At 40.4% G+C, this 57671-nt stretch carries 50 protein-coding genes (1 of these 50 running past the window's edge); 4 read left to right on the top strand and 46 right to left on the bottom strand.

The features are described from left to right. The 10 genes from ESZ50_RS01600 to ESZ50_RS01645 form a co-directional block, all read right to left on the bottom strand. A partial coding sequence (locus ESZ50_RS01600; protein ID WP_148621855.1) for a KxYKxGKxW signal peptide domain-containing protein occupies positions 1 to 899 on the bottom strand: 899 nt, incomplete at its 3' end. Positions 900 to 957: 58 nt separating this feature from the next. Beyond that, positions 958 to 2001 carry a glycosyltransferase gene (locus ESZ50_RS01605; RefSeq protein WP_148621856.1) on the bottom strand — a complete coding sequence of 348 codons (1044 nt, stop codon included), beginning with the start codon at positions 1999 to 2001 and terminating at the stop codon, positions 958 to 960. Further along, a complete protein-coding gene (locus ESZ50_RS01610) occupies positions 1994 to 3079 on the bottom strand; it encodes a glycosyltransferase (RefSeq protein WP_148621857.1) in 1086 nt (361 codons plus the stop codon). Before ESZ50_RS01610 ends, ESZ50_RS01605 begins: the two co-directional genes overlap by 8 nt. Next, complete coding sequence (gene asp3 / locus ESZ50_RS01615; RefSeq protein ID WP_187387514.1) at positions 3076 to 3831, bottom strand: accessory Sec system protein Asp3; 756 nt, start codon at positions 3829 to 3831, stop codon at positions 3076 to 3078. The genes ESZ50_RS01610 and asp3 overlap by 4 nt, the downstream gene beginning before the upstream one ends. Then, positions 3824 to 5410 carry an accessory Sec system protein Asp2 gene (gene asp2, locus ESZ50_RS01620; protein ID WP_187387515.1) on the bottom strand — a complete coding sequence of 529 codons (1587 nt, stop codon included), beginning with the start codon at positions 5408 to 5410 and terminating at the stop codon, positions 3824 to 3826. Before asp2 ends, asp3 begins: the two co-directional genes overlap by 8 nt. Continuing rightward, positions 5394 to 6905: an accessory Sec system protein Asp1 gene (gene asp1 / locus ESZ50_RS01625; protein WP_148621860.1), complete on the bottom strand. Its 1512-nt coding sequence runs from the start codon at positions 6903 to 6905 to the stop codon at positions 5394 to 5396. Before asp1 ends, asp2 begins: the two co-directional genes overlap by 17 nt. Continuing rightward, positions 6905 to 8128 carry a preprotein translocase subunit SecY gene (locus ESZ50_RS01630; protein WP_148621861.1) on the bottom strand — a complete coding sequence of 408 codons (1224 nt, stop codon included), beginning with the start codon at positions 8126 to 8128 and terminating at the stop codon, positions 6905 to 6907. Before ESZ50_RS01630 ends, asp1 begins: the two co-directional genes overlap by 1 nt. A 19-nt stretch (positions 8129 to 8147) precedes the next feature. Continuing rightward, on the bottom strand, positions 8148 to 10514 hold the full coding sequence (gene secA / locus ESZ50_RS01635) for a preprotein translocase subunit SecA (protein WP_148621862.1): 2367 nt from the start codon (positions 10512 to 10514) through the stop codon (positions 8148 to 8150). Between the two features lie 16 nt (positions 10515 to 10530). Further along, on the bottom strand, positions 10531 to 10728 hold the full coding sequence (locus ESZ50_RS01640) for a hypothetical protein (RefSeq protein WP_148621863.1): 198 nt from the start codon (positions 10726 to 10728) through the stop codon (positions 10531 to 10533). A gap of 559 nt (positions 10729 to 11287) precedes the next feature. Beyond that, on the bottom strand, positions 11288 to 12151 hold the full coding sequence (locus tag ESZ50_RS01645; protein ID WP_148621864.1) for a restriction endonuclease: 864 nt from the start codon (positions 12149 to 12151) through the stop codon (positions 11288 to 11290). 299 nt (positions 12152 to 12450) lie between these two features. Between ESZ50_RS01645 and ESZ50_RS01650 the strand changes: the two genes are divergently transcribed. Continuing rightward, positions 12451 to 13677: a multidrug efflux MFS transporter gene (locus ESZ50_RS01650; protein ID WP_148621865.1), complete on the top strand. Its 1227-nt coding sequence runs from the start codon at positions 12451 to 12453 to the stop codon at positions 13675 to 13677. 93 nt (positions 13678 to 13770) lie between these two features. On the opposite strand, the gene ESZ50_RS01655 is transcribed toward ESZ50_RS01650, so the two are convergent. The 10 genes from ESZ50_RS01655 to uvrC all read right to left on the bottom strand — a co-directional run bounded on the left by ESZ50_RS01655 (position 13771) and on the right by uvrC (position 26166). Then, on the bottom strand, positions 13771 to 14256 hold the full coding sequence (locus tag ESZ50_RS01655) for a thiol peroxidase (RefSeq protein WP_148621866.1): 486 nt from the start codon (positions 14254 to 14256) through the stop codon (positions 13771 to 13773). Positions 14257 to 14414: 158 nt separating this feature from the next. Then, complete coding sequence (locus ESZ50_RS01660; RefSeq protein WP_148621867.1) at positions 14415 to 15773, bottom strand: amino acid permease; 1359 nt, start codon at positions 15771 to 15773, stop codon at positions 14415 to 14417. Positions 15774 to 16054: 281 nt separating this feature from the next. After that, entirely contained in the window at positions 16055 to 16717 is a 663-nt protein-coding gene (locus ESZ50_RS01665) for a thioesterase family protein (protein ID WP_148621868.1), read from the bottom strand. A gap of 3 nt (positions 16718 to 16720) precedes the next feature. Further along, positions 16721 to 18043, bottom strand: coding sequence for an acetyl-CoA hydrolase/transferase family protein (locus tag ESZ50_RS01670; RefSeq protein ID WP_148621869.1), 1323 nt, complete (start codon positions 18041 to 18043; stop codon positions 16721 to 16723). Positions 18044 to 18052: 9 nt separating this feature from the next. Continuing rightward, on the bottom strand, positions 18053 to 19423 hold the full coding sequence (locus ESZ50_RS01675; protein ID WP_148621870.1) for a GntP family permease: 1371 nt from the start codon (positions 19421 to 19423) through the stop codon (positions 18053 to 18055). A 57-nt stretch (positions 19424 to 19480) separates the two neighbouring features. Then, positions 19481 to 21037, bottom strand: coding sequence for an acyl CoA:acetate/3-ketoacid CoA transferase (locus ESZ50_RS01680; RefSeq protein WP_148621871.1), 1557 nt, complete (start codon positions 21035 to 21037; stop codon positions 19481 to 19483). A gap of 9 nt (positions 21038 to 21046) precedes the next feature. Beyond that, entirely contained in the window at positions 21047 to 22228 is a 1182-nt protein-coding gene (gene fabV / locus ESZ50_RS01685; protein ID WP_148621872.1) for an enoyl-[acyl-carrier-protein] reductase FabV, read from the bottom strand. Positions 22229 to 22272: 44 nt separating this feature from the next. After that, positions 22273 to 22707 (bottom strand): MaoC family dehydratase, encoded by a 435-nt coding sequence (locus ESZ50_RS01690; protein WP_148621873.1) that lies wholly within the window; start codon positions 22705 to 22707, stop codon positions 22273 to 22275. A gap of 266 nt (positions 22708 to 22973) precedes the next feature. After that, entirely contained in the window at positions 22974 to 24284 is a 1311-nt protein-coding gene (gene obgE / locus ESZ50_RS01695) for a GTPase ObgE (RefSeq protein ID WP_148621874.1), read from the bottom strand. 70 nt (positions 24285 to 24354) lie between these two features. Beyond that, entirely contained in the window at positions 24355 to 26166 is a 1812-nt protein-coding gene (gene uvrC / locus ESZ50_RS01700) for an excinuclease ABC subunit UvrC (RefSeq protein ID WP_148621875.1), read from the bottom strand. 87 nt (positions 26167 to 26253) lie between these two features. Between uvrC and ESZ50_RS11895 the strand changes: the two genes are divergently transcribed. Next, a complete protein-coding gene (locus ESZ50_RS11895; protein ID WP_281282875.1) occupies positions 26254 to 26379 on the top strand; it encodes a hypothetical protein in 126 nt (41 codons plus the stop codon). Between the two features lie 57 nt (positions 26380 to 26436). On the opposite strand, the gene ESZ50_RS01705 is transcribed toward ESZ50_RS11895, so the two are convergent. The 10 genes from ESZ50_RS01705 to ESZ50_RS01750 all read right to left on the bottom strand — a co-directional run bounded on the left by ESZ50_RS01705 (position 26437) and on the right by ESZ50_RS01750 (position 38462). Further along, a complete protein-coding gene (locus tag ESZ50_RS01705) occupies positions 26437 to 27684 on the bottom strand; it encodes an ABC transporter permease (protein ID WP_148621876.1) in 1248 nt (415 codons plus the stop codon). Continuing rightward, positions 27684 to 28580, bottom strand: a complete 897-nt coding sequence (locus ESZ50_RS01710) for an ABC transporter ATP-binding protein (RefSeq protein WP_148621877.1) — start codon at positions 28578 to 28580, stop codon at positions 27684 to 27686. Before ESZ50_RS01710 ends, ESZ50_RS01705 begins: the two co-directional genes overlap by 1 nt. A 124-nt stretch (positions 28581 to 28704) precedes the next feature. Then, positions 28705 to 29001: a hypothetical protein gene (locus ESZ50_RS01715; protein ID WP_148621878.1), complete on the bottom strand. Its 297-nt coding sequence runs from the start codon at positions 28999 to 29001 to the stop codon at positions 28705 to 28707. Continuing rightward, complete coding sequence (locus ESZ50_RS01720; RefSeq protein ID WP_148621879.1) at positions 28985 to 31780, bottom strand: FtsK/SpoIIIE family DNA translocase; 2796 nt, start codon at positions 31778 to 31780, stop codon at positions 28985 to 28987. The genes ESZ50_RS01715 and ESZ50_RS01720 overlap by 17 nt, the downstream gene beginning before the upstream one ends. 13 nt (positions 31781 to 31793) lie before the next feature. After that, positions 31794 to 32309, bottom strand: coding sequence for a tRNA (cytidine(34)-2'-O)-methyltransferase (locus ESZ50_RS01725; RefSeq protein ID WP_148621880.1), 516 nt, complete (start codon positions 32307 to 32309; stop codon positions 31794 to 31796). A gap of 171 nt (positions 32310 to 32480) precedes the next feature. Beyond that, positions 32481 to 33638 (bottom strand): AI-2E family transporter, encoded by a 1158-nt coding sequence (locus ESZ50_RS01730; protein ID WP_148621881.1) that lies wholly within the window; start codon positions 33636 to 33638, stop codon positions 32481 to 32483. 131 nt (positions 33639 to 33769) lie between these two features. After that, the gene (locus ESZ50_RS01735; RefSeq protein WP_148621882.1) at positions 33770 to 34804 is read right to left on the bottom strand and encodes a lactonase family protein; all 1035 of its coding nucleotides are present in this window, start codon (positions 34802 to 34804) and stop codon (positions 33770 to 33772) included. A 71-nt stretch (positions 34805 to 34875) separates the two neighbouring features. After that, the gene (locus ESZ50_RS01740; RefSeq protein ID WP_148621883.1) at positions 34876 to 35826 is read right to left on the bottom strand and encodes a TerC family protein; all 951 of its coding nucleotides are present in this window, start codon (positions 35824 to 35826) and stop codon (positions 34876 to 34878) included. Between the two features lie 88 nt (positions 35827 to 35914). Then, positions 35915 to 36403: a hypothetical protein gene (locus tag ESZ50_RS01745; protein ID WP_148621884.1), complete on the bottom strand. Its 489-nt coding sequence runs from the start codon at positions 36401 to 36403 to the stop codon at positions 35915 to 35917. Positions 36404 to 36533: 130 nt separating this feature from the next. Beyond that, a complete protein-coding gene (locus ESZ50_RS01750; RefSeq protein WP_148621885.1) occupies positions 36534 to 38462 on the bottom strand; it encodes a lectin-like domain-containing protein in 1929 nt (642 codons plus the stop codon). A 368-nt stretch (positions 38463 to 38830) separates the two neighbouring features. Between ESZ50_RS01750 and ESZ50_RS01755 the strand changes: the two genes are divergently transcribed. Next, complete coding sequence (locus ESZ50_RS01755; protein WP_148621886.1) at positions 38831 to 39715, top strand: 3-hydroxyacyl-CoA dehydrogenase; 885 nt, start codon at positions 38831 to 38833, stop codon at positions 39713 to 39715. Positions 39716 to 39799: 84 nt separating this feature from the next. Here the strand turns inward: ESZ50_RS01755 and ESZ50_RS01760 are convergent, their stop codons facing one another. Beyond that, positions 39800 to 40567 (bottom strand): tyrosine-protein phosphatase, encoded by a 768-nt coding sequence (locus tag ESZ50_RS01760; RefSeq protein WP_148621887.1) that lies wholly within the window; start codon positions 40565 to 40567, stop codon positions 39800 to 39802. 109 nt (positions 40568 to 40676) lie between these two features. On the opposite strand from ESZ50_RS01760, the gene ESZ50_RS01765 reads away from it, so the two are divergent. Then, positions 40677 to 41564, top strand: coding sequence for an LCP family glycopolymer transferase (locus ESZ50_RS01765; protein ID WP_148621888.1), 888 nt, complete (start codon positions 40677 to 40679; stop codon positions 41562 to 41564). A gap of 58 nt (positions 41565 to 41622) precedes the next feature. Here ESZ50_RS01765 and ESZ50_RS01770 read toward each other — a convergent pair whose 3' ends face one another. From ESZ50_RS01770 to ESZ50_RS01840, 15 genes are all read right to left on the bottom strand, one after another. After that, positions 41623 to 42690, bottom strand: a complete 1068-nt coding sequence (locus tag ESZ50_RS01770; RefSeq protein WP_148621889.1) for an acyltransferase family protein — start codon at positions 42688 to 42690, stop codon at positions 41623 to 41625. 47 nt (positions 42691 to 42737) lie between these two features. Beyond that, positions 42738 to 44270 carry a lipopolysaccharide biosynthesis protein gene (locus tag ESZ50_RS01775; RefSeq protein WP_148621890.1) on the bottom strand — a complete coding sequence of 511 codons (1533 nt, stop codon included), beginning with the start codon at positions 44268 to 44270 and terminating at the stop codon, positions 42738 to 42740. Then, complete coding sequence (locus tag ESZ50_RS01780; RefSeq protein WP_148621891.1) at positions 44263 to 45237, bottom strand: polysaccharide pyruvyl transferase family protein; 975 nt, start codon at positions 45235 to 45237, stop codon at positions 44263 to 44265. The genes ESZ50_RS01775 and ESZ50_RS01780 overlap by 8 nt, the downstream gene beginning before the upstream one ends. A 4-nt stretch (positions 45238 to 45241) precedes the next feature. Then, positions 45242 to 46360 (bottom strand): glycosyltransferase, encoded by a 1119-nt coding sequence (locus tag ESZ50_RS01785; protein ID WP_148621892.1) that lies wholly within the window; start codon positions 46358 to 46360, stop codon positions 45242 to 45244. Between the two features lie 72 nt (positions 46361 to 46432). Then, positions 46433 to 47413 (bottom strand): glycosyltransferase, encoded by a 981-nt coding sequence (locus tag ESZ50_RS01790; RefSeq protein WP_148621893.1) that lies wholly within the window; start codon positions 47411 to 47413, stop codon positions 46433 to 46435. Continuing rightward, positions 47394 to 48542 (bottom strand): glycosyltransferase, encoded by a 1149-nt coding sequence (locus ESZ50_RS01795; protein WP_148621894.1) that lies wholly within the window; start codon positions 48540 to 48542, stop codon positions 47394 to 47396. Before ESZ50_RS01795 ends, ESZ50_RS01790 begins: the two co-directional genes overlap by 20 nt. A 25-nt stretch (positions 48543 to 48567) precedes the next feature. Beyond that, the gene (locus ESZ50_RS01800; protein WP_148621895.1) at positions 48568 to 49644 is read right to left on the bottom strand and encodes an EpsG family protein; all 1077 of its coding nucleotides are present in this window, start codon (positions 49642 to 49644) and stop codon (positions 48568 to 48570) included. Next, positions 49641 to 50480, bottom strand: a complete 840-nt coding sequence (locus ESZ50_RS01805; protein WP_148621896.1) for a glycosyltransferase family 2 protein — start codon at positions 50478 to 50480, stop codon at positions 49641 to 49643. The genes ESZ50_RS01800 and ESZ50_RS01805 overlap by 4 nt, the downstream gene beginning before the upstream one ends. Before the next feature lie 107 nt (positions 50481 to 50587). Continuing rightward, positions 50588 to 51190, bottom strand: coding sequence for a sugar transferase (locus ESZ50_RS01810; protein WP_148621897.1), 603 nt, complete (start codon positions 51188 to 51190; stop codon positions 50588 to 50590). A gap of 8 nt (positions 51191 to 51198) precedes the next feature. Further along, entirely contained in the window at positions 51199 to 51963 is a 765-nt protein-coding gene (locus tag ESZ50_RS01815) for a CpsD/CapB family tyrosine-protein kinase (RefSeq protein ID WP_148621898.1), read from the bottom strand. Positions 51964 to 51980: 17 nt separating this feature from the next. Continuing rightward, complete coding sequence (locus ESZ50_RS01820) at positions 51981 to 52886, bottom strand: YveK family protein (protein ID WP_148621899.1); 906 nt, start codon at positions 52884 to 52886, stop codon at positions 51981 to 51983. Positions 52887 to 53228: 342 nt separating this feature from the next. Beyond that, positions 53229 to 55310 carry a glycine--tRNA ligase subunit beta gene (glyS, locus tag ESZ50_RS01825; protein WP_148621900.1) on the bottom strand — a complete coding sequence of 694 codons (2082 nt, stop codon included), beginning with the start codon at positions 55308 to 55310 and terminating at the stop codon, positions 53229 to 53231. Position 55311: 1 nt separating this feature from the next. Next, positions 55312 to 56238: a glycine--tRNA ligase subunit alpha gene (gene glyQ, locus ESZ50_RS01830; protein WP_148621901.1), complete on the bottom strand. Its 927-nt coding sequence runs from the start codon at positions 56236 to 56238 to the stop codon at positions 55312 to 55314. 372 nt (positions 56239 to 56610) lie between these two features. After that, positions 56611 to 57408, bottom strand: a complete 798-nt coding sequence (gene recO, locus ESZ50_RS01835) for a DNA repair protein RecO (protein WP_246111492.1) — start codon at positions 57406 to 57408, stop codon at positions 56611 to 56613. A 118-nt stretch (positions 57409 to 57526) separates the two neighbouring features. Continuing rightward, positions 57527 to 57671, bottom strand: the 3' end of a protein-coding gene (locus tag ESZ50_RS01840) for a dihydrolipoyl dehydrogenase family protein (RefSeq protein ID WP_148621902.1). Its footprint extends 1193 nt past the window's final position; only the last 145 of its 1338 coding nucleotides appear in the window; the start codon falls outside the window, past its right edge — the gene reads right to left on this strand; it ends in the stop codon at positions 57527 to 57529.

Genomic DNA, 57671 nt, shown 5'->3' on the forward strand with positions numbered 1-57671 from the left:
GACACTGATTCAGAATCACTTGTGCTCATACTTTCAGATGTCGTGTCTGTTATATTTAATTGCACATTAAGTGTCAGTGTCATCATCGATGTTGGGTCCCAGTAGGTCAATATCAAAGTATGCGTTCCGGCTTTAGTAAAATCAATATCATCAATATTAGACGCGATAACATTTGAAACATCACCGGGTGTACCATCCGAATTCGTCAGTGTCGTAACCAAATCATCAATATTAAGCTGATCCTTGGCATTTGGTCCAGCATCAATTGTGGTCTCACTTTGTCCAGTAAAAACACTATAATCAGTTCGATAATAGTACGTCAGATGAATAATCTCGTCATCGGTCGCTTCTTGTGGGTTTACATTGTTAAAATAATCAATGACATCGTTTGGACTATCCAAACCAAGAAAATCCGCCCAGTCAGCGAAACTTAGAAGCGCATCATCCGCCCCGCCAATTGCACTAGTATTCACATCTAGCACTAATCCTGCGAAATGCGGTGCCACCTCAAAGACCATGTTTTCGCCTGCGTTAAAGTGGGTCGTAACCTCGCCGCTTCCTATACTTTCCCCTGTTTCTTGATTAACAAACTTCGTGATAATCGTCGCCCCAGTCCCTGCTCTAGGCGTAACATCAGCTGAACTGGTTAGTTGTTGAACCGCTGGAATCGTTGTTGAATTACTACTCGCCAGCGTCTTAGACGCATCAGCCTCAGTAGCCTTACTAGCATCTGCTGTTGTCTCGGCATGTACTGTAGAAATACTCGTGGCGCCACCACCCAAAACACCCGCAAAACTTGTAATTGCAGCATAAACCCACGACTTATTACTCTTATAAGCCTTGTGTCGCTGCTTACCTTCCGACTCTTTTAATCGTTTAAAATTGTTACTCCTTGACATGAAATCCCCCCGAACCCTCTTAATTAATAATTACGATTATTTGCAAATAAACTCTGCTCTAACTTAGGACATCGTCAAATCCTAAATTAATATATCTCAATGCGGCAACTAGTGCCCGTTGAATGAAAAATCCCTCCGATACATTTTTCTGCCAAGGCTGCAATGCCGTCAACATTGATGCATACTTATCTGCATCAATCTTAGCCAAGACTGCGTCAATATCATTAAGGTTATCAACTACTAATCCTATTCCCCGATCCTGAATTAATTTTGCATGCGCACTCTTACTCTCTACAATAACTGGTAAGCCTGCCGCAATATAAAATGATAGCTTTGTCGGATTATTGAACTGATTATAATAAGTGAAATTCATACTCGTCCGTTCGTCAAAGTTTTCAGACATAACCACGCCAAAACCACCATCAATATTCGCGATAATTTCATCGCTCGGTACGAAGCCTTTCCAAATTACACTTGGATTTTCAATTACAGACTTAGAAACATTTTTATCATAAATATGTAGAGGCGTTGATGATGTATAGTTAATGCTATTAATTTCTCTACCAGATACATAATATAATTTTTTTGTGAATTTTTTTTGAATTATCGGACCTTGATAAACATAATCCCAAATTTTCATTGAAATCATCGGCACATTTACGTCAAATTCCTTAAGCTTAGCAATTGCCTTATCATTAGCCATTAATAATACGTCAAATTGCCTGAGTTGCTGAAACCAAAAGTCATTTTCTATATCATAATTCTCTTCGGCATTCCCAAACATCCATGTCGGTATATCATGGACCAGTGCAACAATTTTAACATTCGTAATTGTTTTTAACTGCGCAATGAACTCTGCTTGAAAATTCAGCTGTGGCCACAAAGGAATTTGTATAACTACTAAGTCACCTGGCTGTACCGGCAGCAGGAGCGCTTCTAAAATATTCTTGCGTCGCTTAGGATTATTATCAAGATTCGCATACCTTGTATGATTTAGCTCCTGAAACCCTAACATTTTGGCTGATTCTACAGTATTTCTGGTTACCACAGAAATTGCTGATTCTTCATTAACCAAATTTAAATGAGTAATCCAATTAGTCATCTACTTCCTCCAAGAACAAGTTAATTCGCTCTGTATAACCTAACTCGATAAAATTAATCGCCTCAAGGGCTGCCTGCTTTGAAAAGAAGCCTGTTGAAACTGCCTTTTTCCAAGGCTCAAGGTTTTCAATCATTTGATCATATTGTGCCGGTGTCACCTTGTTGACAGCTGCATCTAATTCACTAAGTTCTTCAATAACCAAACCGCCCCCTTGTTCCTTAATCCATTTAGCATGCGCCGTATTGGCTAAGGTGATTACTGGTAGGCCACTTGCCAAGTAAAGCGAAAGTTTCATTGGATTGTTAAACTGTCCGTAGTAATGCTTTCCCTTATATCTTTGATCGCCAATTGGATAATACAGTAACCCAAACCCATTACCGAGGTTAAACGGAATCTCACTACTTTCCATTTGTCCTAGTAGATTAATATAATCCGGCAAATCGGCCCCAAATGAATTTTGTCCAATAAAATTAATCGGCGTTGTGGCCTCATACTCATTGACAAAGGCTTTATCAATCCCAGCAGCAACATAATAAATTTGCTTCTCCAAATGGTGCTTTCTCGTTGGACCTTCATAAACAAAATCACTAAGATCCATGGACAACATTGGCGTCCTAACCTTGCCCTCCACGCGCAAGCGACCAATCATTTTCGGATTTGGCGCAATGACCAGATTAAATTCATTCAGGATTTTTAATGAACCATCATTGGAATAATCCCGCTTCCGCCCATCAGAAACCCAAGAAATGACATCCCAAACTAAAGCAACGACCTTTGCTTTACGTACATCTCTGAGATAACTAACAAACTCAAGTTCAAAATTGAAATTATTAATCCATAATGGATATTGAACAATTACCATATCACCGGGTTGAACAACATTTAAAAGCGCCTCGAGTCTCTCACGGCGCTCAACTTGACCAATCTCCTTAAGTTCACTTCCCTTAAATCTCGGGTAATGTAAAATTCTAAATCCAACCGTTTCAACTGATTTTGCCGTATACTGATTTGCGATAATTCCAGATGCGTGCGTCGCAGAAAATTCATCATCGTTCACCTGAGTAATCCAATGTGTCATACGTCTCCATCCTCCATTAGACTTGTTTTTAAATATTTCCTTGCATTATCAGCTAACCCATAAAAGTTTTTGCCGGCTATTAGGCGAAAATGACGCGGTGCAATCTCCGCCTTTATCGTCTTCAAATTGTCTATTAACCCCGTCAAATTTTGTCCATCGGTGACTGCATAAAGTGCGCTTTCATCACTTAAAATACCGTAGCCCCCTTGCGCATGCTCGAATGATATAACCACTTCAAGCGTATCGTTAGATCGCAACTGTTGCGTCAAGTACCCTTGCATAATACCCCAATGTTCTCCAAATACCATTACCCCAGTATTCCCATCGGTGATCGTTGTAATCTGCAAATCGCTAAAGTGAATCCAATGATGTCGGATATTCAATAAATTAATCTGAAAATTACGACTTCCTCGTGGATAGACAAAATTTCCTGACTGATCTAGATTCTTACGACCAATTTCCTGATCATCAGCATCGTAGAAAATTAACTGAACCTGTGTGCTCTCCTCACGATCAGCAATTAAGTTGAGCGTTAAGTGATACGTTTCATTTGGCTTCAATATAGGCAATGTTGCATTAAAACGTCCAAATAATTGTTTTGGTTTCGAATACCACGAGCAAATAATGGCTCCAGGTGATAGCATTTCATTCGAAAAGGTTACACTACCATCTTCCAGGAAATCAATTATCGAACCATCAACATTGACCGCCGCCAGATCAACCGGCCAACGACTAATAAAAATGTTATTCATTATCAATCTCCCACATTTCATCCGGATTAAGTTCTTCTGCAGGATAATCCCGACCAAAATCAGTCATTAGGATCCCATAAAACTGTTTAATAAACCAATTTGTAATTCCTGGGGAATCGTCATTATGACGTCCCTCAATCCCTTTGTGCACTAACTTGCTCATAGGATAATTAGCCTTTAAGTGATCAAAAATTGACTGGAAGGGTAGATCCGTATCGTTTAACATATGTGCGATTGCAAAAGTAGTTGCAGAGAAATCGGCGGTTAGAAATACATCCCAAAACTCGCGATCAATTTCTTGCGCATTTGCCTCGTTCAACTTACCTTTTAACAACAGTACTGTATTCATCGCTAAGTCCCAACCATATGGCGTTGTCAGCCGTGACTTTACGGTTAAACCACCTATATTCGCCAGCGGCTTACCAGCCAAAATCGCATGTGGCTGCATTCTCGCTCCATAATACAGCGCTGCATAGGCGCCCATTGACAGTCCACCTATATTCAGCTGTGATTTATCAAAATTCAAAGCGCTTAATTTCTCCTCAATCGTTGCAATAATCCGTTCTTCAAAGCCATCCCCACGATAAAAGGCTCCATTCGTAAGTCTTGGATCAACAAACAAGATAAATGGGGCATCAAATCCCCCCATCATCCAACGACCTTCAAAAGTTTCCGCTTGCCTTGAACCAGCAAAATAAACATTTAAAGGTGGCTTTAAATCGCCAGCATTGAAGTAATATCCCAGTTCACGACTACCGACCCGCTTATCAGCAAGCCGCCGTCCGCCAACTGCAAGAAAATTATCATCCGGTAGAGCTCTACGTACGTTAATATTTCCAACTCGTACGGTGCCACTACCCTTGATAAATAAAGCAAAATTTAAAGGTTCACGATAAACACCAAAATCATGTATCAAACCACCCTTGGCATGTAACTCCGGACTAATATCCCAGAATTTAACACCAGTATCCGTTTGCTGATATACACGATAGAAATAATCTATTTTGGCACTTTCCAACTCAATTTCTGGATATATATTTAACGCTCCCATCCAGATAAATCCTTGCTTCCACTGCATGATCTGATTGAACTCAGGTCCAAAATCGCCTGTTATTTCAAATTCCGATGACCCTTTCTTGACAACACTTGATTTATATCGCTCAGCAATGTCGATAATGCTATTATTCAAAGACATCCCTTGTGCTTTTCTTGCATAATAGTTATGAATATATTGAAATATCTGTCGCCCTTGATCTTGTAGTTCGACTGGTTGTGCACCTTTCAATGTCAAAATTCTTACATTATCATCACTAACTCCCGCTAGATTCTCATAAAATATCTGGTAACTCGGCAATTTTTCTAGTACTATCTGATCTAAATAAGACATAAAATCTGCGCTAAAAATGATGATATCTTCGGATTTGTTAAAAGTACTCTCTAATATCCGATTAAATTGTTCTAACTTTGGTGTCATTGCATCACCAACTGCTAAATGATGGTAATTATAATCAGTTGCAATTTCATCAGATACTACTAATTTCTGTCCACCAAAATGAATGATCCTATTTTGAGATTTCATAAAGTAGCTTTCTCCATTCATTGCTCAATTGCGTAATACTGTTTGCCTCAATAATTGACACGCTTTCTACTAACGCTTGATTCCAATGACTATCTTGCTCGAGATAATATTCGAATGCTTTAATTACGTCATCTCCAGCCTGAATTAACCTACCGTTACGACCATTGCTTAAGTACTGCGATTGATACGTGCTAATTAATGGCAAACCAGTGCTAGCCACCAACGCATGAACATAATTATTTGGTCGCCCCGTTAAATCAACATACAAGCGTGCCTGTTTGATGATTGCTAAACGCTCATTTTCTGGAAGCCCGAAATGCACTTTAATACGATTTTTAAGACTATTAGCCTCCCCAACCCGTTTAAGCAATTCTTTTGGCAAAAGCTCAATCTCTAGATTCTCATTCATATCTTTAAAACTAATTCCGAAATTATCAACGATATATCTATCCGTTAGCCACTCAAAATGCTCAACATCTGCTAATACACCCACTTCAATTGACAGACTAACTGTGTCCTGCTTTAAACAATAATCAAAAGTACGCTTAACCAAATCATCATCGACTTGATCCATTTGCCAGAAAATATCCTGTTTAACAGTTGTATTGCTTGTACCAAAATTAATTTCCGTTGGAAATGTCGGAATCAAATGTGTTTTGCCACTCGCAAATTTAGCTAATTCTCGTTGAACATGCCGACTTTCAACAACTACCTGACCCTGTGCCAATAAGTCCTTTTTCCGATCATCGCTCAAACTATTAAAAGTACTATCATTAAGCAAATATATTATATTGAGCTGCATATCAACTTGAGCTAACATTTCAACTAGCTCCACTTTACTTGCGTCAACAATTACTTGATCATTTCTTCTATCAAAATCAACAAGCGTATGCCTTAAGAATTCATGATAAATGTCTGAAAAAGATTGATAGGTTTCTTGTTCAAATACCCCATTCAAATTATCATCAATATTAATTCCTTCAGACCGTATATGCATCATGCGTCGCCCTTGATCAGAGTAAATATGGGCTTCAGTAAGATTCCCCTCCGCGTCCAAATAATCGGTGCGATAAATAAAGCCATGATCAGAATAAAAGTCGACTTGCTTATGTCTTCCATTTAAGAAGAATTGAACCTCGCTAACATACCCATACTTGTTAAATTGGATTTTCCCATAGCTCTGACCATTTTTCATTAGCAAAATGCCACTATTACCATAGATTTTCTCAACATTATTGGCTAAATCCAATCCCGCCGCTGTCATTGGTAAGTCCATCGTTGTCTTAAATGCTCGTAAATAGTCGGCTATTTGAACGACATGATTTTCGTCAAAAAAACCATGTTCATTCCAGGCATATCTTAAAAAAGGAATGAATTTTGGAATGATTATTTTATAGTCAATTTCACTTTGATCGAATGTATCAATCAAAGTGAAAATCCCATCCAAGTTTAAATCATTCGCCTCAGGCAGCCAATCGCCAATAAAATAAATCATTACACGCCCCTCCGGCTCCCGAACAACTGATAGTTATCCTTATAATAAAGAAATTCTAAATCCTGTCGAACATTGTCAAAAATTGCAATTAAGACAAACCACATTGCAAAATAAGTTGAGAAATTTGTATAGATTGATTTATGAGCCACATGACCAATTAAAAGAGGTACCACCGCAACAAATACCAAATATAAACTGCCAACAGCCGCCCACAAGCTAACACGCTTAACGAGATAGTGTTTCGTAGTTCGTCCAGGTTTCACACCAATAATATAATCACCTTGTTCCTGCATATCCTCCGCAATTTGAATAGGCATTAAATTGATAAATGAAAACAATACTCCCAGCGTATATAGCACAACGGCATACATAATTGTCCCTTGAAGGGTGACTAAATTAAAAAATGCTTGGATATGCGCACTATTAATGTGCAATAGCTTAAGTAACTGCTCCGGCAAGGCCATTAACGTCGATGAGAACATCAACGGAAAGGTACCAGCTATTAAAATTCGAAAGGCTAAATATGGTCGCATCGTTTGATTTGCTAAGATTGGTCGTTGGATTTTAATCCGGTATTCCGCCGTGTAAAGGCGTTCAGTAATAAAAATAAAGCTAACTGTCAAGATTAACAATATTATCATTCGACCACTGTGACCCTCGAGGGCTGGATAAATCTGCAATAGACTCTTAGTTATACTAGTTACAATTCCTGGCAAAATCATGACAAATGGTCCGCCTACACCAAATTCGACATTCATACTTGCCAGCCAAGCAATCAATAAAGCACCCGCGATCAAAAAGAGCATCGTTGTCGGAATTACTAATCCAGCAGAAACTGTTCCTTTGTCAAAAATCTGCTGATTGCCATAAAAAGAAATTGCCATAACAAATGCCTGTAGAAAGGCAAACAAAAAAATACCCCAAACCTGAATCTTCCCACGTAGCTCCCTGGAAATTCGCTTGGCCCACTCTCTATTGATCGCCGTAAATACAGATAAAAAGATTGTTATAAACATATATGGCGCCAATCCGAGTGCGAACAAAGTCGGATTTGAAAATGTTCCACCAGTTGTTAAGGCCAACATATGCTCAATTGAACTATCTTGTGTTGCTTTCAAGACGATTTTAAAAAAAGGAAGTGGGATATTTTGCCCAATAATATATAACAACAGTAGCAATATCGTAGAACCGCTACGCCTTAGTAAATCATCATGTTTTTTCATCTAGTTGTGTCTGCTTTCCTCACTTTGGAAATGCCAAATCAAATGAGCCATTAGCATTATCTTCAATCTTTGACATTAGTAAATTTCTAAAAATATTAAATTGAATTTGGCGTTCCATTTCAAGGAAACTTCTCTGCGCTTCAATGCCATACTCATTGATTGGTTTATGTTGTGCAGTGGTTCGCCCATTAACTATCACTTGCAATTGTTGTAGATAGTCAAGTTGTAATACCCATGCATCATCAATTGCTTTTAAAATAATAATCTTTTTAAAGTATTGTGACTGTAATGGATGCGATAGGCGGCGCTGAACTGATGCTCTCGTTTCTTTAACCAATTGTACTAGCAAGGTCTGAACATCTTCTTTTTGAATTTGTCCAATCAATGCTTGTTCAATTCTTGCTAGGGAGATCGTTTCATCAATGTTATTGAAAATAAAGCTACTAATTACTTCAATATTCAAATTCTGCTTCTGACTCACAAAATTATCGATAGTAACTTTTATTGCCAAGTCAATCAATCGTTCAACTTCATCTTGTTGATTATTCAGAACTTGCCTCCGAGCGAGATACACCTTGTCACGCTGCTCACCCAAAATAATTGCATAGGCGATTGTTGACCGTCGTTGCCGACTTTCCATATTTTTTCGTGTTTGCTGTGCCTTATCAATTAAGTGTCTACTTTGAAGAGACGTTAATGCTTGATCTCCCTCAACCGTGCCCGCTTCAACTTTAAGAAGCAACTTTTCATGATAATTTCTCGCCCGATTCGAGGCATTTTCTGTCATAATCTGATCTTCTAACGATACAAAAAATTGGCTTTCTCCAGGCTCGCCCTGTCGCCCTGCTCGTCCGCGTAACTGATTATCTACACGGCGGTTTGCCATTCTCTCAGTTCCAATAACAACCAACCCGCCGTTCTTTTTTGCCATAGATGAGAGCTTAATATCAGTTCCGCGTCCCGCCATTGCCGTTGCAATGGTCACGGAACCAACCTGTCCAGCCTCATCGATAATTCTGTTTTCACGTTCCGCACTCTCCGCGTTAAGTAAATTGTGTGGAATTTTATGTTGTAAGAGTAATAAAGAATATAATCGCGACATGTTTACCGAACCCGTTGCAATTAAAATAGGCCGCCCTGCTTGTAACGCCGATTTTACCAACTTAATTGATGCATCAACTTTCGCTCGATTCGTAACATACAGTTGATCAACTTGATCTTCCCTAATCAGTGGTTCATGAGTAGGAATCTGTATCACCCGCAACCGATATGTCTCCAGAAACTCTTTTTCATCAGTTTTTGCCGTACCAGTCATTCCGGCCAGTCTTTGAAATTTTTGGAATAAGCTCTGATAACTGATCACACCCAAGGTCTTAGTTTCTTTCGTCAGAGTAACATCTTCCTTGACCTCAATTGCTTGATGTAAACCGTTTGTCAGCTTAACACCCTTCAATTTACGTCCATTTGTGTCATCTAACAAAATCACGGCATCATCCTCAACTAAGTAGTCATGCCCCTTTTCTTTCAAAACATTCGCCTGCAATGCCAAAATCAAATGAGTATACAACTCAAAATGGTCTGCTGAAAAAACATCGTCAATATCAAAATAGTTATTTATTTTCTCAAGTCCGAGATCAGAGTACCAAACACTCCGCTCATCATCACTTAATTCATAATCTACCTCTGTTAAATTGTTAAAAAACCAATTACTAATCTCATAAAGATCCGATTGAACCTTTGGCGCGCCAGACACAATTAAGCTCGTCTGAGCCTCATCAAGGAGCACTGCATCGATTTCGTCAATTACCGCAAAATTAAATCTAGTTACAACTTGTTGGCCAATTTCTGTACCCAGATTATCAAAAAGGTAGTCAAAGCCTAATCTTGAGTGGGTTGCATAGACGATATCAGCGTCATAAAGCTTAGCCTTTTGTTGATAATCAAGTTCCTCAGTCCCAATTCCAACTGTTAAACCAAGCCACTTAAAAACAGCCCCCATTTCCATTCCATCACGTCGCGCTAGATATTCATTTGCTGTGATTAAGAAATTTCCTTTTACCCCTAGCAACGCATGGGCATATAAGGGCATCGTTGCAACAAGCGTCTTTCCTTCACCCGTTTTAATTTCGGCCACATTTCCAAAAAATAGAGCGACTCCCCCTAAGACTTGCACATAATATGGCTCCATTCCTAACACTCTGCGATCGGCCTCAATTACAGCCGCAAAGATTGCTGGCAAAAGTTGTTTCAATGTTTTGCCGTTTTCTAATGCCACTTGGAAGATTTTTGTTTGAGATTGCAGCTCAGCATCTGACATTGCCTGATATTCAGGCAAGGCATTATAAACCTTCCTTGTTATTCTGCGGTATTTACTTAATTCCAACACTGATTAGCCCCCCATATCAATGAAAAAAGAGCACCTTCAATAGTGCAAAAATACTAGATAAAAGCCCAAATGCAGTAACTACCATCAGTACGGCAAACAGGGTTGGCCGAATGTACGTCCATTTTGATGCTGGCTTGTTCTTTCGATATTTACGTCTTCGCTGCTCGTAATCAAACTGTGCATCAACTTTCTGATCAAGTTCTTTCTTTTTCATTGTTTACTCTCTCTCATCTGCCTTGCTTGCCGTTATTCTCATTTTTTGAGCATTATTATTCATCAATGTCTGCCTATCAGCATTGAGGTCTCTCACGTTATTTAAAAGACAAATTCAAGCTTCTCAGCTAGTAAAATGCATAATTATTATTAAGGCTACTTAGATAGTCATTTTTGATTAGTCACTGTTCGTATATTTTAACATAGTGCCCTTCTTGATTAATAGCAACAGCCTAATGTTTGATATACTCCAGCAGTCCATTAATAAATCTAATGTATATTGATTAATAACAACTAATCAAGCCTAATATTAAAATTCCACATGTAAAACATGACCTAAAGATTGAATTTATTCAAATTTTATTTGTATATATTCATGAACATTACTTTTATAAAACCGACTTTAAAAAAGGCTTGTGTTTGAAATCTTGCGATCATTCGATTGTATACGGCATTTAAAGATAAGTATCATGGCCCGATTGATATATTTGTAGATAAAAAAACGCCAGCAAAATTGTCGGCGTTTTCCCAAATCTATTAAATTTTATGTGTAACAAGCTTTATCTAAAAAAATCGTCAACAACATACGTTATGACTGGTTTAACATGCAACTCATACTTTGCAATCAAATCCAACATTTTCTCTTGATCAATCAAAGTAATCACTCGTGTGCCCTCACGAGCCGCCTTCATTGCTGCCGGTGTAAATACACCCGTTGTAATAAAAATTCCATACTCCGCATTCCGCTTATCCATTGCGCCACGGAATTTATCAATCTCCGGCGAACCAACATTACCCGCCCAGCGCTTTGACTGCAGTGCTACTCTGACGGTTCTAAAATCATCAGTGGTTAGGTACCCAAAGCCATCTAAGCCACCGTCACCACTAGCCACAACACCAATTTTCTCGTCTAATTCGATTTGCATCTTACTAATCAAATTACGCGAAAACGCCTCAAATTTGATTGGATTCATATCTTTAAGACTCGCCAATACTTTTCCCCGCCATGCATCGATATAATCTGAGGTATTTAACTCATCGACGATTTCTTCCTCTACATCGTCCCCAGATCCATCGATAGATTCGTTTGCTTTAGCATCACGAGACTTTGCCCATACCTGATCAGTCAGTTCATTTGTTCGTGTTGCATTCGCAACCAGTTCATGCGCCAAGACCAGATTAAGTCCCTTAATCTTTGAACGCTCAGAGATATCAATTAATCCGATCATCTCTAAAGTCTTTAGTGAGAAATTAAATGGAAAGGCAAACTGTTGATATGCTCGCTGTGTCTTTTTAGACACCTTCTCTTGCGTAAGTGTTTCTGCCGTAATCAGGTCCGTGTTTGTAACCAACCACCTTTTAACATCATCTCTCGTCGTATCGCCACCTAAACTAATGAGTGCCTTAATAATTGCCTGACGCAAATACTCCTCACGATCCTTGCTTCTGAGATCAAAAAAGTCCTTGTATTTGTAGTATTCATTATCATTTACTTTCTCATTTTCTATATAATGTCATTTAATTCACAAATGTCCTCTATTATTATAGCTGGATATCTTCAAAACCAACCACCCAGTTTTTCCTTTTCCTATTTCTTAAAGTTATAGGTTAAAATCAAAGTATAAAATAAACGCTCAGTCCGCCTAAAAACAGCTAAATTGTAATAAAGCAACAAAAGGCGTAGAATGATAAACTATTGTTAATAGTTTATGCGAGGTGAAATATGTTTAAAAAGTTATCTACTATGGAAACCTGGCGTCGTAATATGTATGTTCTCTGGTTTGGTGTGTTTATGTCTGGAATTGGTTTTTCTTCAGTCATGCCCTTCTTGCCACTGTACGTTGATACCTTAGGTGATTTTTCCAAGAGTCAATTAACGTTATATGCGGGTCTTGTTTTCTCAATTACCTTCTTGGTCACTGCGCTAGTCTCACCAATGTGGGGAAAGCTTGCTGATCGGAAGGGCCGTCGTCTGATGTTGCTAAGAGCATCACTGGGGATGGCGATTGTTTTTGCTCTCATGGGGCTTGTTACAAATGTTTGGCAGCTCATGGTCCTTCGGGCGCTCCAAGGATTCTTTGGCGGCTTTATCTCAAATGCCAACGCGATGGTTGCAACACAGACACCGAAAGAAAAAGCCGGCTACGCGCTTGGAACATTAGTAACTGGCGTCACTGCCGGTCAATTACTCGGTCCGTTCATCGGTGGTGCAATCGCCTCCGTCGTTTCTTATCGTGCTTCCTTCTTTGTTACTGGCTCACTACTTTTTGCATCGTTTCTCTTGGTGTTCTTCTTCGTTGAAGAAGATTTCACACCAATCGCCAAAGGTGCCACACCTAAGCTACGCGAAGTATTCAAAATGGTCTCCTCCAGTCAATTAACCATTGATCTATTTATCACTACCATGATCATCCAAGCCGTTAATACTTCAATCTCACCAATTGTGGCACTTTTTGTCCGAGAGCTTACAAATAATAGTTCCAGCTCAACTTTCCTTGCTGGAATCGTAGCCGCGATGCCTGGAATTGCAACCATGATTGCAGCACCTCGCTTTGGGGTGATTGGCGACCGGATAGGGACGCACCGGATGATCTTTATTGGCTTCTTGTTCGCCTTTGCCGTCTTTGTTCCAACAACGTTTGTCACTTCTGTTACAATGCTTGCTGTTTTCCGTTTCTTAGTCGGAATCTCGGACGCAACAATGTTACCGGCTGTTCAAACCTTGCTGACCAAGACGACGCCACACGAAATTACTAGTCGGATCTTCGCCTATAACCAAAGTTTCCAATCCATTGGCGCCGTCCTTGGACCACTTCTTGGAACAGTCGTTGCATCGATCTTTGATTATCGTTGGATCTTCCTATTCTCGGCAATTCTAATTGCCCTGAACGCCCTGTTATTCTGGTTTAACACGAAGCCAATTCGAAATGGCTCGATTAAATATCAATAATAACATATTTTTAACCGCAACTAATGTATTTAGTTGCGGTTTTTTATAAATAAAAAGCTAGCAAATTCTCAACGAATCCACTAGCATGTCATTCTATTTTGTAATTGCCGCCAACGCCGCCTGATAATCCGGTTCATCGCTAATCTCTGTAACAATTTGCCGGTAAACCACCTTACCATCTTTTATTACAAAAATTGAACGTGCCAAACGATTAACCAATGGTCCAATTTTCATTGTCAAACCAAACGCTTCTCCAAATGAACCGTCATCAGCCAAGATGGTCATATCAACACCATGAGCGGCACACCAATTTGCCTGTTCTTCCGGCGTGTTATTTGAGATTGACCAGAATTCAATATCCTGATGAGCTGCCGCCTCCACATTGAAGCGCTGCGTCTGCAAGGAACAAGTCTTTGTTCGAATATCTGGAAAAACCGAAATTAATAACGGCTTCGTCACCTGACTTAATTGATGTTGCTGACCAGCCAAATCATTCAAAACAACCTCAGGTGCATCCTGACCTACTGTAATTGGATCAATTGATATAAATTTTATTCCATGAACTTTAATCTTTTCCATCCTGTTACCCTCCCTATCGAAGCACTTTTCTGATATCTCGTAACCGGTTTCGTTCCTGCCTATATCAGTGATTATCGCATATATTGGACTGCTTTAGAATATTAGCGACTTAAAAAAGCTGTCGGCTCATTCAACGAACCAACAGCTTGATTTATATTTTAGGATTTAACAGGCTTCCGATAACTAAAGAATGCCAATAAACAAATCACCAAGGCAAAAATCGATAAATACCATGGGTTTGATGTTATTTGCGAATAAACAACGAAGATCAAGAATAATAACACAATTACTGTAATACTCTTCAAGAATATGTTAGCTACCCCACCATGCTTGAAATACAAGATTAATGCCGAAACCAGCAATACAATCCAAACCGTTGAAATAGTGTAAGAGATCGATCCAGCAACGAATTGCCAGAATCCATCTCCAAAGATTGCTGAAAGCACAACTCCTAAGAATAAGACCGCTGAACTGACCCAAATTGTCCGCGTGGGAACTTGGTTACGATTTAGCTTACTTAGACCACGTCCCAACTTAGTTTCCGAACCTTGTACTCGTGCGTAGAGTGACCTTGATGTCGCATAGATTGCCGAGTTAACCGCTGAGAAAATCGCAATCACAATCACAATTAGAATTAATTTATCCGCATGCGGAATTCCCACACGTGTGAATAGTGTCGCAAAAGGACTCTCGGCATTTGGATCAGCAACTTGCTTCCAAGGCAATAATTGCAAAAATAGAAAAATTGGCACAACGTAGAATGCAATAATTCTGAAGAGCACACTTCGAATTGCCTTAGGGATTGCCGTCTTTGCATCCTTAGTTTCTGCAACCGTAACTGCCGCAAGTTCAGAACCACCAAAGGAGAAGATTACCACCAACATTGAATTGATGACTCCTTGCATGCCATTTGGTGCAAAACTCGATGCAGTACTATTGTTAGCGGCCAGCTGAGCAGCAGTTGGCTTAAATCCCAAGTGCACATTATTAATGAACAATAGATAGAGTCCAACCGCAATTAGAATAATGATCACAGCAATTTTAATAAATGCTAACCAATACTCGGTTTCAGCGAATGCACGAACCGAGTATAAATTAATCGCCGTTCCTAAAACTGCCACGATCAAAGCAAAGATCCATAATGGCACGCCTGGAATTAACATTCCTAGGAACGTTGCCACACCAGCCTCTTCAGCAATTAAGACCGCCATCCATGTCGACCAATAAACCCAATCCGTAAAGTGCGCCATCCGCGCCCCAATGTAAGGCTTAACAATCGCCGACATCCCGACATCCGATGATTTCTTATTAAACAGAATCATCTTTGCAACGCCGTTCATCACAATATATAGAGAAAAGCCAGCCAAGACGTAAGCCAGGATTGCTGCTGGTCCGGCAGTCGCAATGACTGAACCAGATCCCAAAAATAATCCTGAACCAATTGCTCCCCCAAGTGAGAGCATAACGACATGGCGAGTTTGTAGCACTGGCTTCAACTCATCATTTCTTTCTTCCACAGGTAATACCACCCTTATATTTGTTCTTCTTATTCTTGATCGCTCACTTGGTACTTGCTCTGTAACCCTGCTTGGAGTCGATACACGATTAATTACAACAAGATACCTTAAATAAAAAGACTTTCTCTAATTTAGCACAAGATGACCGGTTTGTCATTTTATTTTAATAATCTTTTCATAAAACGGTTTTAAGTTGTTTTCCATAGTAGCTAGCGCATTAAAATTTCTAAATATAACAAAAAGGCGTTGACGGAACACCAACACCCTTTCTAAACACAATTCTACTGTTGCAAACTTTCTAACAAACGCGCTCGATCAACAATCATTCGCGTGTGTGTCCCATGCCCAATTTCTCGATTGCCCTCCCGAGCCACCACATCAAAAGTTATCCTGCGACCATAGACTTTAGTGATAGTCGCTGTTGCGGTTATTCTGGCGCCTTTAAGCGCACCAGCCGTATGAAAAACATGCACCTCTGTTCCAACTTGCGACTCTTCAACACTTAGTGCAGATGCGATACAGTCAGTAGCCGTATTCTCCAATAATCCAATTAAAAATGGGGTTGCAAATACTGGCATTAAATCGCCCTTTACTGCTCCCGTCATATTAGTATCATCAACAATTAATGACTCCGAAAAACGCTTGCCAATAAATAGCGGTGATTCAATCATGCCACCTTGAATCGTCAAGATTGCCGCCATCACATGCTTACACATTAGTGGCGCCCCTTCATCACATGTACAGTAAAACTGTTTAACATCTCTACCGTCACCTTTGATTCTAATCACTCCGCTCTCACCATCACCAACAAATATATAACTATTTGGGTTGCCTAACGGAATGATTTTTAAGGCGCCAACCTCAAACAATGCAATGCCGGCCGAAAAGTTTTCCGCATTCATAGTCCGACTTTCCATCGTCGCACGATTTATTTGTACTTTCATACTTCACCAAATCTTTTCATTATTAGCTGCTACCCGTAATTTCTCACGGAAATCTGGATGTGCGATTGCAATCAGTGCCTCTGCCCGTTCACGAACATTAAGTCCACGTAACCACGCGATACCATATTCTGTTACAACATAATCAGTATCATTACGCGACGTTGATACAACAGCGCCTTGAGCCAAAAAAGGAACGATCTTGGAGTGCAGTTGACCAGACTCATCTTTATAAGTCGAATGACAAGCAATAATTGATTTACCACCCTTTGACATCTGTGCACCACGTACTGTTTCGGACTGTCCGCCGGTCCCAGACCATTGGACACTGCCAAGTGTCTCCGAAGCACATTGCCCAGTCAAATCAACCTCAAGTGTTGCATTAATTGAAACAAATTTATTATTCTGACCAATCGTATAAGGATCATTCGCATATGTACAGCTCTTAAATAATACCGAAGGATTATTATCGATATAATCATACACACGCTGACTCCCCAACGTAAATGAAGCAATCGAGAAATTATTGTTCAACCCTTTTACCGTATTATCAACCGCACCACATTCAATCAGATCAATCATCGTCTCAGTAAACATTTCAGTATGAATTCCTAAATGTTTCTTATTGCGCAATTCGAACGCAACTGCGTTTGGAATATTACCAATCCCTAACTGCAATGTTGAACCATCTTCTACTAAAGTCGCAATTTGGCGACCAATTTCTGCATCAATCTCCGTGTAGGGGGCCAATTGAATATAAGGAATTGGCCGGTTTGATTCGATTAATGCTGCCACTTCTGAAATATGCACATTCGTGTCGCCAAAGGTTCGTGGATAATTCGGATTGACTTCAACAATCACAAGTGCCCCGGCATCAATCAAATCACGCTCGTAAACGGTACTAACGGACAATGAAAGATATCCGTTCTTGTCCATTGGCGCAACTGTTGAAAACAAGACCGGCCGGCGATGTTCAGTCGTAATTCGATCCAATGTCTTGCTCAATGCTGTTGTTGAATTCTGCGGAATAGCGCTTGATAATTGATTTTTTTGTGATTCACGTACTGCTCCCGTGAAAAACCAACTATTGTGCTCCATTACACCCCGCATTGTTTCATCATGTAACCACAAATAGTCCTTTGTTGGCAAACACGTATTCAAGGTCACACCCTTTACACCCGTTGTTTTTAAATACTGCAGATGATCCAGCAAAGCAGTGGGTTCGCCAGCCGATTGGCCAGAAAAAATATAATCATGACTTTGAATTAAATCCAACGCACCTTCAACGTTTTTCAATTTGCTTTGATATATTGCATCAAAATTTTTCATCATTCAGCCTCATAAACTCGCAAATAAAATAATAATAATTAGCCCAATCAAGTTACCGACGGCAACTGTTGTAACAGCGTATTTGTAAGAATTCTTTTGCTTCAATTTCGATAAAGCCAAAAAAGTAATGAACGCACCTGATTGTGGTACCAATGTTGCAAAGCCGGATGCAACAGCCGCTACACGATGAATTATCTGTGGTTGAATTCCAGCTGCGAGATAATGCTGTGCAAAGTTTGGCATGACAATCCCTAACGCTCCAGATGATGATCCCGTAATCGCAGTAATCACCGAGGTTAAAGCTGTTAACGAGATCAGTGAACCGCCGGGCATATGGAAGATCGCTTTTTGAATTACTTCAAACCCTGGTGCACCAACAACCACAGCACCAAAAGCCACCGCTGAAGCTGTGGCAATAATTGGTGCAAATGCACTGGTTGTTCCAAGCGTTAATGTTGTTTTAGGTTGTGAAATAAACTTACGGAATAAGATTACCGATAACAATATAGCCAAAATAAGTGCAACATAGATAACGTTTTTCTTAACCAATTCATTTCCAAGAACTGAACCGCTAATTGCAATAATAATCAACAACAGTAGTGGTGAAATTGATGCGCCAAAACTTGGTAACTCACGATTAGTTTCATCCACATCGTTGATATCCGCGTAGGTCGCAAAGTTTTCACCCTTTTTCAAACTCTTATTCAAAGCATATCGCATATAAAACAAGCCAAAAATCGTTGTGGCAACTGCGGCGACTAAACTTGGCAGAGCGTCAGCCGTGAGCGAAGTTCCCAAAGTTGTCATTGGAATAACATTTTGGATTGCCGGAGTTCCAGGTAGCATGACCATTGTAATTGTTGCTAATCCAAGCCATAAAGGAATTGTAACCAACGTCCATGCAATATCTAACTTTTTGAATAAGGCTCGCGCCAAAGGAATGATCGCAAACATTGCCACAAAGAGTGAAATTCCACCATAGGTTAACAACGTTGTAATTACAAATACGGCAACCAGCACTCGGTAAGGACTATCCGAACCAAATTTTTTTAGAATAAAGTTAGCAATTGACACAGTCGCACCAGATGCTTCCATGAATTTCGCCAAAATCGCACCAAATAAAAAGATTGCAAAATACGAGATAATATAATCTCCTAGTGCTGGCATGAAAGCATGCGGATTGTACAAAAAGGTACCCACTTTGGCTGGGTTTGCAACTGGTTCACTTCCTAGTAATGTTTTAATAACATCCATGTTATTAAGTAATACTACGAGCAAAGATGCAATCAAGGCTGCAATCGTAATATGTACCTCTTTAACAACCAATAAAATAATCGTGCAAATACCAATCAGAATTCCGATTGTTCCTAAAAGACCCATTTTCCTTCTCCTCGAAATAAAAAGGAAGGAGACACGCTCCTTCCTTCCAGCAGTGCCTTATTGCAGACCCATCTTCTCATCCCTAAAGATTTTTGAATCCATTTTATTAAGCACATCTTTCTGTATGATCGGCTCGAAAGCCATTTGATCCAAAACATCTTTTTGTAAGTCCACTCCGGGCGCAATTTCAAGTAATTGAACCCCATTTTCAACTAACTTAAAGACTGCGCGTTCTGTAACATAATAAACATTTTGTTTGTTGTGTCGGGCTGTTGCGGCTGAGAATGTAATTTGCTCCACATTCCGGACAAATTTCTTAGCTCGTCCTTCATTATCAATTTGCAATTCTCCATTGGCATTAATTGAAGTCTTTAGCCCACCGGCAGTCAATGTACCTGTAAAGATTACAGTATGGGTATTTTGGCTAATATTCACAAAGCCACCTGTTCCTGCAATTTTAGGTCCAAATTTAGAAACGTTCACATTTCCGGATTGATCAAATTCAGCAAGTCCCAAATAGGCAACATCAATTCCGCCACCATCATAAAAATCAAACATTAAGTTCTGATCAATGATGGCTTCTGGTGAAATTGCAGAGCCAAAATCAAAGCCACCCTGTGGAGCACCACCAAAAGTTCCTGGTTCCAAAACAGCGGTGAAATTATCACCTAAGCCTTCCTCTTTGAAGACAGCGGCTACATATTCTGGAACACCAATCCCATAGTTTACGACGCGAGTTCCTTCAGGAACAAGCATCGCTCCACGGCGACCGATGATCTTTTTTTGATCAAGCTTTAATGGTGCCGCATCGTCATTAACCACCAAACCTGCTGTTACAAATTCACTTTTATATTGAGATGCTAAAGTCTGTTTGTGTTTAGTAACATCAGCAACTTCAACAACGTAGTCAACCAAAATTCCTGGAACTTTGATTGACTTTGGATCAAGCGAGCCACTTTTCACAACGTGCTTAACTTGGACAATTACAATCCCACCATTATTATGTGCAGCTGTCGCAATTGACGTTGTTTCCAATGTAAGTGACTCCTCATCCATAGAAATATTGCCGTCTTCATCGGCATAAGTTCCTCGCAGAATTGCAACATTGGGACGTGGGAAATGGTACATCAGATAATCTTCATTATCTAATTGAATTTTATCTACCAATGCTGGGGTAATTTCATTCAAACGACCACCTGCTTGTTCTGGATCAACAAAAGTTCCTAAGCCCGTCTTCGAAATCAAGAAATTCTTACCCGCAGCCAACTCGCGGAATGCCTGTGAAATCACACCCTGAGGAAAGTTATAGGCCTGTAGCTCATTTGCAGCAACAAGTGGCTGGAGCTTAGGAGCTAACCCCCAATGTCCACCAATTACCATCTTCGACATACCCTTGTAAGCCAATCGATTCATTCCCAGATCACCTGAATCACCAATCCCGGCAGAATAAATCGTGGTCAAAGCATTTGGAACCCCGACTTCCATAAAAGCGGTTTCCATCTCTTCTAAGATTTCTTCAGCAACAACATTTCCCATAAAGCCTTCAAGGCCAATGACCGCACCGTTAGGAATCAATTTTACAGCCTCTTTAGCTGTTATAAATTTAACTGTCATTTTCGCTCCTTAAGGCTTCAAAGTTAGCAAGTCGTCAAATTCAAACTCATCAATAGTATTTCCCTCAACTTCAAAACCATTTAAGTTCAGGAACTCTGTTCTGAACAAATCGTAAGCCGCAATGTCTGTCTTAAAGTTTTCTGCAGTAATCTCGTTAAAGAGTGCTTCAACCTTAGCTTGTAATGCTGGTTCAAGTTCAAAACTATCTGGGCGCATCCGTCCCTTCTCGTCATAGTTTGCTTGGTCACCATACAACATCGTCCGGTATGTCCGATCGATATGCATTATTGGTGTCTCGTGGTTTTCTTCAAGCTTATAAAGCGCAATTAGATATTTCGGTAAAATTGGAATAACCACAGATGCTTTTGTGGTTACGGCACGCGCAACAATAATGGTTGCCTTACCAGCAATGTCTTGAATATTTTCATTGATTCGAACCGCTGATTCTTCTGTTTGGTCCTTAGCACGTCCTAAGGCGCCACCATGATAGAAAGCATGGGTCATTTTAGGACCAATATAACTGTAAAGGACTGTCTTGAAGTTATCAGCAAGGACGCCGGCCTCTTTAAGTAAGTTGACCCACCATTCCCAGTCTTCGCCACCCATGACTTTGACAGTTCCTTCAACTTCCTCAGGTGTAGCGGCATGTACAGTTTGTTCAAAAATCTCTTCCGTCTCAAGATTGATATTCTCACCTGTCACATCTTGTCCAATTGGGTTAAGCGAACTAAACCATTTCTTACCCATTGGATCGACACGAACTCCAGAAGCCAAACTATAAACAAGTAGGTCAATCTTGCCACCAAACTCTTTTTGGATATATGCAATTACTTGTTGCTTCATGGCTAAGCTAAAGGCATCGCCAACGAAATTCTTTGCAATCAAGCCGGCCTCTTCTGCAAACTCGCGGAAGAAAATATTATTATACCAACCGGCCGTACCAATATTGGTCTCTGTTTTTGGTCCGCGTTCAAAACTTACAGCAATTGTGTCAGCCCCAGCACCAAAAGCAGATGAGATCCGAGAAGATAGACCGTAAGATGATGACCCACCAATAATTAGAACCTTCTTAGGACCTTCATAAGACCCCTGAGCTTTAACATAATCAATTTCGTTCAGAACTTCTTGGCGAATACCGTAGGGGTTAACTGAACGGGCAACGTTGCCTTTCATTTGTAATGATGCTTTCATTTTATCTCTTCCTTATGCTCTCTGAATGACAGTATCCTGAGTTGTTATCCCTCTGGTGGAATAACTGTGGCAGTACCAGTTGTAACAATTTCACCATCTTGGTTTGTTACAACAGTATCAAAAGTGGCAATTGTAAAATGCTTTTTTGGTGTCAATTCAGACAATGTCACTTTAGCAGTGATCACATCTCCAAAGTGAATTGGCTTTTGAAATTTTAAATCCTGACCCAGATAGATTGTCCCCGGTCCTGGTAAATGCATTCCCAACACTGCAGAGATTAAACCAGCCCCTAACATTCCATGCGCTATCCGCGTTTTAAAGGGCGTTGTTTCTGCATATGCTTCATCGGTATGCGCTGGATTGTGATCACCAGTTACTTCCGCAAAACCTTGAACATCCGCTTCGCTAACCTGCTTTGAAATCTCCTTAGACATTCCGATAACCAATTCAGAAGTCTTAACATTTGTGTAATCGCTCATTATGAAGTTCCTTTCTCATGCTACTTATAACACAAGTTTAGGATAGCGCTTACATTGACAAAAATCAATATTACATTTAATAGCCATTCTTATATTGGAATGCCTAATTTTAAGCGATATGGTTTTCATTTACAGATAAATAATATTCCACATATATTTTCAAGGAATTCGAAAAAGATTTCATCTAAAAAGGCAATAACTTTACTAGACAATTAAAAAGCGTTGATATACAGTTTCCACTGTACATCAACGCTTTTTAATTTTAATTAGGCCTCATACTCAAACGCAAAATCAAGCAATCGAACCGTATCACCGGCTTCAGCACCAGCTTCAGCCAAGGCACGGTCGACACCCATAAAGCGCATTTGACGAGCAAAACGCATCAATGATTCTGTATAACCGACATTTGTTCGCTTGAACAAACGCTCAATCTCATCCCCAGACAAGATCCAAGTACCATCTTCATCTTGTGAAAGTTCAAATGGTGCCGCGTCAGCTGTAAACTCATACAAGGCACTGTCAGAATCAGCCTCTTCCATTCCCTTAGGAATGAATTGTGGTGTCTCATCAAGCAAAGTTGCAGTTCGTTGCAAGAGTGGTTCCAATCCATCACGCGTCAATGAAGAGATTGGCATAATCTCAATATCATCATCAATTTCTGGATCAGCTGCTAACTTGGCCTTAAATTCGGCTAACGTCTCTGCTGCATCTGGCATATCCATCTTGGTTGGTACGATAATTTGTGGCCGTTCCAACAACATTGGATCATATTCAGCTAATTCTTGATTGATTGCAAGATAATTTTCATATGGGTCTGACTCTGGATCAACCCCTGACATATCAAGCATATGCAAGATTACACGAGTTCGTTCAACGTGACGTAGGAATTGGATTCCCAATCCTACACCTTCTGAAGCTCCTTCAATCAACCCTGGTAAATCAGCCATAACAAAATCACGTCCATCATCCAAACGCACCATCCCCAAATTGGGAACAAGGGTTGTAAAGTGATATGCCGCAATCTTAGGCTTAGCCGCCGTAACAACTGATAACAAGGTTGACTTACCAACTGACGGGAATCCAACCAACCCAACATCTGCCAAAACCTTCAGCTCAAGTTGAATTTCACGTTCCTCACCAGGCTCACCGTTTTCAGCAATTTCTGGTGCTGGGTTCTTTGATGATGCGAAACGGATGTTTCCGCGACCACCACGACCACCAGCTGCTACGACCAAGCGATCACCCTGCTCAATCAAATCGCCAATTACCTGACCAGTCTCCGCATCAGTTACCGTAGTTCCTTGTGGTACGCGGATTACCAAATCATCTGATGACCGCCCTGTCATGGCCTTAGTTGCTCCATTTCCACCAGCAGTGGCCTTAAAATGGCTCTTATAGCGGAAATCCATCAGGGTGCGCAAACCCTCATCTACTGTCAAAACGATTGAACCGCCACGGCCGCCATCGCCACCGAAAGGTCCTCCCATATTGATATACTTTTCATGTCGGAAGGAAACGGCTCCATCGCCACCCTTACCAGCTTTTACATTAATTTTAACTTGGTCGACAAACGCCATGCTTGGTGACCTCACTTTCTCTTATATAGTCCTAACTATTCTACATGAAATTAGGCATAATAGCGACCATTTACCACTTCTTATGATTATCCTTGTTAGCATTTTGAATAGTTTCCAAAGAAATCTTGATCTGTTTAGCCACTTTTTCAGACACACCCAATTCTTGTAAGTCAGCGACCGGCGCTTCTGCAATCTTTTTCAACGAGCCATACTTTGTCAATAATTTCTGGCGTGTCTTTGGTCCAACACCAGCGATTCCATCGAGCTTTGAGCTCAATGATGCTTTTGATCGCAACTGCCGGTGGAAAGTGATTGCAAACCGGTGCACCTCATCTTGAATTCGTTGTAGCAAGAAGAAACCCTGTGAACGTGTATCAAGATGCACATGTTCATCCCCTTCTTGCCTTAATAAATCCGCCGTCTTATGGCGATCATTTTTTACCATGGCCGCCACGGGAACATCCAAGCCCAACTCATCCTCAACGACCTCTTTAGCGGCGTTCAATTGAATCTCACCGCCATCCATCAAAATCAAATCAGGCATTTGTGCGTGTTCTTTCAGCAACCGTGTATACCGGCGCCGGATCACTTCCTGTGTTGCGGCGGTCTCATCAGCATGTTCAACCGTCTTTAACTTGTACTTCCGATAGAGGTTTTTGTTTGGTAAGCCATCCTCAAAGACTACCATTGCCGACACCATCTCAGCCCCTTGAATATGCGAGTGGTCAAAGGTTTCAATTCGATGCAACTCTGGAATTCCCAATGCATCCGCAATTTCTTGCATTGCCCCGCTCGTCTTATTGTTATTCATTTCCATTAACTGGAACTTTTCTTCCAAAACCAACTTAGCATTCTTTTCAGCAAGCTCGAGCAAGGCGAATTTCTCACCTCGTTGTGGTGTTCGAACTGGAACATCAAGAACTTCTTTAATCATTTTCTTATCAACTTGCTTAGGAACCAGAACTTCTTTTGGCATAATCATGTTCCGCCGGCTATAAAACTGGACGATAAATGCTGTCATCTCATCTTCTGCTGAATCAACCACTGCAAAGGTTCGTTTCTCACGCTTCATCAAGCGACCTTGACGAATGAAGAATACTTGAACTGACAACCAACCTTTATCCATATAAAAGTTAAAGAGATCACGTGGCGTGCCATCTTCTGAAATAATCTTTTGCTTCTCAACTGTCTGATCAATAAAACTTAGTTGATCACGCAAATCAGCGGCCCGCTCAAATTCCATATTCTCTGAAGCCGTCAACATTTTTTCGTTTAACTGGCGCTTTACAACCTTTGTTTCACCATTTAGAAAACGATCAATATTATGAATCTGCTCTTTATATTCAGAGACCGGGACTTCATGCCAGCAAGGTCCCAGACATTGTCCCATATTGGCATACAAGCAAGGTCGCCCTTGATAACCATTACAGCGACGCAAAGGATAGGCCTTTTGTAAGAAGTGCATCGTCTCTGATGCAGCATATACATTTGGATAAGGACCAAAATAACGTGCCTTATCATCAAGGATCTCACTGACCAATTCAATTTTTGGATCACGTTCATTCGTGATTTTAATATAGGGGTAGCCGGTTCCCTTTTTCAATTTGATATTATAATATGGCTGATATTTTTGAATCAGAGTGATTTCGAGAAGTAACGATTCCTTCTCAGAACTCGTGACTATGTAATCGAAATCAGCAATATTCTCAACTAACTGTTCTGTCTTACCGGTATGATCACTTTTGAAATATGACCGAACCCGATTCTTTAAATTTTTTGCTTTTCCGACGTAAATGATCTTACCATTGATATCTTTCATCTGATATGACCCTGGAAGATCTGGCAATAAAGCTAATTTTTGTTCAATATGTTCAGAAGCCATCTTAGCGCCCCTCCTAAATTCATAACAATTTTACCATGAACTACCTCAAATCATGCTATACTAAATAGAAAAAATGGAGGTCTCATCATGGCTTTACAACACAAACGGACAGAAGATGAAATGGGCAAGCAATTTGATGATTTATTCATCATGCCTGACGCCATTGACAAAGATAAAGACAAGTACTTGAAAAAAGACGATTCACATAAGTAGCGCAAAACGCTGAGTTCAGTTTTAAAAGCTGAACTCAGCGTTTTTTATTTCTAGTGCTTAATTCCGATTCCTAATGAACAGTCCACGTAACGATAAAATCGCCGCCTTGGTTAAGTTACCGTCGTTGTACTGGAGAACGTTCTTCTTATAAACATTTAGTCCAAACCAACTAATGTAAATCAACACTGCAATTTCCAATCCTAGCGCAATTACCCCATCGGTTACACTAGCGTACTGAACACTAATGCGAGCTGGCATTAGTGTCTGTGATACGAATGGTACGAATGAGAGAATCTTGATCAACAGATTATTTGGTTGAACAGCAACTAGTAAGCTAAGAATATAACCCACCATTGCCAAATAAGAGATTGGTGCAACCGCCTGCTGAACCTGACTTTGATCGTTCACCATTGCCGCAATAATGGCCGTCAAGACCATATATAGCAGAATTCCAATCAAAACTAATAGCCCTGTTACTATCATAAAACTACTGTCAACCCCTGAAAGAACTGAGGTGACTTGTCGAACCTGATCATTATCCGGCAAAACCAGCGCAACCGCTGTACCAGCAACGACATAAATCAATAAATGCAAGATCGCTAAAGCTGCAATTCCAGCGATTTTACCAAAGAATTGTACTGCGGGGCTAGTTGCCGCCAACAGAATCTCCATAATTCTTGACGATTTCTCATTCGCAATTTCATTCGAAATCATTCCAACATAGAAAGTCAAGAACACGAAAATTCCAATTCCTAGCGCCGTTGACATTGCTCGATTTGCAGTTCTCGTAGCATCACCATCAGTTGTCTTCCCCTTTGATGACACCACCTCCGTCTTGAGCGTCGTCGGTGCCAATAAGGCGGCCAACTCAGCCTGACTTAGGTGTAACTCCTTCGCACGCGTTAAGACCGCATACTGGTTCAGTGCCGCCTGCAAAGTCTGCTCATCAACTGGTGTGCCACCATTAACGCTCTTCAATGTATATTTATTAGTAGTCGGATCAACAATCAAATAATTATCAATCTTCCCTTTATCAACCGCTTGTTTAGCTTCACTAACCGTACTTACTTCGGATATCTTGGCATTAACTGTCTTTTCTTGTTTTAAGTATGTGGTTACTTGTGGCGCATCTACCACCGCCAATCGTGACGTTTTATCGTTATTGGTGACAGTCATCAGCCAAGCAATCCCACCAACCACGGCCAACATTAGCAATGGCGATAGCACGACCAGCCAAAAAGCGCGCGTCCGGAAACGTGTTTTAAAAGTTTGACGGGCGACTAACCAAAATTGTTGCTTAAACATTAGTTTTCTCCTCCCACTACTTCGCGCCGGAAAATATCGTCAAGTGTTGGCGCTTGCTGAGCAAAAACCGGCACGTAGCCTTTCGCACTGACTAAAGCAAAAATTGCTTTGCCTACTTCGGGATCAGCAATATGAATTCGACGTCCCATTCCGTCAGCTTCAATTGATAATACGCCATCCACATTGAACAACGCTTCATCGGCAATTTCAGCTTCAAGGTAAATTTCCGTTCGGCCAAAGGACTCACGAATCTCATTTGTACTCCCTGCCAGAACTGTTGAACCATTTTTCAACATCGTCAATGAATCTGAGAGTTTCTCCACACCAGCCATATTGTGCGAACTAAAGATAATTGAAGCACCATTCTTTTTTAACCGGCGAATCTCATTCATCATAATTTCAGTATTCACCGGATCTAATCCAGTAAAAGGCTCATCCAAAATCAAGAAATCTGGTTCAAAGATTACTGTTCCGATTAACTGAATCTTTTGTGCATTTCCCTTGGAAAGTTTTTGAACCTTATCCTCAGGCTTTCCGACAACTTCCAAACGAGTCATCCAGTCACGCAAAGCACTTTTAGCATCTCCACGTTTCATTCCATGAAGCTCAGCAAAATATAAAACCTGCTCTTCAATAGTCCATTTTTGATATAAACCACGTTCTTCGGGTAAAAAGCCAATTCGTTGCTTCTCAGTGGGTGAAATCGGTTGACCATTCCAAGTAATACTTCCAGAAGACATTGGAATAAAATCGAGAATCATGCGAAAGGTGGTCGTTTTACCTGCACCATTCTGTCCAATTAGGCCCATTACCTCACCAGGCTTAATGGTCATATTAAGGTCATTTACAGCATGTTTGTCAGCAAAATATTTGTTTAGGTCTTTAATCTCAAACATTGCCCTACTCTTTTCTTATTTTTCATAATTATACCCGAATCCATTCCGTTAGAACACCAAATCAATCAGCCACGCAGTTACGCAAATAAAAAATGCACCCAAATCGGGTGCATCTCCATATAAATTACTTAGCTTCAGCTAAGCCAAGAATTTCTTCGTGTAAGATTGGTTCATAAATCAAGTTTGCAAAAGATGTCTTCGCAGTCGGATTTTGCCCTTCAGTCTGTAGATAGAAACGAACTTGCTCGTCATCACGCAACTCAGCAATCGTTCTCACCTCATCAGCAAAATTCAAAACGAATTGTTTCTCACTAGGCACATAAGTCCACTTACGTCCAACGTCAAAATTAACGTCGGTCATACTCAAAGCGATTAATGTACTAGTCTGACTAGGATTATTCAAATCAAAACGGTAAGTCATCTGTTTCTTCCTCCGTAATCGTTGCGTTATCCGTACTTGCTGTCATATCGGCCTCGCCATTCTTCAACCGATACAACATTTCTTTAGAAATCAACACACGCCTTGGCTTGGCACCATCTTGCGGACCAATAACCCCGCGTGCTTCCATATCATCCACTAAACGAGCCGCTCGATTGTAACCAATCCTAAAACGACGTTGAACCAACGACGTTGACGCACGTTGCTGATCAACGACAAAGTCGACTGCCTCGTCCCACAGTTCATCTAGCTCATCAGCTCGATTACCATCACTACCGTTGGCTTCACCGCCATCTAATGCCTGGACTTCATCATCTGAAACCGTCATCGTATCATCATACTGCGCCTCACCTTGGCTCTTAATAAAGTCAGTCAATGCCTCAACATCGTCATCCGATAGAAAGGCCCCTTGAATCCGTTGAGGACTATTTGCGCCGATTGGTGCAAATAACATGTCACCACGTCCCAATAGTTTCTCAGCACCATTACCATCCAAGATTGTCCGTGAATCCACTCCAGATGAAACTGCGAAGCCCATTCGTGAAGGTACATTTGCCTTAATCAATCCAGTAATGACATCAACCGATGGTCGCTGAGTTGCCACAATTAAGTGGATTCCAGCGGCTCGTCCCAGCTGAGCGATTCGCACAATTGCCGGCTCAACCTCACCTGAGACGGTGATCATCAAATCTGCCAATTCATCAACAATCGCAACTAAGTACGGCATCTTTTGATAAACCGTTCCGTTACCTTCAGCATTTGCTCGTTGAATCTGTTTGTTATAACCATCAATATTCCGCACGCCCGCTTCAGCCAGTAGCTTAAAGCGTCGATCCATCTCAGCAACAACCTTCTTCAAGGCAAGGGCTGCCTTACGCGGCTCAGAAACAACCGGCGTAATCAGATGCGGAATATCATTATAAACTGATAATTCAACCTTTTTGGGATCAACTAACATCAACCGCACTTCACTTGGTTTAGCCTGTAGCAGAATTGAAGCTAAAATCGAATTAATCGCAACTGATTTACCAGATCCTGTTGAACCAGCAATCAATAAGTGCGGCATTTTGGTCAAATCCATCTTAATGATTTCGCCTGAAACACTCTTACCAATTGGTACGTTCAAAGGATGCTCACGATCAATCCCAACACTATCCATCATATCGCGGAAACCAACCATCGCCTGCTTATCGTTGGCAACTTCGATTCCAACTAATGACTTACCTGGAATGGGTGCCTCAATTCGCAATGACTTCGCTGCTAGCGCTAAAGCAAGGTCATCTGAAAGATTAGTAATTCTTGAAACCTTAACCCCGATTGCAGGCTTAATTTCATATTGTGTAACCGTCGGTCCGAGAACTACCTTTTCAACATCCGCATTGATATTAAAGGATTTTAGAGTGTCGTGTAAGATGTGCGCCTTTTCAGCGAGTCCCTCACGCTCACTCGATTGATCAGTTGAACCAACCTTGGTCAACAAATCCGTTGTCGGAATGACATAATCTTTATCATCAACGGTTCCCATTGAAACATCAGCAACCGGCGTTGACTGAGTTGAAGGCTCGACATGCCCAACGTTATTTTGGTGTGCGATCGTCTTTGGCGATGTCTTACTCTCATCATGCCCTAGAATATCGGCATGTGTTAGCTTAGCGTGTTTAACACTATTCGACTGCGCATTTGCGGTATTTGGCGCAACCGATGCAAAAATCGCGGAGTCAACTGAGTCCATCATCCCCATATCAATGGCATCAGGAACATTATTCTCAACTGGTGGCAGGTCATTGTCAGACAGGCCATAAGCGGGTGCCTCATATTGCTCAGGAGCCGGCTTAGTACTTGCCGGAGCCGTTGTTGTCGTGACTTCTTCAACTGGTTCTGGTGCGATAATGGTTGGTGCCTTATACGATTCAGCTGTTAAGTCGCTAGCAGCGGATGTTTGCGGCGCCATTGCAACCGTTGGCTCAATATCATCGATATCAACCTTAACGATTGGGGTTTCCTTGCTAAAGGGATCAGCCTCCATCAAGCTATCAAAGTTCTTACGCTCATTCGCTCGATTTTCAGCCCGTTCCCTTAGATCCTCGGACTTCACCTTGGCATACTCAAGCCCTGACTGAACGCCAGTCTCAACTGTCTTACCAGTGGCTGCCGTAAAGTTGAAAAATACCGCCATTACGTCTGAGAGGTCCAAACTAAAGGTCACAATGATTCCACCAATAATCAACACAATTGCGATCAACCATGAACCAAAGTCGCTAGCGATTAAATATGTGCCTGTATATAACACAGCACCAATTATTCCACCACCAACATCAGTTGATACAGATTGATTAACTAGGTCTTGCTTAACGAGTAAGGAAACCGTGCTAATAAAGTTACTATGCATATCAAGTGTGTTAAATAGTGAGATTGTTAACATCAATAAGACGCCTAACATTGCGATTGCAAAGCCTAAATAATAACGTAACTTGAACTTGCTTGGCCAGCGTCCATAAGCAATCACACCCAAAAGTGGCACCATCAGAATCACAAGTAGAATCTGATAAGGATTTCCTACTAGGTAGCGCATCAGGTTTGCTAAAAACTTTCCTAACATCCCTAAGTTTAATACTGCAAAAATTGCTAGCAACATCGCCACCAGACCAACCACGTTACCAACATGGTTATTCTTTTGTGGTGTTTTCTTTCGTGGAGGTGTTTTGCGATTCTTTGTATTTGTCGACTTACGTGGAGTCGGTTTTTTGGTCGACGTCGCCATATTCCCCTCCTTCTTACTTTAATTTGTCGTAATCATATTCATGCGTCAGATCCAGTTCAGGGAATCCTTGTTGGCGAAGTGCTTCATAGATAATAATCGCCGCTGTATTCGACAAATTTAGCGAGCGAATATGCTCATCATTTTGTGGAATTCGTAATGCCTTTTCTGGGTGTTGCTTCATAAATGGTTCTGGTAGTCCAGTGGTCTCCTTACCAAAGAGGAAGTAATAGTCATGATCTGGATTTGTATAATCAGCCTCATGATATGCACGTGGTGCAAACTTAGAAATCAAAAACAACTCGTCCTCAGCTTTTAAACTTGCCATAAAGGCTGGTAGATTCTCGTGAACAGTTATATCAACTGAGTCCCAATAATCCAAACCAGCGCGCTTAACATGCTTCTCATCCAGTTTGAAGCCCAGTGGCTCAATTAAATGTAATTTTGTATTCGTCCCGGTGGCTGTTCGAGCAATGTTACCAGTGTTAGCTGGCATGAGGGGCTCGAACAGTACAATATGATTAGTTGACATCGATCATTCTCCTTCTTGGTGGCTAACTGCCACATCTTTAGCTACTTAGATGAATTATACCATGTGGGTTCCGGTAAATTTTTTAAATCACTAATCTCAGATATTCTTTGCCAATTTCTTAATAAATCAAAAAAGAGCCCGCCGAAGCTGACTCGAATTCATTATTACAAGCTACTGATCGCTGGTCTTCCGCTCACCTCTAAAGAATGATGAGTTTTGACGCCACCAATCGAAGAAGCGTGTCGTTAGGACTTTTAGAATTGCATAACCAGGAATTCCAAAAATAACGCCCATTAATCCAAAAACATTTCCCGCTGACAATAGTACCAGTAAGACCGTCACTGGATGAATTTTAAGTGAACTCCCAAGTAACTTAGGTGAGATCACACGGCCCTCCAGATTTTGCTCGATTACAAAAACAATTGTAACTGCGATGACCATTGATGGTGAAACAAAAAGCGCCACAATATACGCTGGAACCATCGCCAGAAAGGTTCCTAAGTAAGGAATCAAGTTCAAAAAGCCGGCTGCAATAGCGATTAACCATCCTGAAGGCAGCCCGATAATGCTATAGCCAATCACAAACATAATACTAACTGCGAGTGCAACTAGTAGCTGACCACGAATATAATTCGAAATCTGCTCATTAATTTCCTTCAGCGTGTCCAAGAACGAAGCTTGAGCCCTCTGTGGCAGAAACTTTGCCATGTAATGTGGCAACTGCCTTCCATCCTTCAATAAATAAAATAGAATAAAAGGAAATGTCAACAAAGTAATAATCACTGAAGTTACCGTTCCAACAATTGACGTAATTGGATTCACACCTGAACTTGCAAATTGACCACCAAAACTCCTAAACCACGTTGACAAATCTTGATTTGTTTCGCTCAACCATGCATTTACTTGTTGTAGCTGACGGTTCTGTCCCCACCGCTCTACAAAGTCAGTCGTAGCTTGCCAATATTGGGGCCAATCTTTCAAAAAAGCACTGATTTGATCACGTAACCAAGGAATTCCCGTTAGAACTCCCCAAACAATCAATCCTGCTAATAGTAAAAAGATCACTGTGATACTGATGACCCGTTTAACATGGTACTTCTCTTCAAAAAGGTTCACGAGTGGATTCAGCAAATAATAAAAGACTCCTGCTAAAATAATTGGCGCACCTACAGCCGACAAGAACTTCCCGACTGGTTCAAAAATAAAGCGCACCTGATGTAGCATAAATATGATGCTCAAAACGAGCAAAATAATTACTAAGACCGAAACCACCTTATTATTTGCTACCCACCGCCACAACCATGAACGTTGTGTCTGCTCCTGCTCCATTAAGTGCCTCCTAAAATAAAAATCAGCCCGCAATAACGGGACGTAGAGCACCTTAACTAAATAAGTGCCGATTCAATCGAGTTATCTTAGACTGATTTTCCAACTGTTTGCTCGTCTACAATGCAGACGAATTAGACAAATTCAACATTGATTGCTTCTGGGACATTAAAATCCTTTTGAACAAGTGTCAATTCACCACTTTGTGCATCACGGCGATAAACGGTGATATTATCGGTGTCTTGATTACCTGCTACAAGATAACTTTGATCAGCATTTAAATTAAAGTCACGTGGGAACTCTCCCTCTGTGCTAATTGTTTGAACCAATGATACCTTGTGTGTATTCTGGTCAATCGCCCAAACGGCAATTGAGTTATGCCCACGATTTGATGTGTATACAAAACGCCCATCATTGCTAAGGCGAATAGCAGCGCCACCATTATGACTGTCCCAATCAGCTGGAATCGTCGGAACGGTTTGCAATAATGTAAAGCTTCCATCTGTCTGGTCGTACTTTAATACAGACAATAGCGATGACAACTCGCCAACTAGATAGGCATATTCACCATCAGGGCTGAATCGAATATGACGAGGGCCGAAGCCACTACCAGCTTGGTAGGTCGCGACTAGTTCAAAAATACCTTCATCACTGATATTCAGCGTGTATACCTTATCCGCTCCCAAATCAACAGACACCAAACGCTTATCCGGAGTTAAGTTGGTAAAATGCAAGCGCGCCTTATCTTGTTCTGGACGTGGTCCCTGTCCCCAAGACTTAAAGCGATCAAGTAATGTTAAGGTACCATCAGCTTGCACCGCAAATGACTCAATCGTTCCCTTATGGTAGTTTGTCACGAAGAACAATTGACGCTCCTCGTCCATGCTAACGTAAGCAGGTGAACGACCCTCCGTCAAGATTTCCTGAATCAAAACCGCTTGATCACCATCACGATAATCATAAACGGATATCCCACCACGATCGGAATTTTTCTTATTAATTGCGTAGAGATAGCCAGCTTTACTCAAGTGCAAGTATGTTGGTGAACCTAATTCTGCAACTAATTTGGCATCTTGCAACAAACCAGTTGTGTTATCCAAATTCGCCGTATAAATACCTTTTGACGCACCCTTTGTGTAGGTACCAAATAAAATCTTTTCCAGAGCCATCTTTTTGCCCACTTTCATCGAATTTCATGTAAACCCTTACAGTATATTGCATTTTATCGTGAAAATCTAGTTTATAACTGATTTCTTTTCCGCGGCCGATCGCGGAACCACGAGGCTAGAATCGAAACAACAAGTAACATAATAATCACCGTCAACGAGACCCCGTTACCAATATGGAAGGTCCAGTCAAAGATTTTACCAGCTTCATTGATTACCATCTTTGAACCAATGAAGGCCAAGATTAATGCCAGTGCGTATTTAATATACCTGAACATAGGCAAAATTCCCGACAAGGCGAAGTATAGTGAACGAAGTCCCATAATTGCAAAGATATTTGATGTAACAACAATAAAAGTATCCTGCGAAACTGCTAAGACTGCCGGAATCGAATCTACTGCAAACAAGAGATCCGAAGCCTCAATGAAAATCAAGGCTAACATAAATTGCGTTGCATAACGCTTACCATCAATCTTTACAGTTAAATGTGGCTCTACAACGTCTTCCTTAAGCGGTAGAATCCTTCGAAGCATCTTAATCAACCTTGCATCATCAAGATTCTGTTCGCCTTCTTTTTCGAAGAACATTTTGATCCCGACATAGATTAGGAAAACACCAAAGACAAACATTAACCAAGCGAAGCGATGCAGCAAACTTGCCCCCGCAAGGATAAAGATTACTCGCATAATCAGTGCCCCAAAGACACCCCAAAATAGTAATTTATGTTGATACTTTAACTGAATATTGAAGAACCCAAAGACTAGGATAAAGATAAACAAATTATCAATACTCAACGATTTCTCTAACAGATAAGCTGTTACGAAATCAAGAGCATTCTCGCTGCCACCCTTGAACCATACCAAACCGGCGAAGGCAAAAGCCAATGCAATCCAAAAGGCCGACCATAGTAGCGATGACTTCATCGTTGGCTCTTCGTCTTTTCGATGAAAGACCCCCAAATCCAATGCCAACATAATCACCACAAATACAAAAAATCCAATCCAATAACCAATGCCTACGTCCATTTGTTTCCCTCCGAATGGCAAAAACTTTAATAAATTAATTTTAGCTTAATTATGCCTTCGTGGATAGCCCTTCATATACATTGAAATCTCAGTTATTCATCGCCCTAACCCGAAGCTTGTGTGCCCGATGTTCAAATGCGGCTCGGTGTAATCGTTCGACCCGATTACGCCAAAAATCGATGTCGGCTGTTAAAGCCCGTGCATCATTTCTCTGCGCATCAATAATCGTCTTTTGTAGCTCATTGATTGCTTTGATCAAAGGGCGTTCAGACTCAAATACGGTCCCTTGGATCGCCTTAATCGTCTTAGTTGCACGCACAATTGCTGCTTGCCGTAACTCAATGGCCTTGTCCACACTTTGGCTCAGTTGATCTAACAATTTCGTAAAACCAACCACGTTCGTTCGTTCTTCATCCGCATAATTTTCTAATTGTTGAATTGCTCTGGCAACTACCTGTTCATAGGTCACAGGCGCCGTCGCCTCAATTGCTGCAATCAAATCGCTTTTAACTAATTTGCTTTCTTTCGGCAAGATTCGCACTAGGCGACTATTAAACTCGTCTCTTTTATGAATCATCTCAATTTCCTCCTGAAATCTATTAGTTCTTTCAGTATTACAGGAAAGCGTTATCTTTCTATTACGATATTTAGAAGATATTATGCTTTACAAAAAAAGACCGCTTAACGGTCTTTTAACTAACCAGCTATTAGTGATTATTACGACGCCAAAGCTGATAGACGCCAATTGCTACGCCAACCATGCCTGCGATCGCTAACCCCCACGCTGCCTGCACTCCTAGATTAGGCAAACTACCTTCACGTTTGACTTCACTGGCCTGTGCGTCGGCATTCGCCAACGGTTGCTTCACAGTTCCTTGGTCAGATGGAGCGCCTCCGCCATTTCCTTGATCAGGTTGCCCCGGAACCTCGCCACCTTCCGCTGGCTCATCCGGATCTGGTTTACCGCCATTATCTTCAAGCTGATTGGTGATTGTAAACTCTGTTTCAACTTGCTTTAAGCTCATTTGATACCCGTCTACCGCCTGTTCAATAAGGGTATATTCATAAGGCTTTCCGTCCTCATCAAGTGCATCAAGCCCTGAAACCTCCAATTGCCATTGGTTACTAGTTGGATCATCCGTTGGTGCTGTTAATTTCAAAATTTCCAATAATTGGTCATTTTGTCTTAACTCAACGAAAATCTCCTTTGGACGGTCAGTTACTTCATCATCCTTCCATAACTTATTAATTTTAATTGAGGTTTGCTCAGGTGTTAGATCAACCCGATTGCTAATCAAGACTTGATAAGTCTTCGTTGCTGGATCATATTCAGGAGTTGCAATTGTTGCTTGATATCCTGGTACGGGGACTTCACGGACAATATAATTTAGCTCTTCGCCATGTGCATCAAATTCCGGTAGATTGGTGATTGATGTCTGCCAATTATTCGCCGCAGAAATCGTCACCTGATCAAATAGATGCTCTTGACCGCTTTGTGTAACTTGAATAATTTGTGCTTCAATTTGATCAGGTCGTTCTGCTGGGTCATCATCAAGCCATTTTTTTTGAATTGTCATCTCCTTCGCCCCTGTATAACGGAAGCTATCAATCTTGAATTGTTGAAGATTAAAGAACAATCCCGTTCCCGCTGAAAGCGCTAGAGCGAATGACTCGCTAATTGCAAATTGATCGCTGACATCCATCTCATTTGTGAAGCCTCCTGCGGCTCGATTATTCACACCACCATTGTAAACAACGACCACTTTATGGCTGTTGGCGTGATAATTAAATTCCACTGGAACGAAGCCCTTTTGTGGGTCGATTTCAGCATCCCAACCATCACTGCCAGTATTTCTTGCTACTGAACTATTTAAGATCAAACTCGGATCTAAATCGTTTAATGTTCCATTAACACGCGTCATAAATCCATTATCACCATTAGTTTTGACAAAAGTTCCAAATGGCGTTCCTGGCCAGCCACCGGTCGGCCAAGTTGGAATCCCTAGATTGGGCCGGCTTGGATCATTCAGGCTTGTTGGATCGCCCTGCCAACCTAGTCGATGATTTTCATCTTTGCCATTCGGATCACCAGGTGTTGGTAGATTATAAAAAGTGTCAAATTTATAGCCAAACGCATTCTTTAAGCCACCAATTCCCATGTTGGCTCCGGAATAGCCGATTGTTCCGATTTCACCCGGATGAAAACCAAAGGCAATCCCGTCACCACCACCCATAAATTGAGGGCTTGTATCATACAAATTATTTGGGTCATGGCGTTCATTCCATGCGCTGTCCAGCTTATCACCTAGATAAATTGATCCCTTCAAAGAAAAATCATCCTTCAAAGATACGCGATCATTCAAAGTGGCGCTCCCAGATTGATCTTGTAAATTTGGTGTTAAAGTCAAAATCCCAGTATTTTTATCATATCTGGGTAACTGCGCTGTCGGATGCGTGCTGTCGACGTGATTTGTCAAGGTAAAATAATCCTCAAAATTATCTTTATTGATCACTGTCTCGCTGCCACTCTGCTGTCCAACTGCCTGTGCTGTAATTAACTGTCCAGGTCCGCTAACAACTGTCCCTAATAGGGTACTCAGTCCAAGCAGCACCTTTGCCTTTTTTATTAATGCCATATTAAACTCCTCATAAATCAGAAAATGCTCTCTCTACTGCTTAATTCAAGCATGCCTGAAAATAAAGGTTAATTTACTCATTATTAATGATATTTTTAAGGATGGTTTAATTTTCAGTTCGTTCCTACATCTACAATTGCATTCTATAATTAGCTTTATCGCATAACATGCTCGAGGTAGTGATTTATAAGGTATTCACTTAAATGGATTTATATATTGATTCAATTTTGTTAATATTCTTTGCGCGTTCTGTGTCTATTCTATGTATTTGAGCTCCTTTATTATTTAATGTCCTGATGGCGTATAATGAACTTGTGATGATTTTGTTAATCACGAATATTTGCGCAATAGAAAGGTGATTTTAAACTATGACATATCAAAAGATTGTCGTCGCTGGTGGTGGAACGCTTGGCTCACAAATTGCATATATGAGTGCATACAGTGGCAAAGATGTTACAATTTGGGGACGCTCAGCCGGATCACTCGATCGTGCAAAAGCACGGGTCGCTCGTTGGGAAGTTGAGGTTCAAAATTATTTTAAGAGCTCGGATGAGCTGAAGAATGACACTCAAAAGAACTTGCATTATACAACAGATTTAGAATCTGCCCTCAAAGATGCTGATCTAGTAATCGAGGTCTTACCAGAATCTGTGCCAACCAAGGAAGCTTTCTATGAGGAATTTGCGAAAATTGCCGATCAAAAAACAATTATCGTAACCAATTCATCGACATTGTTACCTAGCGTATTAGCTGATTTTACTGGTCGTCCAGAAAAATTCCTAGGCTATCACTTTGCCAACTCAATTTGGCGCGGTAACACGGCTGAGATCATGCCCGGCAAGAAAACCGATCCAAGCCTGCCAGCTACTTTCGTTGACTTCTCGCGTGAAATCAAGATGGTTCCAATCATGGTCAAGAAGGAACAACCTGGCTATATTCTTAACTCAATGCTGGTACCCTTCTTAAATAGCGGTTCATATCTCTGGGTCAACGAGATTGCTGAACCTCATGATATTGATAAGACTTGGATGATTGCAACCGGCTCACCAATGGGACCTTTCGCAATTATGGATTTGGTCGGAATGAATACAGTCTATGAAATCAACCATGCCAATCCAAGTGAAACGTCTCAAAAAGTGGCTGAAAAGATCAAAGCCATGATTGATGCTGGTAAAATTGGCGTTGAAAGCGGTGAAGGATTTTATAACTACCCCAACCCAGCCTATCAGGCTAATGATTTCCTAAAAGAATAAAATAAATAAAGACTTTAAGCACTATATAACAAGTGCTTAAAGTCTTTTTATTTTCCTAGCGAACTATTACCCTGCTCCACGTTATTAATATGCTGAAAATAACCGCCTCTTTTTAATTGGACTGGCGTTAAAACGTTCAACATCGGTCCCATTGACAAATGCCCGCGCATTTTGTGCAAAAGCAACCGCTTCTTTGTCGCCGACTTGTTCAGCTAATTTATCAAAGGCCGCCGCCATATTGTAACCACGCCCTTTTAATAGGTGGGCATCAGATGCTAAAACATGCGCTAAGCCTTGACCAATTATGTCTTCAGAAAATGCCATCACCGCTTTACCGAAGACGCCAACATAAGAGTTCGCCGTAACCTGAGCATACGCCCCACGTTGGATCAAATCATATAAGATACTCGGTTTGTCCATTAACATCTGATTTCGTTCAGGATGCACGATCACCGGTGCAACTCCATGTTGTTGTAATTCAAATAACACCTCGGTTGTAAACGCGGGTACATCATTGGATGGAAACTCGATCAACATATATCCGCCCTGCTCGTCCGTTGTCAGTAATTCGCCTTTCTCAAGACTGTCAATTAAATTTCCATTAATTCTGATTTCTTGGCTAGGATAAACTTGTAGCTTGATTTTCGCCTGATCAAGTTTGCTCTGAAATTCTTCTGTCAAAGCAATCACCTTGCTCGCTGGATTGACATACTGCCCATTGAGGTGATGCGGGGTCATTAAGGCGTGTGTAATTCCATCCTTAACTGCTAAGCGTGCTAACTGCAAAGAACCTTCCCAATCTGCCACGCCGTCATCAATTCCTGGTAAGAGATGACTATGAATATCAATCATAAATCCATTCTTCCTCCTGCGATAAACATATCAACATCATCATACATCAAATTTGACCAATAGCAAAGATATGGATTATAATTAGTATCTAATAAAGGAGATATTGGAAATGAAAAAGATTCTGTTGTGGATATTAGGAATTGCGCTTGTTGGGATTATTGGGGTTGGTGCAACTGGTTATTATTTTGTTGAAAAAACAACCAGTAAAGTTCATTCTAATGATGTAACTTTAAGTAAAAGGTCGGATACCAAGACCAACGCCGGTCAGCCGGTGGCCTATTTACTCCTAGGGACCGATACTGGATCATTAGGTCGTACGGACAAAGGACGTACAGATACAATGATTGTGATGGTTTTGAACCCAAAGACACAAACTACAACCATGATTTCACTTGAACGGGATACCTTGATTCACATCAACGGAAACTACGCTAAACTGAATGCCGCGTATGCCTACGGTGATGCTCAGGCAGCTGTTGACGAGGTCAATCAGCTACTCAATATTAAATTAGACGGTTACCTGTTAGTAAATATGGGTGGTCTACAAAAACTAGTCGATGCTGTTGGTGGCGTGACCGTTACATCACCGCTGACTTTCAGTTACGAAGGCTATAATTTCACACAAAATCAATCTGCTTCCCTTGACGGAAATGGCGCTTTAGCATTTTCAAGAATGCGTTACGATGATCCAGAAGGTGACTACGGTCGTCAAATTCGTCAACAGTTAGTTATTCAATCGATCATGAATAAAATGAAAACTAACCCTACCAGCGTCCTTTCAACAACTTTCCTCAATGCTGTCTCTGATAATGTTCGTTCGGATGTTTCGCTAACGTCAGCTAAGAACTTAGCATTGAAGTACAAACCAGCGGCCGAAAACATTAAACGTGATCAAATGAAAGGTACCGGCGAAATGATTGATGGTGTCTCCTATCAAACAATTTCAAACGATGAGTTCAATCGAGTTCACACCGAAGTTACCAATGCTCTAAAATAACCTTGAATCGTTCAAAAAAGTCCTATGCAGACATTTGCATAGGACTTTTTAATTAGAACTAGCCTTCAAGACGCTTAAAATACTTTCGCTTAAATATCGGATCCAGCCAATCGCTAACACCAAATTGTTTAAAAAGACGCATCCTTAACTGATCAATTAAAAACACAATTACAAAGAGACTAATCGTCCAAAGTATGCTGAACAACATAATTACAAACATATTATCAACTCGCGCGAATCGCATAAAGGTAGTAACTTGTTCGCGATGCAAAATATTATGTTGAAAAAGATAAACTGCAAAAGACGTCGGTGCAATCAAATTAATTGCACGACTATTAAAGGCCGGCAAATCAATCACCAATAGAAAGATTAAAACCGCACCAAACGCCGGCAAAATGCCATCATTACTAAACACCATCGTGATAACATCCAGCGCGCTCATGCCAACTAATAGTCCAAATAACATCATCACTTTATGTTTTAGAACAATCCCATAATTCTTAATATAAATTCCCAACAAAAATGGTAGTAGAATGCTCCCTAAGCCAGCGCCACCAAGCGTAAAGGTCTGATTTCCAATTGTCGACAATGTATTAAACAGCGTTATTATACCAATTAGAACTACCAGTTGCGATTGTCTCAATTGCCGGATACCGGTAAGAATAAACGGACTAAAAACGATCAACATAATGTACGCTGTAACAAACCAATATGCATTAAATGTAAATGGCAGTAGTTCCTCCAATAACAACTTAATCAACGCCTTCGATAGTGGAACTTGCCTGCTTATCACCATAATTATATCAAAAAGTAAAAAAATAGCAGAATACGCAAACGCCTCACTCCAAACGCGCCAAACACGCTTGACTGTTTTCTTAACGCTTACGACCTCGTTAGCCAAAAAATAACCTGTGATCATTACAAAGAGCATCACGCCAATCTTTCCAAATGGAATAAACAATGAATCCATGATCGATGTTCCCGGATGTGTAATCCTTGAAACCAATCCAACAGGCATTCGATAAAGCTGACCGACAAAATAGAAATGATAGATTGTGATCATAAAGATTGCAATAATCCTTAACAACTCAAATCGACTATCACGTTCATTAACTTGCTTTTTCATTATAACTTCTCTCCCTGACAAGTGACCAAAGCGCCTTCACCCCACCATCATCTTCTTGGATTGATGAAATTAATTATTATTTCGCGTTCTTGATGATTCAGAATGGTCAAGGCAATCATCACAAAACTGAGTAACGAAAAGACAATAATAATTGCACCAAGCTTCATCCAACTATTTACATCAATCAGCAGCAACAACCCTTTCCCAATCAAAAATTCTAAGAAAAAGCTGAAGGCCGTATAGCCAATTAACGGGAAAAACGTATACCATTTGACCGATAGATACTTTGCCGAGAAAGGCAAAGTAAAGATTACGTTCCGCAAGATATTAAAGATTGACCCAATCATTGCAATGGCAACAATGCCCATATTTGTATAGCGCAAGGCTAGCACAGTCACCAGTAAACTTAAGCCACCTGAAATTAAAACCGAATAGGCATTTGGCTTTGTCTTATTAACAATCGCAAATATATTCCACAAGGGCATAATCCCCGCCAGCAAGCTATATCCAACCGTATAAAGGATTGTAATTTCTTGCAAGACGCCACTATCTTGACTTGGTAACCAAAGTCGATAGAACTCTGCGCCAAATAAAATAATTGCTGCGAAAGGAATTCCGATAATAACAATCAAAATTCTACCTGCTTGCTTCAATTCATGAACCAATTCCGCAATTTTCCCATTTGAATATAGAATCGTCATTTGTGGCGCAAAAGTATAAGTTACAGAACTTTGAAAGCTAATTAAAAAATTAGGAATTGTCTGAGCAATTGCGACCATCCCCATAATTTCACCACTAATGTATATATCTGCCAGTAACAAGTCTAATCCGCTAATTAACATCACGCCCAATTGATTAATTGAATTCCAGATTCCGCTAGTCAATAGTATTTTAAGGCGCTCCCATTTCACATATGACCATTTCACAAGTAATTGATTAATATTTGGCTCACGTGTCTTACATGCGTACTGCCAAGCTTGTGCTACAAAACTTGCAACCACCGCGGCCACCCCGACGTACCAGACACTAGGCTTCATCATCGCAAACATTAATATGATGACCAAGGCTCTCGAAATGGCTGATAACATATTTCCAACTGTTTGTAGATAGATCTTATTTGTAGCAAAAAAGGCAATATTCCAATTTGGAGTAATAATTGAAATTAGGTAACTGACATACATCAACAGAAATAGCCATTCGACCGCCTCAACTGAACTGGCAGGCACACTAATAAATCTGTCAATATTCAGGATTCCCAAAACTATCGGTACAGTGATCACAGCAATTATGATTAGATTACCCAAGAAGGTTGATGAATAATATTCACCCGCTTCCACATAGTTCTTCTTCTCAAGTGAAAACGTTATAAACCTTGATGACATTGAATTCACAGCAATCGAGATAATGCCCAGGTATGAAACAAAGGTGTTTGCTAACTGAAGGAAGCCGTTTGCCTCAACTCCTAGGTATTTAACAACAAATGGTGCCAACAGAAAATTTATTAGGAATCCAATCAGGAATACTAATACCGTTGTAACCAAATTAATAAAGACTTTATTCCCCGTAAGTAATTTATTCATCAATAAATTGCCTCTTCCACTGACTAATCCCTTCAAAATTAAGCGTTAGCATACTATCAAGGGTCCCGTTGATAATTGTCTCAAGTTCCGCGAGGTTACTTCGTCGCAATACATTGATCGCAAAATCTTTTTGCATTTCAATTGCTCGATTATCAACCCCGATTATCAGCGTTCGATGCCCTTTTTGCATTGCTCTAATCCCAGCATGGAGCCTTGTCCCGACAAAATCCAAATCGTCATTATTCATTAGAAAATGATCATACGCTTCTAGTGATGGATCAATTTTAATAATCTTTTCTGTATATTCACTGGATAAACTATCAAAATATATTTCATCCTGATGCCCTTGGATCCATAAATAAACTTTTTCATAATTTCGAATCAGCGTCGCCAACATCAATTCATCATTTTTAGGATCAGCTCGATAATCCGTAATAGTCGTAATAACTTCTTTCCCCTTTGCCACCGGAATCTGACTAGTTACGTCCGGCGTGAGCCCCCATAAAGTCATATCACCCGTATTAATAACATTCGTAATCCCAATTTGGGCTAACTTTTCTTTTGTATAGGCATCACGCACTGAATGCCAATATTGCTTACTCAATATTTTATTGTAGATAAATTTGGCTCGGAAATTTGGTTTACCTTGATAATCGCCCCAACCAACCCCCATCAATATTAAGTCCCTTAGCTCCATCACGTCCTTGAATCTCAAACGCCACTGACTCCCGCCACCAATGTTTTGTGAGGAATTCAATAGGTTAGTACCTGCCACAAAAGCGTACTCACTTTGTGCGATCATTTTTCGACTATGTTCAGCAATCACTTCGTGCGTAGGTGCTGTGACAAACATGTCCGCACTGGGCAGAATTTGTTTCAGTTGTGAACGTACACCATCAACAACTATGTAATCACCCATGTTATATGATCCAATTGATGTGTCCAAGATTGTAATTAGCTTTGTCATATCACTAGTCCACTATTTCCATTATTTTCTTCTCAACAATTGCAACAATCCGATCAGTATTAAAGTCATTCCCCCGTTCAATAGCCCTGGACTTTAAATCTGCCAGATATCCGTCGGTTGTTAAGACTTTTCTGATTCCCAAGTACAGCGATTCGTCATTATTTTCCGTAATGACACCTGCTCGACCATCAGCAAGCAATTCTGAAGCGCCTGAGACATTAACGGTCAAGACTGGTGTCCCCACAATTAAAGCCTCGGTCGTTGTTGTGCTCAATCCCTCATAGAAAGATGACACTATGTATAAGTTGGCCGCCTTGAGATATTTATATGGATTAGCATCGTAAGCCAAAATTGTTATTGCCATATTCATTTGTAATTCTTGAATTAACTTTTGATATTCCGCTCTCAGTTCGCCTTGTCCAAGCAGATACAAATGCACCTTCAAGTCATCTTCGTCTCGCAAACGAGCTATAGTTCTGATCAACCGTTCAAACCCTTTCACATGCGTAAAACGACCAATTCCGAGTAAGTTAAAATAGCTTGGATCAAATTTTAACGGTAGCGCTTCGGTTGCTTGACGGCGAATTATATCCGTCTCAACTACGTTTGGAACCACGCTATATGACGCGCGCTCGTCTGCGACCTCATTGATAAATGATTCAAGTGCCATTTGCGACACAAAGTAAGTGCGATCAAAATTAGCGTAATACTTGAGTAATTCCTTTTTTGAGCGAAAGAAATTTTCCATTCGATAAGTCGTTGAAAAATTCCGATGTACCCAACTCACCAACTTAGTCTTACCCGTCCCGCCTGCAACAATTCTAGTAAAATAACTTTCATAAAAAGATACAACTACATCATATTCGTCTCCAATTAGTTGCTGAAACAGAAATTCTGGTTTGAATAACTTCAAGGTTCGTACCAAACCGCGATGATATCGCTTGAACACTGCCCGATATTTTATTTTTGGTGATAAAAACTGTCGATTAACACCACCATCAAACATTACTAATACTGAAACATCAAATTTCTTAGTATCCAGATTATTAACTAGATTCACGAGAATCTTTTCAGCTCCACCACCGCCTAAATCTGGTATTACAAATAAGATTTTTGCTTGCATTTTCTAAACCCCAGTCACAACTACTTAAATAATGTACCCGACTTTACAAAACCTCTCCAACCAGCTAAAGTCCTAACCGATTTGCACCACAGCTTTTCTAATCAATTCAAGAAAGCCTGTTTTGAACTTATATTTCCTCTTTAACGATCGAATTGTTGTCCTTTTCAAGCGTTCGTCTATCTCGGCTCGATACAAGCCACGATTTAGCACGGCCGTCCGCTTCCTAAGAAATCTCTGATACATCGAATTAGCCCTTACCTGCCGCCGCTTTTTTTCCAAAACGTCGATGATTGTTACCCTTGATCTAAAGGAATCATAATTTTTCGTAATGTCAGTCGTCATGATTGAACCACTTCGATATCTTCTTTGAAAATATTTTCTTGAGTCATACATGGCTCGACTAACAAATTCGAAAACTAAGGGCATATATAATTCATCCTCATGAATAATTGCCTGGAAGCGCAGATCATGCGCCATTATAATCTCTGTCCGAATGAAGTAAAGCCAGACAGGTGCTAAAAAGTCTTTTATATTTGCCTTCAAGAAGCGTTGCTGGTTATAAACTACATCCTCCCGCAAAGCCCTAATTGGCCGATCAATCTGAATTTGATGTTCAAAACCGGTCTCGATAAACGGTGCATAATTAAACCTAATTAAGTCAACTGAATTAGACTCAGCCTTTTCCACTAGGCTCATAAGCATATCTTCCGTGATAAAATCATCCGCATCCAAAAAGAAAAGATATTTTCCATGCACATGCGTAAGTCCAGTATTTCTAGCTGGTCCCAAACCCTGATTAGCTTGATTAATGATCAACAAATTCTGATGCACTTTTGCCATTTCTTTTAAGACCGCTAGGCTTTGATCAGTACTACCATCATTTACTGCAATTATCTCCACGTGTGTATAAGTCTGATCAAAAACTGAATTAAGGGCCTTCTCAAGATATTTTTCGACATTGTGTACAGGTACAATTATTGAAACAAGCGGATCCATGCTCTTCTCCTTTGAATTGACTAATCCATGTTGCAAGTCACTTGAGATAGCGAGCATAAACCGCCCTCATAACTCTATCAACCTCGGCATGATCAAACTTCATCAAGGCCACCCGATTCCCCGCAACATTAGCACGAAGTTGCCTGTGCTTAATCGCCATGATTTTACTTTTTATCATGCCAACATCTTTAGGATTAATCAGATACCCCAATTCATCATTTAAAATAAAGTCAACCATCCCTGTGTTTTCGCTACCTAGAATATAATTACCATCTAACATTGATTCCAAGCCACCAAGTCCCAATCCCTCACGAACCGATAAGAAAGCGTTCATGTCTGCTGCAAAATGTAGCTTGCGAAGGTCCTTCACATATCCCATCAAATGGATATGCGCTTGTAAACCATTTTTCCTGGCATACTCAATTAATTGATCATGTAATGGACCAACACCGGCAATAAAATAATGAATCTGTGGATCTTTTAGCTCTGCCAGCGCCTTTAACACACTTAAATGATTTTTATTTTTGTTAAGTTCTCCAACGGAGATAATTGCAAAATCTGTTGTTTCCAATCCCAAATCACGCCGAGCATGGTTACGAAATTTAGCTCTATCTATATCTGAGGATCGCCCTGCTACTGCAACAGCAACACCAACACCGTAAATTTGAACCGTGTGCCTAGCGTGTAGGCGAGTTTGAGCAAACCTGTAATCACGTTGATTTATCATAATCAAGGTATCAGTGAAAAAACTCAATCCATACTCAATCGGAAAAAAAAGCCAGTTCTTCAGTGGACCCTTTTTAAAGAAATGTAATCCATGTGCTGTATACAAACTTTTCTTATGGCAAAGAGCACTGGCAATTCTTCCTAAAACGCCGCCAATCGGCGACTGTGCATGTACAAGATCTATTTCAAAAGTTCGAATAATCCTGATCAATTCATACGTAGTCTTTAGATTTCCAAAAGGTGATCCAATCCCACGTGCGAAAGCCACCTGGTGCACCACCACTGATTTCTCCTGCAATCGTTCTAAGAGTCGCTCTCTTGCGTCAAAATCCATCGAGCCAAAATTGACGAAATCACTTGCCACGTGCACCTCATAACCAAGTTCCAAAAGCAGATCAATATTGTGCTGATTAAATTGTTCAATCATATTCGCTTTTGCAGCCACAATTAAAATTTTCATTTCCTTAGCCCCTTTATATTTAAATTCATTCAATCATTTCTGGCAGCGGGTATGAATCGTTCAAATTCAAGTTTGTATTGACTTGATAAGGCAACACGCCACTATTGTCCAAAGCCAACTGATTATTAAATGAATAAATACCTAGGATCAAGCAAAGCATGTAAAAAGGTAGTTGCAGTATCCGATAACGTCCCTGTTTCAAAAGTTCAAGTTCTGATGGAACAAAGACGATTAGAAAGATTATGAAATAAACGCCCAATCTCTGCACAACAATATTGTCAAAAAAGAATAGCATTGGAAAAAGCATCGTCATCAAGAGACCATAAATATTGTTGTTAGGATTAAGTTGATCCAGCTGATCTTTATTCAGGAAATACACAATCAGTGCACTACCAACAATCAGTGCTAGCATGTTTGCTGTACCATGTACAACCGATTGGGTTCCAGTATAAATTGCCATTTTTGGAATAATGATTGCAATTAAGGAAATCCAGTAAGTTGAATAGAGAAAGAAAATAAATTCCAAGATCATTATCAATACCAGCGTGCTCCGTCTAATAATCCTCCGGACCACCAACGGCAATAGTAAGAAGATCAATGCGGAAGAATGTATCGAAATTGCCAACAACACAACAAAATAATAAGCAGTAAATTGCTTCACCTTAATGAATTTAACAGCATAAAAGATCAACGCAACTGAGATATATTGGCGCAAAATATTAAACGAACTAAAATACATGTATAGAGTCAAAAACATAAAAATACTTAGAAAAGGACCCGTCGACTGGTCTGAAATTGCCTTAAAAATGAAAAAAATCGTGATTAATGAAACCACAATAAACAAATATTGACTATTTGTGGCAACCGATCTAACAAAAAAGATCAATCCAATAAAGCCTTTTTCAAAGGGCAGGACCAAATTATTCGAGAAATCAAAGTAGTATTTATATGACATAAAATCAACACCAACGTCATAGCGCAAGGCTGACACTAACCATAAAATAAAAAAAGAACCCACAAATAGCGATTTTTTCAAAAATGGAAAAATCGTACTTGTTAATCCAAAAATCACTATCAGAAGTACCATGTACCAATAAATCATATTGATCGTTCCTTTCTATTAGTCCATGATTTCTGCTTGCTAATAATGATTCTACGGATAAACTTTAGCTGATAGAATCCTCTCAAAAACAAATATGTCAGTGCACCAATATCGTGTCGTTCAAACGCCGCCATTAAATTTTTCAACGTCCCACGATGCATCTCAAACAGTTTTGATGAGAGACCACTTTCGCCAAAAACCTCTTTATCCATATTTAGCGTCACCATTCGATGCGCCAAGAAAAATACGTTATACGAAGATGCAATCTTCAAAAAGTAGTTCGTATCTTCCGCATATCGCTGAGTGACATCAAAGCCACCAATTTCTTCAAAAATTTGCTTCTTCATCAAAACAGTTGGCGTTGAAGGAAAGGATTTTAGCAACATATCAAGCACACTAACTTGATATAGTCCAACGATTCGTCTAAATAAAACTCTCACTGGTTGATCATTATAGTAAGAACCCAACAAGTCAATTTGGTCATGCTCCATTAACTGTTTAACTTGAACGGCAATCTTATCCGGCTCCCAAACATCGTCTGCATCAAGAAAGGCGATCCAGTTACCCTGAGCTACATTCATTCCTCGATTCCTGGCTACGGACACACCAGAATTTGATTGATTCAAAAGATGAATTGGCACTTTTGATTCCCCTATTAACATCTGCACTGATCGATAAGAATCATCTTGTGAGCCATCGTTTATTACAATGATTTCCTTAATATATTTCAGTCCTCCATCAGCCTGCTCATTCACTGAGGCAATTGCCAACTTAATCTTGGCCGCCGCATTATATAAAGGAATCACAACCGATATTTCAAAATTATTTTCATTCATTTTGTCCAACTCTCATGCAAGATAGCTTTAGAAATAGACAAAAGCACCTTCTAAATCAGCTATGCTCCTATCAAAATTACTATCGACGCCAGAAGATTCGCTAGTCGTTAACTATGATTAATCCCAGTCATACTATAAACAGACCAAACTGTTTTCAAAAGAATTACTATATCGCCCTCTAAGGAGATGTTTTGCGCATATTGCCCATCATAGTCAGCTTTTTGGCGGTCCGATAGAATATTCCGTCCATTAACTTGTGCACATCCTGTAATTCCTGGCCGAATTTGTGCGGCCCCGTTTTGCTCACGAAATTTCACCACAAGCATATCTGAATCGGCCATCGGCCTTGGTCCAACAATACTCATATCGCCTTTCAGGACATTAAACAGTTGCGGTAATTCATCCAATGAAGCATACCGCAAGAATTTTCCGGGTAATGTCAAATATCGGGCAATATCTACAAAATTATTATTTGATTGCAAGGGCGTTGAAATCTTCATTGTCCTAAACTTATACATCTCGAAGGATGACGAGTCTTTTCCAAATCGGACCTGTTTGAAAATAATCGGTCCTTTCGACGTCACTTTAATCAGGGCTGCAATAACTAACATTGGAAGTAATAAAATGATGATCAATACGGACGCCATAACAAGATCGCTGAACCTCTTCCAAAAAGATTTATATGAAAATTTTTCCAAAAAATCATTCATGGCCCACCTTATTTCCGTGCAGACGCATTTTCATCTTGTGAGTAACCGTAACCATAGCCATACCCATAACCGTAACCATAGCCAGCATCATGTTTTGATTTTTTCATTCTTGACACTGAACCAAAAATTCTTGCATCACCCAATTTAAGAATTTCAATTGTTCGTTTTAAATTTGCCTTTAATGTCTTACCTAATGTGTTAACCAATACGACACCATCGACATCTGACAATAAAACCTGTGCATCAGTTACAGCCATGATGGGTGGCACATCCAAAATAATTATGTCGAATTGATTACGTAGACCATTAATCAAATCTTCCATCTTCTTTGAATTAAGCAACTCAGCTGGATTGGGCGGTGTTGGTCCAGCCACAAGAACTGACAGATTCTCCACAAAGGTTGACTGAATATAATTCTTTACTGGTAACTTTTGAACCAAATAATTGGTTAAACCACGCGAGGCTATCAAGTTAAAAGTCGTATGCAAGGTTGATCGACGTAAATCGGCATCAATAATAATAACTTTTTTCCCGTCTTGGGCCCATGAAACCGCAAGATTCGCTGAAATCGTTGACTTACCATCTGCCATTTCAGGTGAAGTAATCATGATGACTTGCATTCGATCGCCAATAGCGCTGGCAAATTCAATATTCGTTCTAACAGTTCGAATTTGTTCTGAAATAACGTTCTTGGGCTCCACAAATGAAACCAACCGTGCTCCGTGCTGCATGGTTTCATTATTCTCTTTATCTTTTTTTTGCCTAAATCTCATCATATCTCTCCTACCAATTAAATACGTCTTCCCAATCTACTTGCTCCCCCTTTGTCCCTCTGGTTGGTCAAATCATCCGATTGCCCTTTTTGTTGTTCCTTTATAACTTCTGCAAGTGGCTTCAATTCGCCGATATATTGCACAACACCCAGATTTGTCAGCCCAAACTCATCCGTAATCGTTTCCAGATTCTTGACAGACCGGTCTGTTAATTCGCGAATAATGCCCCATAGGAATCCAATCAAAGCTCCAGCAACTACCCCGACAATTGTTAGTAACTTGAAATTAGGCGATACTGGTGTCCCAATTGTCGTGGCCTTTGATATAACTGAAACATTTTTTATGATCATAATATTTGCAATTTTATTTTTAAAAACATTCACAACTTCATTGACTGCGTCACGTGAAAATTTTGCATTAGTTGACGTAACCGAAACAGTAAACACTTGTGAATTTGCTTGATTTTGAATTGTAATCATCTTTGCTAGTCCACTTGATGTAAGTCCCATGTTTGGATATTTAGCAATTTCTGTATCGTAGACGGCTGGCTTCCCTTTCGAAGCCAAAATTTCAGTTCCATCCCGTAAAGTTGAATACTCATCGGAAGTCGCCTTTGACACTAGAGTTCGTTGATTCTTAGTCAGATTCTGAACGACTTCGTCCAAGATTATGGGACGTGTAATAATGTCCTTATAGGTGTTAATCATTTGAACATCTGCTTGTTGGTCAGCAAATTGGACCGTCGTATTACTATCCTTATTTTGATTAACCAATAATGAAGCCGTTGAAGCATATTTAACTGGTATCACGAATTTCGAAATTCCAAATGTAATGACTCCAAAAGTTAATCCCAAAACAATAATCTTGCCAAAATTGTTTCGTAAAACGTTCCACATCTTTGCTAAATTAATTACGTTATCCATCTTGACCCCTAAATAATAATTGAACGAAACAAATATTAATTATATCTGAAACTTCAGAAAGCAACATCATCCTTTTCATGATATAAGTTATCCTTTTATAATGCAAGGACGTTATTATTGAATATATAAAGCCTTTTTAATAATTAAATAATTGAAATTTTGTAATTATTTATTTTGAAAACATTTCAAAAGTAATTCATCATTATTTAAATACGTTTTTCAAGAATTGATATACTTTGAATTTAAATATGCCAAAATCCACAAAAAAGAGACCATCCTAATGATTTAAAATCACTAGAATGGTCTCTTTTTTATAAAATCAACTTCTTACTTAGTAAATTATCACTTGCTCTTAACATCTAACTCCAAAAAGTTAGCTAACTTAGTCGCCTCATTTGCAACAAGTTGCAAGGTTGCTAAGCGGTTGTTCTTAACAGCTTCGTCTTCAACCATTACCATAGTATCCTCGAAGTAGGCTGCAATCACTGGCTGTAAGGCTAGCAAAGCGATCATCCGATCATTTAGACCAGAAATTGAGCTCAATGGTTGAACAGCCTGGTAAAGGTTTGCTTCAACGTCATTCTCAAATAAAGCCGGTTGAACTGTCTCAGTTGTCGGATTCTTGGTCATTAACCGCATAACGCGTGTTAATGCCTCAACCCCATCACGGAAATTGAAATCCTCATGATGATTGTTAATTGCATCTGCAGCATCTAACATCAAAGTTGTATCCGTCATTGCATTATTAGTAACTGCATTAATAATATCACGACGAATTCCTTGATCTTGCAAAGTCTTGGCCACCCGGTCAGTTAAGAATGCAATCACATTCTCAACATTTTCTTGCAAGGCTGTCGCAACTTCAATTGGTAGACCGAACTTATCCGTTGCCACATTGATCTGTTCAGCTGCCTGTCCTAGAATTTGTGCTAAATCAAAGTCCCAATCGTTATCAGCCAAAATTGCCACAACACCACTAGCAGCACGTCGTAAAGCATATGGATCGTTGGATCCAGATGGAATCATACCAGCTGCAAAGAATGACAATAATGAATCAAGCTTATCAGCGACTGCTAAGACCTTCCCCAATTCGGAGGTTGGCAACTCACCATCAGCTGAAATTGGCATATAATGCTCCCGAATTGCCTGGGCAACTGATGCTGACTCACCAAACAAACGGGCATACTTCTCACCCATAATTCCTTGCAATTCGTCAAATTCACCAACCATACCAGTCATCAAATCAAACTTGTAGATGTCGGCAGCTCGTTGTAACTCAGTAACCTGCTCAGCATCCAACTTAATTTGCTCAGCCAACAGCGTTGCAATAACTTTTGCACGACGTGTATGACTTGCAACAGAACCAAGCTTAGCGTGGAAAGAAACAACTTGTAGCTTATCGTTATAGAAGTCGATCGGATGCTTCTGATCCTCATTATAGAAGAACTTCGCGTCCTCTAAACGAGCGACCAAAACTTTCTCATTACCCGCAATTACGTTTTCGAGATGCTCGGCATTCCCATTCCGTACCGAAATAAAGTGTGGCAACAACATACCTTCACTATCGACAATGTGGAAGAAACGTTGATGTTCTTTCATTGAGGTGATCAGAACCTCATCAGGTACTTGGAGATATTCTTCATCGAAACTACCAGCAAAGGCTGTTGGATATTCCAAGATGTTGTTAACCTCTTCAAGCAAATCCTCATCAACCACAACCTTCCAATTATGCTCTGTTGCGATTTGCTCAACTTGTTGCAGAATATTCCCCTTACGTTCAGCTGCATCAGCCTCAACATAGACCGTTTTCAACTGAGCTTCATAGCTTGTTGCTTGATCAATTTCTATATCATGACCTAAGAAACGATGTCCACGGGTTGTTCGACCAGTTGCAACTCCTAGAATCTCAAAAGGTACAATCTCGTCATCCAACAAAGCTATCAACCAACGAATTGGGCGAACGTATTCAAATGTATGGCGGCCCCACTTCATCGTCGTCGCGAAGGTCATTGCTTCAACAACTTGCTTCACTTCGGCCAATACGTCCAAAGCAGACTTTCCAGCTTCAAACTTGGTTACATACACATATTCATTACCATTAAATTCTTTAAAGGTAATATCATCAGTTGTTAGACCTTGGCCACGTACAAAACCTTGTGCGGCCTTGCTAAAGTTTCCTTCGGCATCCAAAGCAGCTTTCTTTGCTGGTCCTTTAACTTCTTCTTCAAAATCCTCAGCCTTGTCTGCCACATCAGCTACCAAGACAGCAAGACGACGCGGTGTTGAGTAAGCCTTAATTGTGCCATAGGCCAAACGCTCATCAACCATGAAATCCGCAATGCGACGTTCAAGTTGCGCAATTGCTGGCGTTACCAAATGTGCTGGAATCTCTTCCAAGCCAATTTCTAGTAGAAAGTTTGCCATTTTACTTTGCCTCCTCATCTGCTGGTAGATACTTTGCCCGCAATGCTTCATCCTTCAAAAGAGGGAAGCCAAGCTTCTTACGCTCATCGATGAAAGCTCGTGCAACTGTTCTAGCCATGTTACGAATCCGTGAAAGATACTTCGCCCGTTCAGTCACAGAAACAGTTCCGCGCGCATCTAACAAATTAAATGCATGCGATGATTTAAGAATATAATCATACGCTGGATGAACAAGTCCTTGCTCTAGGGCACGCTTAGCTTCAGTTTCATATTCGTTGAAATGACGCAATAGCATCTCTTGGTCAGACTCTTCAAAAGAGTAAACTGAGTGCTCATACTCAGGTTCCTTAAAAATATCACCATACATAACGCCATTTCCCCATTCAAGGTCATAGACCGTTGGGACATCTTGAATGTAAGATGCTAAGCGCTCAAGACCATAAGTAATTTCAGAGGTCACAGCATCGACCTGGATTCCACCAACTTGTTGGAAATAGGTAAACTGAGTCACTTCCATTCCATCGAGCCAGATCTCCCAACCAATTCCAGCGGCACCCATTGATGGATTTTCCCAGTTATCCTCGACAAAGCGAATATCGTGTTCTAGCGGATCAATCCCTAGGGCTTTCAACGAATCAAGATAAAGCTCCTGAATGTTATCAGGGGATGGCTTCATAACCACTTGAAATTGATGATGTTGATACAAACGATTCGGATTGTCACCATAACGACCATCAGCAGGTCGACGTGAAGGCTCTACATAAGCCGCATTCCACGGCTCAGGTCCATTGGCTCGCAAAAAGGTATAGGGACTCATTGTACCTGCTCCCTTTTCCGTATCATAGGCTTGCATTAGCATGGCCCCTTGTTCAGCCCAAAAGCCTTGCAAAGTTAAAATAATATCTTGCACTGACAATTTCTTTGTCATAATCTTTCCTTTCACGTGGTTGTGAGAACAAAAAAAGCCCTACACCAACCACTATCCATGGTTGATGTAGGGACGATAAATCGCGGTTCCACCCTACTTCTGCAAAAGATTGCAGCAGCTTCATTACTATAATTAAATTGTTCCAACAGTGCCCCATAGATTAATCAGGTTATTCTCCCACCTACCAATAACTCGCTGAACTGATTATCATCTATTTATTCTGTCTTCATTACTTGAATAATTGTAGCACTAACAGGTGTACTGTCAACAGAACACCTGTGTTCACGTTTAACACAACCGTCCATGAAACAACTCAGAACATGTTGTTTGAATAAACCTTCACATCAGCCAAACTAGAGCTCTTATTCTTACCTACTCACGCTTTGCCTTTCGATCGATTAGCTTATTCTGCCAATCATTCAATTGCTGAATAAATGACTTCGCTTTTAAATGAATCCCGACTTGATCATCATAGATTTTGTCGAGGATTCTTGCCATATCAGTCTTGCTGTCAGTCTTAAGCACGAGACTGTTGATATTCTTTAATTCGGTCTCCGCCAATTTCATCAACAAACGTACCGCTCTAGGCTCTGCATGCATCCTTTGCTCATCAAGCTGCCAGTGTTCCTGACATAGCACTCCATTATACTTTTCGGAAAAGTCCAACGGGATATCCCGACGTCCATCAATTACGCAACCATCCCACTTTATACCAATTCCAAACGCCGTCAACAAATGTAATTCAAACCAATTTGCGAGACCCTGAGCATCAAAATCAGGCTGATCGTTAAGTAAACGTAACGCACGCTCGGCACGTTCGTACCAGGGTAGTAAATTCTGATTATCCACAAAAGCTGCGTCTAGCAGGCCTAGAATATAGGTCGCGTACGCATTGCGTTCGACGTCTAACATCAGCTGAGTGGGCAATTTTGCCTCTTTCACTTCATCAATAAATGATAACCCCTTCTCATTAAGTACCCCTTCAAAGGTTGCAATGGTTAAGGGCTGTATCTCAGCAGCATACGGATATCTTTTGGATTTACCGTTTTTTATATAAAACATCCGCTTGCCGGCCTGTTTCGTGAGGATCTTAACCATTAAATCCTTCTCTTTATAGGTTCTCTGATACATTACAATCCCCTGGAAAATTGTATGATTTCTTTCAGGCACTTTGCCACCTCCCACCCTGCTAATTAATTCCTTTAAGTATAACCCAAACCATGCTTGATGTATTTAAAAACCGAACGTCAGTCCATATGAGACTGACGTTCGGTCAATAATATTCTGCTTAGATTAATTGGTTACTAGAGAACCCGATACTTGGGAATAGGTAGACCAACCGTGCTAGCTGATCTTGTGAATACTGAAATTCAACGGCTGGTAACAACGTATTAATTACTTCAGCCGCATCTTCACTCATATCAACTGCCCCA

The organism is Weissella muntiaci (assembly GCF_008107635.1).
In the GTDB taxonomy this organism is placed as follows: Bacteria; Bacillota; Bacilli; order Lactobacillales; family Lactobacillaceae; genus Weissella; species Weissella muntiaci.

Excerpts from the sequence above, each read along its gene's own strand:
- ESZ50_RS01730 (WP_148621881.1), bottom strand. The coding sequence starts at position 33,638 with ATGGAGCAGGAGCAGACACAACGTTCATGGTTGTGGCGGTGGGTAGCA.
- ESZ50_RS01735 (WP_148621882.1), bottom strand. The coding sequence starts at position 34,804 with ATGGCTCTGGAAAAGATTTTATTTGGTACCTACACAAAGGGTGCGTCA.
- ESZ50_RS01605 (WP_148621856.1), bottom strand. The coding sequence starts at position 2,001 with ATGACTAATTGGATTACTCATTTAAATTTGGTTAATGAAGAATCAGCA.
- ESZ50_RS01715 (WP_148621878.1), bottom strand. The coding sequence starts at position 29,001 with ATGACTTACCGTTTTGATTTGAATAATCCTAGTCAGACTAGTACATTA.
- ESZ50_RS01800 (WP_148621895.1), bottom strand. The coding sequence starts at position 49,644 with ATGATTTATTGGTACATGGTACTTCTGATAGTGATTTTTGGATTAACA.
- ESZ50_RS01775 (WP_148621890.1), bottom strand. The coding sequence starts at position 44,270 with ATGAATAAATTACTTACGGGGAATAAAGTCTTTATTAATTTGGTTACA.
- ESZ50_RS01745 (WP_148621884.1), bottom strand. The coding sequence starts at position 36,403 with ATGATTCATAAAAGAGACGAGTTTAATAGTCGCCTAGTGCGAATCTTG.
- ESZ50_RS01810 (WP_148621897.1), bottom strand. The coding sequence starts at position 51,190 with ATGAATGATTTTTTGGAAAAATTTTCATATAAATCTTTTTGGAAGAGG.
- ESZ50_RS01815 (WP_148621898.1), bottom strand. The coding sequence starts at position 51,963 with ATGAGATTTAGGCAAAAAAAAGATAAAGAGAATAATGAAACCATGCAG.
- ESZ50_RS01785 (WP_148621892.1), bottom strand. The coding sequence starts at position 46,360 with ATGCAAGCAAAAATCTTATTTGTAATACCAGATTTAGGCGGTGGTGGA.
- ESZ50_RS01750 (WP_148621885.1), bottom strand. The coding sequence starts at position 38,462 with ATGGCATTAATAAAAAAGGCAAAGGTGCTGCTTGGACTGAGTACCCTA.
- ESZ50_RS01670 (WP_148621869.1), bottom strand. The coding sequence starts at position 18,043 with ATGAAAAATTTTGATGCAATATATCAAAGCAAATTGAAAAACGTTGAA.
- ESZ50_RS01805 (WP_148621896.1), bottom strand. The coding sequence starts at position 50,480 with ATGAATGAAAATAATTTTGAAATATCGGTTGTGATTCCTTTATATAAT.
- ESZ50_RS11895 (WP_281282875.1), top strand. The coding sequence starts at position 26,254 with ATGGCTTTACAACACAAACGGACAGAAGATGAAATGGGCAAGCAATTT.
- ESZ50_RS01725 (WP_148621880.1), bottom strand. The coding sequence starts at position 32,309 with ATGTCAACTAATCATATTGTACTGTTCGAGCCCCTCATGCCAGCTAAC.
- ESZ50_RS01740 (WP_148621883.1), bottom strand. The coding sequence starts at position 35,826 with ATGGACGTAGGCATTGGTTATTGGATTGGATTTTTTGTATTTGTGGTG.
- ESZ50_RS01690 (WP_148621873.1), bottom strand. The coding sequence starts at position 22,707 with ATGAGCGATTACACAAATGTTAAGACTTCTGAATTGGTTATCGGAATG.
- asp1 (WP_148621860.1), bottom strand. The coding sequence starts at position 6,905 with ATGATTTATTTTATTGGCGATTGGCTGCCTGAGGCGAATGATTTAAAC.
- ESZ50_RS01655 (WP_148621866.1), bottom strand. The coding sequence starts at position 14,256 with ATGGAAAAGATTAAAGTTCATGGAATAAAATTTATATCAATTGATCCA.
- ESZ50_RS01760 (WP_148621887.1), bottom strand. The coding sequence starts at position 40,567 with ATGATTGATATTCATAGTCATCTCTTACCAGGAATTGATGACGGCGTG.
- ESZ50_RS01790 (WP_148621893.1), bottom strand. The coding sequence starts at position 47,413 with ATGCTCGCTATCTCAAGTGACTTGCAACATGGATTAGTCAATTCAAAG.
- ESZ50_RS01720 (WP_148621879.1), bottom strand. The coding sequence starts at position 31,780 with ATGGCGACGTCGACCAAAAAACCGACTCCACGTAAGTCGACAAATACA.
- ESZ50_RS01765 (WP_148621888.1), top strand. The coding sequence starts at position 40,677 with ATGAAAAAGATTCTGTTGTGGATATTAGGAATTGCGCTTGTTGGGATT.
- glyQ (WP_148621901.1), bottom strand. The coding sequence starts at position 56,238 with ATGACAAAGAAATTGTCAGTGCAAGATATTATTTTAACTTTGCAAGGC.
- ESZ50_RS01650 (WP_148621865.1), top strand. The coding sequence starts at position 12,451 with ATGTTTAAAAAGTTATCTACTATGGAAACCTGGCGTCGTAATATGTAT.
- ESZ50_RS01770 (WP_148621889.1), bottom strand. The coding sequence starts at position 42,690 with ATGAAAAAGCAAGTTAATGAACGTGATAGTCGATTTGAGTTGTTAAGG.
- ESZ50_RS01755 (WP_148621886.1), top strand. The coding sequence starts at position 38,831 with ATGACATATCAAAAGATTGTCGTCGCTGGTGGTGGAACGCTTGGCTCA.
- ESZ50_RS01675 (WP_148621870.1), bottom strand. The coding sequence starts at position 19,423 with ATGGGTCTTTTAGGAACAATCGGAATTCTGATTGGTATTTGCACGATT.
- uvrC (WP_148621875.1), bottom strand. The coding sequence starts at position 26,166 with ATGGCTTCTGAACATATTGAACAAAAATTAGCTTTATTGCCAGATCTT.
- ESZ50_RS01610 (WP_148621857.1), bottom strand. The coding sequence starts at position 3,079 with ATGACACATTGGATTACTCAGGTGAACGATGATGAATTTTCTGCGACG.
- ESZ50_RS01710 (WP_148621877.1), bottom strand. The coding sequence starts at position 28,580 with ATGTTTGAGATTAAAGACCTAAACAAATATTTTGCTGACAAACATGCT.
- ESZ50_RS01665 (WP_148621868.1), bottom strand. The coding sequence starts at position 16,717 with ATGAAAGTACAAATAAATCGTGCGACGATGGAAAGTCGGACTATGAAT.
- ESZ50_RS01705 (WP_148621876.1), bottom strand. The coding sequence starts at position 27,684 with ATGTTTAAGCAACAATTTTGGTTAGTCGCCCGTCAAACTTTTAAAACA.
- ESZ50_RS01640 (WP_148621863.1), bottom strand. The coding sequence starts at position 10,728 with ATGAAAAAGAAAGAACTTGATCAGAAAGTTGATGCACAGTTTGATTAC.
- obgE (WP_148621874.1), bottom strand. The coding sequence starts at position 24,284 with ATGGCGTTTGTCGACCAAGTTAAAATTAATGTAAAAGCTGGTAAGGGT.
- glyS (WP_148621900.1), bottom strand. The coding sequence starts at position 55,310 with ATGGCAAACTTTCTACTAGAAATTGGCTTGGAAGAGATTCCAGCACAT.
- ESZ50_RS01780 (WP_148621891.1), bottom strand. The coding sequence starts at position 45,237 with ATGACAAAGCTAATTACAATCTTGGACACATCAATTGGATCATATAAC.
- ESZ50_RS01820 (WP_148621899.1), bottom strand. The coding sequence starts at position 52,886 with ATGGATAACGTAATTAATTTAGCAAAGATGTGGAACGTTTTACGAAAC.
- ESZ50_RS01630 (WP_148621861.1), bottom strand. The coding sequence starts at position 8,128 with ATGAAAAAACATGATGATTTACTAAGGCGTAGCGGTTCTACGATATTG.
- ESZ50_RS01680 (WP_148621871.1), bottom strand. The coding sequence starts at position 21,037 with ATGACAGTTAAATTTATAACAGCTAAAGAGGCTGTAAAATTGATTCCT.
- asp3 (WP_187387514.1), bottom strand. The coding sequence starts at position 3,831 with ATGAATAACATTTTTATTAGTCGTTGGCCGGTTGATCTGGCGGCGGTC.
- ESZ50_RS01795 (WP_148621894.1), bottom strand. The coding sequence starts at position 48,542 with ATGAAAATTTTAATTGTGGCTGCAAAAGCGAATATGATTGAACAATTT.
- asp2 (WP_187387515.1), bottom strand. The coding sequence starts at position 5,410 with ATGAAATCTCAAAATAGGATCATTCATTTTGGTGGACAGAAATTAGTA.
- fabV (WP_148621872.1), bottom strand. The coding sequence starts at position 22,228 with ATGAAAGCATCATTACAAATGAAAGGCAACGTTGCCCGTTCAGTTAAC.